This is a genomic window from Streptomyces sp. CAI-85 (assembly GCF_013363615.1).
GTDB classification, from domain to species: Bacteria; Actinomycetota; Actinomycetes; order Streptomycetales; family Streptomycetaceae; genus Streptomyces; species Streptomyces antibioticus_B.
In genome coordinates this window covers 114774-169632 of sequence record NZ_JAANNX010000012.1, presented here as the reverse complement: position 1 = coordinate 169632, position 54859 = coordinate 114774, and the positions used below count along the sequence as shown (strand labels likewise).

Genomic DNA, 54859 nt, shown 5'->3' with positions numbered 1-54859 from the left:
CGGGTCGCCGACCAGGACGCCGTCGTCCGCGCCGCGGACATGGAACCGACCCGGGCCGGCGGCTGGACCTACTGGCAGTCCGGCGCGCCCGGCCGGGGGATGCAGGCCCTGCGGGTGCGTGTGCCGCACGGCTCGCAGGGCGACATCGTGCGCGTCCACCCGGGGGAGGAGTGGCTGCACGTCCTGCGGGGGCGGCTGCGGCTGCGCCTCGGGGACACCGCGCATCTGCTCGGGCCGGGGGACAGCGCGCACTTCGACTCGCTGACCCCGCACCGTCTCGCCGCCGAGGACTCCGACGGCGTCGACCTGCTGTTCGTCCACACCCTGTTGCAGAGCCCCACGGCCACGCTGTGCCTGGGGCCCGCCCCTGGAGACCTTGGAGAGACACCATGAGCGACACGGAGGAACGGCTGCCGCGCGGCATCTGGATCCGGCTGATCATCTACATCGCGGTGGGGCACGTCCTCGCGGCGTTCATCTGGCTGCTGTTCGAGGTCGGGGCCAACCAGTAGGGGGTCCGCCGCCGCCGGTGGTCAGTCGAGCAGGCGCTCGCGCAGCAGCTCCCGGGTCGCGGCGGTGAGCCCGAGGCCCTGTTCCAGATAGGTGTCGACCCCGCCCCAGGTCGCCTCGACGGTGTCGAACGCCGCCGCGAGATACTCCGCGCGGGCGTCGAAGAGCGGGCTGAGCAGCTCCATCACCTCGGGGGTGTAGGCCGAGGACGCGGAGCCGCTGCGGTGCACCTTGTAGCGGCGGTGCTTGGCGTTGGACTCCAGGTAGTCGCCGACGATCGCGTCGCGCTCCACGCCGACGGCGAGCAGCGTCACCGCCACCGACAGACCCGCGCGGTCCTTGCCGGCCGCGCAGTGCATCAGGGCCGGGACGCTGTCCTCCGCGAGCGCGTGCAGCACCCGGGAGTGCTCGGCCGTGCGCTCGACGACGATCGTGCGGTAGGACGCGATCATGCGGTCCGCGGCCTTGCCGTCGCCGAGGATCCCGCGGAGCTGGTCGAGATCGCCGTCGCGGACCATCTTCCAGAACTCCGCGCCGTCCGCCGGATCCGACAGCGGCAGATTCACATTGCGCACACCCGGCAGCTCGACGTCCGGGCCCTCCAGCTTCTGGTCCGCCGCGTTGCGGAAGTCGAAGATCGTGTGCAGGCCCAGGGAGGCGAGGAACGCCGAGTCCTCCTCGGTCGCGTGCGCGAGGTGACCGCTGCGGAACAGCACGCCGTGCCGCACCCGCCGTCCGTCCACCGTCGGCAGACCGCCCACGTCACGGAAATTGCGCACACCGGCCAGCTCGGGCTCGGTCGACGGGATCTGCTGCGTCACGGGGGCTCCCTCCCGGTCGGGCGCCGCCGGCGCGGCTCGTGATGGCCGACGGGACCTTCATGACCATACGACATGGATTCCCCGGGCAACGGGTTGGCCAGGGGCGTTGCCATGACATCGTCACGCATTCGATTATGTTGATCCTTGATCGCACCTGTTCGAATCAGTGGGGGTTTTTGATGCCCGAGACCGCGAAGCCCGAGACCGCGAAGCCCGGGGTCACGAGGTCCGGTGCCGTGCGGCCCGAGACCGCCGCGGACGGCCGCACCTGGCTCCTCTCGGGGCCCACCAGCAGCTACGCCCTCCACCTCACCGGCTCCGACGAACTGATCCATCTGCACTGGGGCCCGCGGATCGCGCTCGCCGACGCCGAGGCCCTCGCCGCCGTACCGCTCCAGGGCCGTGCCTCCTTCGAGTCCCACCTCGACGGCCGTGAGGAGTACCCGGTCGAGGGCGGCCCCCGCTTCGTACGGCCCGCCCTGTCCGTGCGCACGGCCGGACGGCGCGGCACCGAGTGGACCTTCGAGGGCCATGACACCGCGGGCGAGGCGGGCGACGAACTGCGGCTGCGCTTCCGGGACGGCGGCCTGTCGGTCACCCTGCACTACCGGATGCGCGGCGACGTCGTGGAACGCTGGGCGACCCTGCGCAACGACGGCGGCGCACCCCAGGAACTGCTGCGCGCCGACTCCGCCACCTGGACCCTGCCCGAGCGCGACGGCTGGCGGCTGTCCCAGCTCCACGGCCGCTGGGCCGCCGAGTCCCGGCTGGTCCGGGCCCCGCTCACCTACGGCGAGAAGGTCATCGGCAGCCGCCGCGGTCACACCGGCCACCAGCATCTGCCCTGGGTGGCGCTCGACACCGACGCCACCGAGGAGCGCGGCGAGGTCTACGGCTGTGCCCTCGGCTGGTCCGGCTCCTGGCGCATCGCCGTCGCACAACTCCCGGACGCGCGCGTGCAGATCACCGGCGGCGCCGGCCACGACGACTCCGGCCTGCTGTCGCTCGCCGCGGGGGAGTCCTTCACCACGCCCCTCTTCGCGGGGCTGTGGAGCGACGGCGGCTTCGGCGGCGCCAGCCGCACCTGGCACGCCTACCAGCGCGCCCATGTCGTCCCGGACGCGGAGCGGGACCGTCCGGTGCTGTTCAACTCCTGGGAGGCCACCTTCTTCGACATCTCCGAGGAGCAGCAGGCCGCCCTGGCCCGGCGCGCCGCGGAGATCGGCGTGGAGCTGTTCGTCGTCGACGACGGCTGGTTCGGGGCCCGCACCAGCGACCGGGCCGGGCTCGGCGACTGGCGGCCCAACCCCGAGCGCTTCCCGCACGGCCTCAAGCCGCTCGCCGACCGGGTGCATGCCCTCGGCATGCGGTTCGGGATCTGGGTCGAGCCCGAGATGGTCAACCCGGACAGCGATCTGTACCGGGCGCACCCCGACTGGGTGCAGTTCCAACCGGGACGAAAGCGGACGGAGTTCCGCAATCAGCTCATGCTGAACCTCGCCCGCGAGGACGTCCAGGAATACCTGTGGGACCAGCTCGACGGACTGCTCTCCAGCGCGCCCATCGACTATGTGAAGTGGGACTTCAACCGCTGCTTCACCGACGCGGGCTGGCCGGACGACCCCTATCCGCAGCGCCTGTGGGTCGACCACGTCAGGGCGCTGTACGCCCTGCTCGACCGGCTGCGGGCCGCCCACCCCGGGGTCGCCTTCGAGTCCTGCTCGGGCGGCGGCGGGCGGATCGACCTCGGGATCATGAGCCGTACCGACCAGGTGTGGACCTCCGACAACACCGACCCGCTGGACCGGCTCGGCATCCAGCACGGCTTCAGCCAGATCCACCCCGCCCGGGTGATGGCCGCCTGGGTCACCGACAGCCCCAACGCCCAGCTCAACGGCCGGGTCAGCTCTCTGCGGTTCCGGTTCGTGAGCGCCATGGCCGGGGTGCTCGGGATCGGCGGGGACCTCTCCGAGTGGAGCGCGGAGGAGCTGGCCGAGGCCCGGCGCTGGGTGGACCTCTACAAGGAGATCAGGCCCGTCGTGCAGCGGGGCGACCTGTACCGGCTGCGCCCGCCGACGGGCGGACTCAGTGCCGTGCAGTACGTGCGCGGCGACGAGAGCGTCGTCCTCGCCTGGCTCCAGGCGCAGCGCTACGGCGAACCCGTCCCGGCGCTGCGGCTGCGCGGACTCGACCCGGCAGCGACGTACGAATGCCGCGAAACGGGCGAAGTGCACCGAGGTGCGGTGCTGCTGCACCACGGACTGCGGACCGGGCTGAGCGGTGACCTCGATGCGGCGGTTATCCGACTGCGTCGCATCTAGGCGTTCTGTCCGAATTGAAATCCTTCATTCCAACTCGCTCTGGAATAAAGGAACCTGGAGCACTGTCACGTGAGCAGCGTCATACCGTGACCGTGCGTCGCCCGTCATGTTCACGTAATTCACATGCTTTTCCAGGGTGTTAAGGGAAAAAGGGGCCATTCGAAACACGGAGTGTCACCGGGAAATATCCCTGCGGATCAAGAGAAATGCGTCAACGGCACAACCTCTGCTTGTCCCTGTGCGTCGCGGTCGCCTACGTTCCAGACCAATCCGGACGGACGCCTCATCCTGCCGCCGTCCGGGGACCGCACACTCACCCGTGCACGGCAGGAGCGGGGGACCCACAGGCACAACCGCCTGTTCCGGTCCCGGAACAGGCTTGGGGTAAAGCCGTGCCTCGGCACGGCCGGACATCTCCAGTCCGCACCCGACAGCTCACCTCGCAGGCGCCGGAGAGGAATGCGCCATGCCCGCGAAGGGTAAGCACCGCCGTCCGAAGTCCCAGCGATTCACCCGCTCCATCGCCGCCGCCGGAACCGGCGGAGCCGCTCTCGCCCTCCCGCTCCTGGGGGCCACGGGTGCCCACGCGGCCCCCACCCAGTCCGCCTCGGCGTCCGTTCCGGAACAGGCCGTGGCGAAGACCGTGGAACGGGTCGCGGAGAAGACCGCGCAGGCGGCTCCGGTGGCACACAAGTCGGGCAAGTCGGGCGCGAAGCACAGCACGTACACCGTCCGCTCCGGCGACTACCTCTCGCGGATCGCCGACGAGCAGGGTGTCGACGGCGGCTGGCAGCGGCTGTACCAGGACAACCGGCGGGCCGTCGGCGACAACCCCTCGCTGATCCACCCGGGCCTGAAGCTGTCGATCGGCAAGAAGGCCGCGTCCTCCGCCCCCACCACCGCGCCCAAGTCGTCCGAGGCGCGTGGGTCGGCGCAGTCGGCCGAGCCCGTGCAGCCCTCGAAGCCGGCGCAGAAGTCGCAGCCCGCGCAGTCCTCGTCGTCCGCCGGCTCCTCGGACTCCCAGGCGTCGGCCTCGCAGCCGAGCACCCCGGCCGCCGAGAACTCCACCACCGCCTCCTCCGGGTTCAGCCTGCCGGTGGCCGGCGCCACGGTCGGTACGCCGTACCGGATGTCGGGCAGCATGTGGTCCAGCGGCTACCACACCGGTGTCGACTTCGTCGTCCCGACGGGCACCTCCCTCAAGGCCGTCGCGGCGGGCACCGTCGTCTCCGCCGGCTGGGGCGGCGCGTACGGCAACCAGGTCGTCATCAAGCTGAACGACGGCCACTACGCCCAGTACGCCCACCTGTCCTCGCTCTCCGTCTCGGCCGGCCAGACCGTGACCGCGGGCCAGCAGGTCGGCCTCTCGGGTGCCACCGGCAACGTGACCGGACCGCACCTGCACTTCGAGATCCGCACCACGCCGAACTACGGCTCGGACGTGGACCCGGTCGCCTACCTCCGCTCGCACGGAGTCTCGGTCGGCTGACCGGTCGACCGCCCCCGCACCAGCGCTTCCCGAGGCGCCCTGACAGGCCCTGACGCGCCGTCGAAGGCCGGACCCCGCTCCCGGGGTCCGGCCTTCGACGTACCGCGGGACGTTATTCCCCGGTTGGCCAACTCTTTAGGAGTGGCTTATCTCACCGTCCGTCAACCCCTGCCTACGGTCGCGTAAGTCACATTAGAAGGTGAATCATGATCTGCCGTGGCAGACGATTCGAAGAATGACAACAGATCAGTGATCGGGTCGTACGTGGCGGTGGGGGACAGCTTCACCGAGGGCGTCGGCGACCCTGGCCCCGACGGGGCGTTCGTCGGCTGGGCCGACCGGTTCGCGGTACTCCTCGCGGACCGCCGACCCGAGGGCGACTTCCGATACGCGAACCTGGCCGTGCGCGGCAAGCTGCTCGACCAGATCATGGAGGACCAGCTTCCGCAGGCCGTGGACCTCGCGCCCGACCTCGTGTCCTTCTGCGCCGGCGGCAACGACATCCTGCGGCCCGGCACCGACCCCGACGAGGTCGCCGAGCGCTTCGAGCGGGCGGTCGCGGCACTCACCGCCGTGTCCGGCACGGTCCTGGTGACCACCGGCTTCGACACCCGTGGCGTCCCCGTGCTCAAGCATCTGCGCGGCAAGATCGCCACCTACAACGGGCACGTCCGCGCCGTCGCCGACCGCTACGGCTGCCCGGTGCTCGACCTGTGGTCCCTGCGGTCCGTGCAGGACCGCCGGGCCTGGGACGGCGACCGACTCCATCTCTCCCCGGAGGGCCACACGCGTGTGGCGCTGCGCGCCGGGCAGGTCCTCGGCCTGGAGGTGCCGGCCGACCCGGAGCAGCCCTGGCCGCAGCTCCCGCCGCGCGGCACCCTCGAGATCCGCCGGGACGACGTCCACTGGGCGCGCGAGTACCTGGTGCCGTGGATCGGACGGCGGCTGCGCGGGGAGTCCTCGGGCGACCATGTGACCGCCAAGGGCACGCTCTCCCCCGACGACATCCGGACCCGGATCTCGGCGGTGGCGTGACCGAGCGGGACGGGGCGGCCGGCCGGCGCCGTAGGTACGACGAGTACGACCGGCCGCTCCACCAGTGAGGTGATCGGACGGGAGTGGTGCGCGGGCGCGCGCGGGTCCGGGTGCTGGGATGACCGCACATCACCCGCCCCGTCCGCCCCTCCGAAGGACCGGTTCCGTATGCGCCCCACCCGTACGCCCGTCGCCGCGGCCCTCGTCACCCTCCTCGCCCTAGGGCTGCCGGCCGTCACCGCGCCCGTCGCCGCCGCCTCGCCCGCCCGGCCCGCCGCCGCGCGCGTCGACCCCGCCCCCGCCACCATCACCGTGACCGGCGAGGGCAGCGCCACCGCCCCGCCCGACGTCGCGGTCGTCGCCGTGGCCGTGGAGGCGACCGGCGCCACCTCGCAGGCCGCGCTCGACGCGCAGAACACCGCGGCCGGCGCCCTGCTGACCGCCGTCCGCGCCCAGGGCGTCGCCGAACGGGACGTCCGCACGGACACCATCTCCCTCCAGCCCGTCTACGACACGGAGGGCGGCAGCACCCGGCTCAAGGGCTACCAGGCCGCCCAGTCCTTCTCCGTGAAGGTCCGTGAGGTGGAGCGGACCGGGGCCGTCCTCCAGTCGATCACCGACGCCACCGGCGACGCGGGCCGGATCAACGCCGTCGCCTTCGAGGTCTCCGACCCGGTCCCGCTCCAGGCCCGCGCCCGCGAGGCCGCCCACGACGACGCCCGCGCCAAGGCCGAGCAGCTCGCCCGCCTCAGCGGCCATGAACTGGGCCGCCTGGTCTCCCTCAGCGAGGACTCCGCCGGCTACCCGCGCCCCACCGCGCAGTTCGCGGACGCGGCGGGCGCGGCCGTACCGACCGCCCCCGGCGAGATCCGCGCGACGGCGACGGTCACGGCCGTCTACGAGGTGTCCTGACCCCTGGTCCGCAGCCGGGCCCCCGGCCCGACGCCGCCCTCGGTGGGCGGCTCGGCCGGGGGCTCTCTGCGTGTCCGACCGCTCAACGTCTCGGGGGACAGGGAGAGTTCCCGGGCCAGGGCCTCGTCCACCCACGCCTGGGCCCGGGTGCGGGACAGGGTGCCGCCGTAGGACGTGAGCTGGACGGCGAGGCCGTCGAGCAGGGCGGTCAGCCGCAGGGCCGTGCCCGACGGGTCGGGGCAGTGGAACTCCCGCGCGGCCACGCCCTCCGCTATCACCTCGGTGAGCGCGGCCTTCCACGCGAGGTCGAGATCACGGGCGACCTCCCGCAGCGCGGGCTCGCGCAGGGCCACCGCCCAGCCCTCGATCCACAGCCGCCAGCCCTTGGCCTGGCCGGTCGGGGCGTACCAGCGAACCGCCGAGCGCAGCCGGCGCAGCGCGGTCGTACGGCGGCCGAGCAGCTTGCGCAGCCGGGCCAGATCGTCCTCGGCGGCGCGCGCGAAGGCGGCGGCGACGAGCTGTTCCTTGGTCGAGAAGTGGTAGAGCACCAGCGCGTTGCTCACACCGAGGGCCGCGGCCACGTCGGCGATCCTGACGGCCGCCACGCCCCGCGCCTCGATCTGCCCGATGGCGGCCCGCAGCAGCTCCTCGCGCCGCTCGGCCACGCTCAACCGCACCCTCGCCACGCGGTCACCCTACACAGCGGCCATGACCTGCCCGGATGCCCTGTCCTCAGGCGCCGAACCGCTCCGTCACGGCCGTCAGCCGCTGCCCGGCGATCGCGTGCGCCGCCGCCCGCAGGGTCGTACCGTCCGCCTCCGCGCGCGTGAGCACCAGGTCCACCAGGGTCCGCATCGCGCCGCGCGTGTACGCGAACGCCTCGTCCGCGTCCGCGCCGATGTCGCCGAACAGCGTCCACCACCACCAGGCGTTGGTCCCGGAGTTCACCACGACGTCCGGCAGCACCCGCACCCCGCGCGCGTGCAGCAGCGCCTCCGCCTCCGGCAGGACCGGCATGTTCGCCGCCTCGGCGATCCACCGGACCCCGGCCCCGATCCGCGCCTGCTCCTCGACCCCGACGGCGTACGACACGGCGGCCGGCACCAGCACCTCCGCCGCCACCGACAGCCAGGCGTCCCCCGGCAGCTCACGGTCGGCGGGGCGCAGCGCCGCGCGGTCCACGGTGCCGTGCCCGTCCCGCGCGGCGAGCAGCGCCTCCACGTCGAGCCCCGACGGGTTGACGATCGTCCCCTTGACGTCGGCGACCGCCACGACCGGCAGACCCGCGCGCGTGAGGAAGCGCGCGGTGGCCCCGCCCATGGTGCCCAGCCCCTGGAGCGCCACACGCGTCCCCGTGTACGGCACCCCGGCCCGGTCCAGGGCGGTCAGCACCGACTCGGCGACCCCGCAGCCGCCGACCAGCTCGTCCAGGCCGATGCCGTCCACCTCGACCGCGAAGGCGTCCGCGAGCCGCGCGCGGGCCGCGGTCTCGTCGTCCAGCAGCGGGTACACGGCCTGCACGGAGGAGACGAGGCCCGCCTCGGCGGCCGCCCGGTCCACCAGGTCCTGGCTCAGCCCCAGGTCCTCCCCGGTGGTCCAGCAGCTCTCCACGTACGGCCGCACCGCGCGCAGATAGCGCACCAGCACCCCGTACGCCTCCGGGTCCCGGGGATCGCAGTCGATCCCGCCCTTGGCCCCGCCCAGGGGGACGTAACGGGCCCGCGGGTCGTAGTGCAGGGCCTCCTTGAGGCTCATGCCGCGGGCGAGGCCGGTGACCTCGTCCAGGGTGCAGCCGTCCCGCATCCGCAGCCCGCCGCTGCACACCCCGCGCACCAGCCGGTCGACGACCAGGAAACCGCGGCGGCCGGTGACGCCGTCGGTCCAGGTCAGGGAGAGGCAGGGGGCGGCGGCCGCGGGGAGCGGGGTGGTCATCGGGACTCCTCGACCGGAGGTGACGCTGAACGGTGGGTCAGTATCGGAAGCCGGGCGGGAACCTGTCAACGCGGGGCGGAGGGGTGCCGGCGGGTCGTCGGCGGGTCGTCGGTAGGCCGTCGGCGGGCCGCCGTGACCGGGACGCGGGGGCGTTGTCGGAGGGGGCGACCATAATGGAATGCCTCAGCGACTCCACCTGGAGGTACCGTGTCCGGTTTCCGTTCCCTGAGCTCCGGGCTCCGCGCCGTGCAGCCCGCGGCCTTCGGCGCGGACCCGAGCGGTGAGCGCATGGCGCGCATCCGCAGATCGCCCCACTTCAAGGACGGCGTCTTCCAGAACCCCGGCGGTCCCGCGCGGACCCGCCCCTCGGGCTCGGCGCTCGACTTCGCCAAGGTCTTCTTCGACAAGGAGCAGCGGCCCCGCCGCGCCCCCGCGGGCACGGTCCCGGTGCACGCCACCACCCTCGCCGACCTGGCCCGCCCGGCCGCCACGGGTCTGCGGCTGACCTGGATGGGGCACTCCAGCGTGCTCGCCGAGATCGACGGGCGGCGGGTGCTCTTCGACCCGGTCTGGGGCGAGCGCTGCTCCCCCTTCGCCTTCGTCGGCCCCAAGCGGCTGCATCCGGTCCCGCTGCCGATCGCCGCGCTCGGCCCGGTCGACGTCGTCGTCATCTCGCACGACCACTACGACCATCTGGACCTGCCCACGATCAAGGCGCTGGCCGGCACCGACACCCTGTTCGCCGTGCCGCTGGGCGTCGGCGCCCATCTGGAGCACTGGGGCGTCTCCGCCGACCGGCTGCGCGAGCTGGACTGGCACGAGGCGACCGAGATCGGCGGGCTCACGCTCACCGCGACACCGGCCCGCCACTTCTGCGGGCGCGGCCTGCGCAACACCCAGCACACGCTGTGGGCGTCCTGGGTCGTGGAGGGCGAGCGGCACCGGATCTACCACAGCGGCGACACCGGCTACTTCGACGGCTTCAAGGAGATCGGCGCCGACCACGGCCCCTTCGACGCCACGATGATCCAGATCGGCGCGTACTCGGACTTCTGGCCCGACATCCACATGACGCCCGAGGAGGGCGTGCGGGCCCATCTCGATCTCCAGGGCGGCGAGCCGGCGGGCGTGCTGCTGCCGATCCACTGGGCCACCTTCAACCTCGCCACGCACGCGTGGACGGATCCGGGCGAGGGCACCCTCGCCTCCGCGCGCGCGGTGGGCGCGCCCGTCGCGCTGCCGCGGCCGGGCGAGCCGTTCGAGCCGGGCGGGGAGAGCGTCCCGGACCGGCCGTGGTGGCGGGACGCCGCGCACGCCCCGGCGGGCGGCTGGCCGTCGGACGCGGTGGCGGAGGACTCGCCAGCGAAGGCCAAAGCCAATACCGAGAGTGACATCGAGAAGGGCGCACCGGGCGACGGCGAGGCACCGGAGGTCGTCCCGGCGGGCTGAACGGGATCGAGTGGCGTACGGCGGTGAGGGCCGGGGAGTCGAGGACTCCCCGGCCCTCCTGTTCGTTCGGGAGCGGCTCCGACCAGGTCTGATCGGTTTCTGTCCGAGGCTGGCGCGTGATGCCGTTCCGGTATCGGTCTGCCGTGCGAAGCCTCATACCAGAGCGGGACCCTCCGCGGGGGACTTTGTCAACTGCCCACCGCACCTGATGCGTTGACGACTACTGTGAGTGTCCGTCGGGCGACGTCGGGCCGAATTCTTCGGCTCGCGCGACCGACACCGCGATGGCGCACGCCCGGGCCGCGCACCCTGCGCGAGCCACCAGGCCCGACGGACCCAGTACGAGGACACCGATGTCTCACCTCCGCGCACCGGCCGCACGCGCAGACCGCCGTGAGGGCGGACGGCACGGGCGGCCCGCCGCCCGCACCGCACCCGCGACGGCCGAGACACACATACGGCCTCAGCTCCTGCGGCTCGCCGTGCTGCCGCCGACCGCAGTCGCCCTGAGCGCCTCCGCGGCCGTGCTGTTCACCGTGCGCTCCACCGGCGCCCGCCCCAGCGTCACCCTGTGGGCGGTCCTGGCCGGTGCGGTCGCGGTGACCGGCGTCGGCATCGTGGTCGCCGCCGTGGCCGCCGACCGGGCCGCCCGCGCCGTCAGCGACCGCGTCGCCGCGCTGCGCCGGCACAGCGCCCGCGGCGAGGCCGATCTGCGCGCGCTCACCGAGGCCCTGCGCCGCGGCGAGGCACCGCCCCAGCGCAAGACGCGCGGCGGGCCGCCCGACGACGCCGACGAGTTCGAACTCCTCGCCGCCGACCTCGCCCGCGCGCACGACGGGGCCGTCGGGGCGGTCGTCCAGGCGTCCCAGCTCTCCAGCCAGACCGGCAGCGAACAGAAGCTGGAGGTCTTCGTCAACCTCGCGCGACGGCTCCAGTCGCTCGTCCACCGCGAGATCTCCCTCCTCGACGAGCTGGAGAACGAGATCGAGGACCCGGCCCTGCTCAAGGGGCTGTTCCACGTCGACCACCTCGCCACCCGGATCCGCCGCCACGCCGAGAACCTCGCCGTGCTCGGCGGGGCCGTCTCCCGGCGGCAGTGGAGCAACCCCGTCTCCATGACCGAGGTGCTGCGCTCCGCCATCGCCGAGGTCGAGCAGTACTCCCGGGTACGGCTGGTGCCGCCGATCGACGGCGAACTGCGCGGGCACGCCGTCGCCGACGTCATCCATCTGCTCGCCGAACTCGTCGAGAACGCCACGGTGTTCTCCGCCCCGCACACCCAGGTGCTGCTGCGCGCCAACCTCGTCACCTCCGGGCTCGCCGTCGAGGTCGAGGACCGCGGGCTCGGCATGCCCGTCGACGAACAGAGCCGGATGAACGCCCTGCTCGCCGACCCCGACCAGGTCAACGTCGGCCGGCTCCTCGCCGACGGGCGCATCGGCCTGTTCGTCGTCTCCCAGCTCGCCCGCCGCCACGGCATCCGGGTCCGGCTCCAGGGCAACATCTACGGCGGGGTCCAGGCGGTCCTCGTCGTACCGCAGGCCCTGCTGGGCGGCTCGGCGCCGGGGCAGTTGCCGGGCCCGTCGGCCGAGACGCCGGCGCACGGGGTGCGGTCGGCGTCGCCCGGTACCGGGCTCGACGTCGTCCCCCGGCGCGGGGCGGGCGTGAACGGAACCGGCCCGGCAGCCTCCCCCGCGGTGCAGGAGCGGCCCACGCTCCCGGCCCCGCACGAGCCCCGGCTGCCCCGCCGGGACCGGTCGGCGACGGCCTCACCCGCCACACCGGCCGCGCAGGACGTCCCCGACGCACGTGTCCCTGACGGAGGCGGGCCCGTCTCCGGACGGCCCGCCGAAGACGGCCGCCCGGGGCCGTCCGACGCGTCACCGGAGCCGACGCGGCACGACCCGGCGGCCACGCACCAGCGCGGGGCGGCCCCGCTGCCGGTCCGGGGCGCGCACGAGGAACGGGCCAACCCGGCCGAGGCCGTCCCCGGCATCCGGCCCGGCGACCGGGCCGTCGTGGAGGGCAACGCGGGCACCGTGCCCGTCCCGCGCAGCGGTGCCGTCCGGGGCACCATGGGCAAGCCCTCGCTGCCCCGCCGTCGCGCCCAGGAGCACATCGTGCCCCAGTTGCGCGGCGGCCCGGCCCCGCGCAGCGACAACGAGGAACCCGCCGGCCACGACCCCGGCCTGATGGCCGCCTTCCAACGAGGCATCGGCCTCGCGGAGGCCCAGCAGAGCCTGGAGGCGGAGGACCTCGAACCGGGCGCCGAGGAATCGGAACCCCTGCCGTCCTGGGAGCCCCTGGAACGCAGCCCGTACCCGGTGTCCGGCGCCCTGGAAGCGGCGTTGCGCACAGCCTCGAACCCGGCCCCCGAGACGGAGTTCGCCCCGACCGACCCCGACAGCTCACCGGAAACCCGGCCTGCCATCTCGTCCTGGTCCGGCGGTCTGGCGGAGACCTCCCTCACGGGTCGACCCGCCGGCCTGACCGAGACCGGGGGTTCGACCGAGCCGGGGCCAGCCGACTCGCCGTGGTCCGGCACCCTGGGGGAGACCTCGACCAGTGGGCGGTCCGTGGCGGGAGACCCGACCGAGGCCAGGCGCGCCGACTCGCCCTCGGCCGAGACCCGGTCTGCCGGCTCGTCCTGGGCGACCGGCCCCTCCGGGACTGCGTCCGCGGGGCAGTCCGACAGTCAGTCCCAGGCCGGGAACTCGGCCGAGGCTCCGTCTGCCCACCGGTCGGCCGGCTCCTCCTGGGCCACCGGCTCCGCCGAGACGCCGTCCGCAGGGCGGCCCGTCGGATCGTCTTCCGCCGATGGCTCGACCGATGCCCGGCTCACCGGCTCGTCCTGGGCCGACAGTCCGGGTTCGGCCGCGCCCATGGGTGGGTCCACCGACGCGCCCCCCGGCACCCCCGCCGGGACTCCGCCCGCGGAGCGCGCCGTCTCCTTGTCGTCCTGGGCGGTCACCCCGGCTGGGGCTTCGCCCGCCTCGCCCACCGAGGTTCCGTCCGCCGACGGGTCGTCCGGCAGCTCCCCCTGGGCCGGGGACTCGGCCCGGACGCCCTCCTCGGGTACGGGGTGGCCCACCGGCCAGTTGTCCGGTGACGGGGGCTCGCCCCTGCCCCGAAGGGCCACCCCCGACCGCCCCGCGAGCCCGGCCCGGCGGCCCCTCGCCTTCGGGACCCCCGCCCCGTTCACGCCCCGGCTCCAGGGGGCCGGTGGTGAGGGGGCGGGGGCCATATCCGAGGCGACGAGTCCGCCCCTGGCCGCACCGGGTCACGGTGCCGGCAGTGACCACCACACCCCCCGGCACGACGGGAGCGCGTCCTCCGGATGATCAGCGCGATCACGCCCACCACCGCTTCCGCCGGCCTTCGTACCCCAAGGAGTCGATCCACCATGGCGAGCGACGCGCCGACCGGCCAGGTTTCCGATCTCGACTGGCTGATGAGCGGCCTCGTGCAGCGCGTACCGCACACCACGAGCGCCGTGCTGCTGTCCAGCGACGGACTCGTGAAGTCGGTCCACGGCCTCGACCCCGACAGCGCCGACCACATGGCCGCCCTGGCCTCCGGTCTGTACTCCCTCGGCCGCAGCGCCGGAGTCAGGTTCGGGGACGGCGGGGACGTCCGGCAGGTCGTCGTCGAACTCGACGCGACCCTGCTGTTCGTCACCACCGCCGGCTCCGGCACCTGTCTCGCCGTGCTGGCCGGCCGCGAGGCCGACGCCGCCGTACTCGGCTATGAGATGTCGATGCTGGTCAAGAGCGTGCGGCCGTACCTGATGACCGCGCCCCGGCAGCACGCCGTCGAACAGTCGGTGACGGGACCTTGAGGGTGGCGGCGGCCGGCGACGGGCCCTGGCTCGACGACGCGGCCGGACGGCTCGTGCGCCCGTTCACGGTCAGCAACGGCCGTACCGAGCCGAGCGTCGTCCTCGACCTGATGTCCCAGGTGATGGCCACCGGCGTGACCCCCTTCGGCTATCTGGGCCCCGAGCACGCGCAGGCCCTCGACCTGTGCCGGGCCCCGGTCCCGGTCGCCGAGGTGTCCGCCCACCTGAAGCTGCCGGCGGTGGTCACCAAGGTGCTGCTGTCGGATCTGGTGGACTGCGGGGCGCTGACCACCAAGCCCCCCGAGTTCCACCACAACCCCACCGACCGGGCCCTACTGGAGGCAGTGCTCGATGGATTACGACGACAGCTCTGAGAGCGGCGGGTACGACGCCTACGACCACGACGACGGCCCCGACCCCTTCCCGACCGCACTGAAGATCCTGGTCGCGGGCGGGTTCGGGGTCGGCAAGACGACGTTCGTCGGAGCCGTGAGCGAGATCGCGCCGCTCAGTACCGAGGAGCTGCTCACCACGGTCAGCGCCGCGACCGACAACCTCGACGGCATCGAGAACAAGGTCGAGACGACCGTCGCCATGGACTTCGGCCGGATCACCCTGGACGCGCAGCACGTGCTGTACCTGTTCGGGACCCCGGGACAGGAGCGCTTCTGGTTCATGTGGGACGAACTCTCCGAGGGCGCCCTCGGCGCGGTCATCCTCGCCGACACCCGCCGCCTGGAGGAGTGCTTCGCGGCCGTCGACTTCTTCGAGGAACGCGGCCTCGGATTCATCGTGGCCGTCAACGAGTTCGACGGCGCCCACCGCTACGACCCCGAGGAGGTACGGGCCGCCATCGACCTGGACCCGGCGATCCCCGTCGTCCGCTGCGACGCCCGGATCTCCGCGTCCAGCGTGCAGACCCTGCTCACCCTCGTCCGGCACCTCATCGCCCACGCCCCCGCGGCCCCCCAGCCGAGCCGCGGCGCCCACATGTGACACCCCGCCCGAGCCGCCGCCCCCCGCCGTACACCCGCCCCCGACCCACCGGAGCCGCACATGCCACACGTCCACAGCGACGGAGGCCGGCCATGAGCTACGACCCGCCACGCCCGGCCGGTCGTCTGCTGCTCACCCCGCAGGACGGCGAGGCTCCCGCCCGCACCCTGAGGCTGCGCCGACTCGGCCTCGGGCAGCAGCCGGAACCCGCGCTCGACGCCTTCGCGGACCGGCTCGCCGAGCTGACCGGCACGCCGTACGCGATGGTCAACTTCCTCGACGGGGAACGGCAGTTCTTCGCCGGACTGCACACCCCCGAAGGGGGCCGCGCCGCCCGCGGCGGCAAACCCGCGGTGGGCCGCCGGCTGCCCCGCGAGTACGGCTACTGCCCGCACGTCGTCGTCCGGCGCAGGGCGCTCGCCCTGGAGGACGTCGGCGACTACCCGCGGTTCGCCTGCAATCCGCTCGTCGACGAGTACGGCATCCGCTCCTACCTCGGCGCCCCGCTCACCGACTCCACCGGCATGGTCCTCGGCACGGTGTGCGTCGCCGACCTCGCGCCCCGGCCCTGGGGGAAGGCCGGCCTGGAGACCATCAAGTCGACGGCCGCCGACCTCGCCGTACGGCTGGAGGCGCGCACGCTGCTGTAGTGGACCGGGCCCGGAGAGGGCCGGACGGGTGATTAAGGAAAGCTGACGCGGCGCTTAAGAAAAGCTCGATGGACCGGGTGCGCGGAATACGGCAGATTGCTGTCCGAATCCTCACCCCTCCCCGGACGCGGGGCGCCTCGGCCTGCCCGCGCCCGGGACCTCACCCCACGGGAGCCACAGCTTGAAGGCGCTGGTCAAGGAGAAGGCGGAGCCCGGGCTGTGGCTCACGGACGTCCCGGAGCCCGTCATCGGCCCCGGCGACGTACTGATCAAGGTCCTGCGGACCGGCATCTGCGGCACCGACCTGCACATCCGGGCCTGGGACGGCTGGGCGCGGCAGACGATCCGCACCCCCCTCGTCCTCGGGCACGAGTTCGTCGGCGAGGTCGTGGAGACCGGCCGGGACGTCGCCGACATCGCCGTCGGCGACCGGGTGAGCGGCGAGGGGCACCTCGTCTGCGGCAAGTGCCGCAACTGTCTCGCCGGGCGCCGCCATCTGTGCCGGGCCACGGTCGGGCTCGGGGTCGGGCGCGACGGGGCGTTCGCCGAGTACGTCGCGCTGCCCGCCTCCAACGTGTGGGTGCACCGGGTCCCCGTCGACCTCGACATCGCGGCGATCTTCGACCCGTTCGGCAACGCCGTGCACACCGCGCTGTCCTTCCCGCTGGTCGGCGAGGACGTGCTGATCACCGGCGCCGGGCCGATCGGCCTGATGGCCGCCGCCGTCGCCCGGCACGCCGGCGCCCGGCACGTCATGATCACCGACGTGAGCGAGGAGCGGCTGGAGCTGGCCCGCAAGATCGGTGTCAGCCTCGCCCTGAACGTGGCCCGGACGCCCATCGCCGACGGCCAGCGCGAACTGGGCCTGCGCGAGGGCTTCGACATCGGCCTGGAGATGTCCGGCCGCCCCGAGGCCATGCGCGACATGATCGCCAACATGACGCACGGCGGCCGGATCGCCATGCTCGGCCTGCCCGCCGAGGAGTTCCCGGTCGACTGGGCCCGGATCGTCACCTCGATGATCACCGTCAAGGGCATCTACGGCCGCGAGATGTTCGAGACCTGGTACGCCATGTCGGTGCTGCTCGAAGGCGGCCTCGACCTCGCCCCCGTGATCACCGGCCGCTACGGCCACCGCGACTTCGAGGCGGCCTTCGAGGACGCCGCGAGCGGCAGGGGCGGCAAGGTCATCCTGGACTGGACGGCGTAACTCCCCTTCCCGCGCAGCACCTTAGGAGCTTCCCATGTTCGAATCCGTACGCGACGACCTGCGGACCACCCTCGACGAGATCCGCGCCGCCGGACTGCACAAGCCCGAACGCGTCATCGGCACCCCGCAGTCCGCGACCGTCGCCGTCACCGCGGGCGGCCGCCCCGGCGAGGTCCTCAACTTCTGCGCCAACAACTACCTGGGCCTCGCCGACCACCCCGAGGTGATCGCGGCCGCCCACGAGGCCCTGGACCGCTGGGGCTACGGCATGGCGTCCGTGCGCTTCATCTGCGGCACGCAGGAGGTGCACAAGGAGCTGGAGGCGCGGCTGTCCGCGTTCCTCGGCCAGGAGGACACCATCCTGTACTCCTCCTGCTTCGACGCCAACGGCGGTGTCTTCGAGACCCTGCTCGGCCCCGAGGACGCGGTGATCTCCGACGCCCTCAACCACGCCTCGATCATCGACGGCATCCGGCTGTCCAAGGCCCGCCGCATGCGGTACGCCAACCGTGATCTGGAGGACCTGGAGCGGCAGTTGAAGGAGGCGTCGGACGCCCGCCGCCGCCTCATCGTCACCGACGGCGTCTTCTCCATGGACGGCTATGTGGCGCCGCTGCGCGAGATCTGCGACCTCGCCGACCGCTACGACGCGATGGTCATGGTCGACGACTCGCACGCCGTCGGCTTCGTCGGCCCCGGCGGCCGCGGCACCCCCGAACTGCACGGTGTGATGGACCGGGTGGACATCATCACCGGCACCCTCGGCAAGGCGCTCGGCGGCGCCTCCGGCGGCTATGTCGCCGCCCGCGCCGAGATCGTCGCCCTGCTGCGCCAGCGGTCGCGTCCGTACCTGTTCTCCAACACGCTCGCCCCGGTGATCGCGGCCGCCTCCCTGAAGGTCATCGACCTGCTGGAGTCGGCGGACGACCTGCGGGTGCGGCTCGCCGAGAACACCGCGCTCTTCCGCCGCCGGATGACCGAGGAGGGCTTCGAGATCCTCCCCGGCGACCACGCCATCGCGCCCGTGATGATCGGCGACGCGGCGAAGGCGGGCCGGCTGGCGGAGCTGCTGCTGGAGCGCGGGGTGTACGTGATCGGCTTCTCCTACCCGGTCGTCCCGCAGGGCCAGGCCCGGATCCGGGTCCAGCTCTCCGCCGCGCACTCCACCGAGGACGTCCACCGCGCGGTGGACGCCTTCGTCGCGGCCCGCGCGGAACTGGAGGGCTGAGCGGAACTCGAGGGCTGAGCGGAGCCGGAGGGCTGCGCAGGGCCTACGGCCCACTGTGGTCCGTACGGCCCCGATAAATTGCGATAATCGATCCCATGATCGAAGCGCGGCGGCTCCACATCCTCCGTGCGGTGGCCGACCACCGCACCGTGACGGCGGCGGCCGCCGCGCTGTATCTCACCCCCTCCGCCGTCTCCCAGCAGCTCTCCGCCCTGGAGCAGGAGACCGGCCACCGCCTGGTCGAGCGCGGCGCCAAGGGCGTACGGCTCACCCCGGCCGGCGAGATCCTCCTCGCCCACACCCATGCCGTCCTCGCCCAGCTCGAACGGGCCGAGGCGGAACTGGCCGCCTACGGCTCCGGGGAGGCCGGCACGGTCACCGTCGCCGCCTTCGCCACCGGTATCGCCCTGGTCGTCGCGCCCGCGGTGGCCCGGCTCGCCCGCACCGCGCCCGGCATCAGGATCCGCGTCCAGGACGCCGAGGGCGACGCCAGCCTGCCGATGGTCCTCGACCGGCAGGTGGACGTCGCCGTCGCCGTCGAGTACCGGGGCGCCCCGGCCGCCGACGACCCCCGGCTCGCGCACATCCCGCTGTACGCCGAGCCGTTCGACGCCGTGGTCCCGGTCAGCCACCGTCTCGCCGACGCCCCCGAGGTGCCGCTCGCGGAGCTGGCCAAGGACCCGTGGATCGGCCCCTACCCCGGCAACCCCTGCCATGACGTGGTGGTCCTGGCCTGCGAGAACGCCGGATTCCTGCCCCGGCTCGAACACTCCTCGGACGACTTCCGCGCGGTCGTCGCCCTCGCCCGTGCCGACGCGGGTGTGGCGCTCGTGCCGCGCTCGGCGCTGCGCGGCATGGACCTCACCGGTGTCGTCGTACGCCCGATAGACGAGGCGGCCCCCACCCGCCGGGTCTTCGCCGCCGTACGGCGGGGCGCGGAGGAGCACCCCCTGATCCGGCCCGTCCTGGACGCTCTCGGCGAGGCCGCCGTGCTGTAAGACGCACGTAACACCCCCGTCGCACATCAGGGATAGCGTCCCGGATATGAGACACCCCGAGGGAGCGGTGGCTCCCGACGCCGTCGACGCCCGGCTCGCCGCCCGACTGGCCATCCTGCGCGCCGAACACGGCTGGTCCCTGGGCGAGGTGGCGGAGCGCAGCGGCATCAGCCGCTCCACCCTGTCCCGGGCCGAGCGCGCCGAGATCAGCCCCACCGCCGCCCTGCTCAACCGGCTCTGCCAGGTCTACGGACTGACCATGTCCCGGCTGCTCAGCGAGGTCGAGGGGGAGCCCGCGCCGCTGCTGCGCGCCACCGACCAGTCCGTCTGGCTGGACCGGACCTCCGGCTTCGAACGGCGCTCGGTGTCCCCGCCGCACCCCGCGCTGCGCGGCGAACTGGTCGAGGCGCGGCTCGCTCCGGGCGCCGACCTCGCCTACGACCGGCCGCCCGTGCCCGGCCTGGAACAGCACATCTGGGTCCTGGAGGGCGCCCTGGAGGTGACCGAGCGGGACGCCGCCCACCGGCTCGGCCCGGGCGACTGTCTGCGGCTGCGGGTGTGGGGGGCGACCCGGTTCCGGTGCCCGGGCGACACGGAGGCGCGGTACCTGCTGGCGGTGGTGCTGCCGTGACGACCGTCCGCCTCGACGCCGCCGGGCTCCTCGACCGGGCCGCCGATCTGGCCGGGCTGCTGGTCGACACCGTGCGCGGCGGCGCCTCGATCGGCTTCCTCGCGCCCCTCGACCACGCCGACGCCGTCCTGTGGTGGCGGGACCGGGCCCGTGCGGTGGCCGCCGGTGACCTCGCGGTCTGGACGGCCGAGGAGGGCGGCCGGGTCGTCGGCACGGTCGGCCTGTCCTTCCCGGACAAGCCCAACAGCCGCCACCGCGCCGAACTGGTCAAGCTGATGGTCCACGGCGACCTGCGCGGCAAGGGCCTCGGCCGCGGCCTCCTCGACACCGCCGAGCGGGCCGCCGTCGCCGCCGGGGTCACCCTGCTCCACCTGGACACCGAGACCGACAGCCCCGCCGAACGGCTCTACCGCGGCGCCGGCTGGACCCTGGCCGGGGTGATCCCCGACTACGCGGCGAGCCCGGACGGCGTCCTCCGGCCGACCAGCCTGTACTACAAGAGCGTCGCCCCGGGGTGACTGTCAGTGGCAGCCGCTACCGTGCGGAGCATGCCCGACGCAGAAGACGTACGCCGTGTCGCCCTCTCCCTGCCGGACACGACCGAGAAGACCGCCTGGAGCATGCCCACGTTCCGGGTCGCGGGGAAGATGTTCGCCACCCTGCCCGAGGACGAGACGTCCCTCGCGGTGCGCTGCCCCAAGGAGGAGCGCGACGAACTGGTGCTCGCCGAGCCCGAGAAGTTCTGGATCGCGGACCACGAGGCCCAGTTCGCCTGGGTCCGCGCCCGGCTCGCCGCCGTCGAGGACGAACGGGAACTGCGCGACATCCTCGCCGACTCCTGGCGCCAGGCGGCCCCGCCCCGCCTCCTGGAGTCCCACCCCGACCTGGGCCTGCCCGCCCCGGAGTGACCGCCCCTAAAACGGATGCGCGACCACCGACCCGAGTGCGGTATTGTTTCCCTGCACGTCCGGCCAGGGGAAACCCCAGGTCAGACGGGCAACGGGACGTGGCGCAGCTTGGTAGCGCACTTGACTGGGGGTCAAGGGGTCGCAGGTTCAAATCCTGTCGTCCCGACTTACGGAGACGTGAGTCGGAGGGCCGCACCGGAGGAATCCGGTGTGGCCCTCCGACGTTGCCGGGCGGCGGTCAAGACGGCCACGGCGCCCCGAAGTCAGCGGCGGCTGCGGACCCTGGCTGCTCTCGGGGGGCCCACGAACTGGAATTCCAGGGTCGGTGGGGGTGGGGCGACGCCCGGGCCGCCTGTTGTGGCCCAGGTGAGGAGTTCGGTGGTGGAGGCGTCGTTCGTGGCGAAGCCGACCCAGGTGGGGCGGCCGCCCGCGCGGCGGCCCGCGGTGGAGGGCTGGACGACGATGACGTTCGCCTGGTCGCAGGGGCCGAGGCAGTCCGTCGTACGGACCTGGAAGGCGCCGTCGGAGGCGGCGGCCGCCGTGCGGAGCCGGGCGAGCTGCCCGGCGTGGTCGTAGCCGGGGTGTTTGCGGGCGTCGCCGCAGCAGCAGCCCCGGCACACCACGAGCGTGCAGGGGCGGCCGCCGGCGGCGCCGATCAGCGTGCGTTGGCCTGGAACCATCCCGGTCAGGAGGCCGAGAGGCCGACGTGGGACAGGGCCTGGCGGAGCAGGAAGCCGTGTCCGCCCGGCATCTCGCTCTGCACCGCGGGCGAGACCGCCTCCTGGGGGCTGAACCACACCAGGTCCAGCGCGTCCTGCCGGGGCCGGCAGTCGCCCGACACCGGCACGATGTAGGCCAGCGACACGGCGTGCTGCCGCGGGTCGTGGTACGGCGTGACGCCCTGGGTCGGGAAGTACTCGGCCACCGTGAACGGCTGGAGCGAGGTCGGCACCCGCGGCAGCGCCACCGGGCCGAGGTCCTTCTCCAGATGGCGCAGCAGGGCGTCCCGGACCCGCTCGTGGTGCAGGACCCGGCCGGAGACCAGGGTGCGGCTGACATTGCCGTCCGGGCCGATGCGCAGCAGCAGTCCGATGCTGGTGACTTCGCCGCTCTCGTCGACGCGCACGGGCACGGCCTCGACGTACAGGATCGGCATCCGGGCGCGGGTCAGTTCGAGTTCGTCCTGACTCAGCCAACCGGGCGTGGTCTCGGTCATGTCTGACATTGCTTGATCATACTTTCAGTGTCCGTCGGGAAGCCGGTAGACCTGGCGGGCGTTGTCCGCCGCGGCCCAGCGTGCCAGGCGCAACGCGTCGGCCGGGGCCAGTTCGTCGGCGTCCACCCGGTCCTGGAGCAGCTCCCCGAGACCCCGGCGGAACGCCAGCGCGCCCAGCCCGTAGAACTCCGCCACACCGTAGGCGTCGGAGCTGTACAGCAGTTTGCGGAACGGTGTGATCTCCAGTGCCTCCTCCAGGACCGCCCGGGCCCGCGCGGGGCCGACGTGGTGCAGGGTCAGCCCCACGTCCAGGTACACCTGCTCGAACACCGCGGCCAGATAGCCGGCCTGCCGATGGTACGGCCAGCAGTGCAGGAGCAGCACCGGGATCGTGCCCGCGATCAGGCGCAGCCAGTCCGTGAGATGGGCCGGATCCACGGAGTGCAGCCGGATGTCGGGGTCGCCGAAGCCGGTGTGGAGCTGGAGCGGCAGCCCGAGGTCCACCGCCGTCCACAGCAGATGCCGTACCAGGACCGGGTCGTCGAGCCGGCCGCCGCGGGCCAGCCAGCGCCGGGCCGCCCGGGTCACGTCCGCGTCCGAGGGCCGGGCCGGGTCCAGCACGAAGCCGGTGCGATACGCCGCGACCGACTTCACGCCGACCACCCCGGGCCGGCGCACCGCGTCCAGCGCGGCCGACCGGAACGCGTCCGCGTAGCCGCCCGCGTCGACGCCCCGCCCGGCCACGGCCTCCGCGACGGACTCCAGCCGGACCACCTCGTACGCCGCCACCTCGTGCGCCACCGCCCCGGCCGCCGACGCCAGTTCGGCGGGCGTGGTGAGCGGCTGCGGCGTGTACCCGGTGTCGACGCAGAACACTCCGGTGCGGGCCGCGGCGAGGAACCGCCGGTTCACCTCGGCCGGGCCCAGCTCGGCCCGCCGGGCCAGATAGACGTCGGCGGGCGCGTGCCGCTCCAGACCGAGCACCGGCGCGCAGTACCGGCGGACGGCCACCCCGGCGGGGGTGTCGAAGGTCGTGGTGCCGGGCCATCGTCCGCCCTCGGTGAGCAGTGCCTCGAAGTCCGGCCGGTCCAGCGGCGCGGTGACCACGCCGTGGCAGTGGTGATCCACCAGTTCGAGGTCCGCGAGCGCCTCGTGGACGAGGCCCTCGGCCATCTCAGTACACCCAGCGGTAGGCGGCGGCCACCCGCTCGTCGTCCAGCCCGTCGGCCGCGGCGATCTCGCCCTGCCGTACGGCGGTCACCGCGTCGGCGAGGACCGGGCCGAGCGCGCCCCGCAGCACCTCGTCCGCGCGGAACGCGGTCACGGCGTCGGCGAGGGACGTCGGCAGCCGCCGTACGCCCCGCGCCGCCGCCTCGGCTGCGGGGAGCGCGGCCGGGTCGCCGGTGGTCTCCTCAGGCAGGACGGCGGACCGCGCGATCCCGTCCAGACCGGCCGCGATCAGCGCGCCGAGCAGCAGATAGGGGTTGGCGGCCAGGTCCACGGGCTTCACCTCGACGTTGGCCTGCCGCTCGCGGGCGCCGGCCGTGCCCCGCACCAGACGCAGGGCCGCCTCCCGGGTCTCCAGGCCCCAGGCGGTGAACACCCCCGCCCACTGGGAGGGTTTGAGCCGCAGATAGCTGGCCGGGCTGGGCGCGGTCACCGCCGTCAGGGCGGGCAGCCGGTCCAGGATCCCGGCGGCGAACGCCTCCGCGTCGGCGGTCGTTCCGTACCGGCGCGCGCCCCCGGCGTGCAGATTGACGCCGTCGCGCCAGGCGGAGAGGTGGACGTGCCCGCCGTTGCCGACGCCCTCGGCGGTGACGGCGGGGGAGAAGGAGACCCGCAGCCCGTGCCGCAGCGCCACCGCCCGGATCGTCTGGCGGACCAGGACACTGCGGTCGGCCGCCGCCACCGGGTCCAGGGCACCCACCGAGATCTCGAACTGGCCCGGCGCGTACTCGGGATGGATCTGCTCGACGTCCACGCCCTGCGCCGCGCACGCGGCCAGCAGATCGGCGGTGTACGCGCTCAGCTCGACCTGCCGGGTGGCCCCGTACGCCGGACCGGTCGTCGCCGGGACGAACTCCCCGGCGGGCGCCGAGTCCAGGCCCACCGACCACTCGATCTCGATACCGGCCCGGAACGCGAGACCGTGCTCCCGCGCCGCGTCGGCGACGATCCGGCGCAGCACGGTGCGCGAGCAGCCCGGGTGCCGGTCGCCGTCCTGGGTGATCCGGTCGACGGGCGCCCACGCCCACCCCGGCTGCCCGGCCAGCGCCACCAGCCGGTCGAGGTCGGGATGGAGCCGCAGATCGCCGTCCGGGGAGCCGAGCACCTCGGTGGTGACGATGCGGTCGTTCGCGAGGAACGTGTCGAACACCGGGGACATGCCCACGCCCCAGGCCACCGCCTGCTCCAGCCGGACCGTCGGGACCGTCTTCACCCGGCCCACCCCGGCCGTGTCGACGTACGACAGGACGACGCCGTGGACGCCCCGCGCGGACAGTTCCCCGGCGAGCGCGCCGGCCCGTTCCACCTCGCCGGGGCGGCCCCCGGGGACGGGGTCGGCCAGGGTCGTCATACGTCCTCCACGATCGGTCGTCCGTACGGTGTCCGTCAGGCTTTCACGGCTGCCGGGCCCGCCGGAACAGCACATCAGGCCGGGCCGGTCACCGCCGTCCCGACCGCTTCGGGGTCCCCCGGTAGGGTGACGGTCCGGCCGGTGCGCAGCGGCAGGACGGCGCCGGACGCAGCACAGGAAGCAGGACATGCCCTACTCGCACGCCCCCCGCCCGACCGCCCCCGGCCCCGGGCCGGACGCCGCGGACATCCGGCTGGTCGTCACCGACATGGACGGCACGCTGCTGGACGACGACAAACGGCCGCCCGCCGGACTGTGGGACACGCTGGCCCTGCTGCGCGAGCGCGGTGTGCTCTTCAGCCCGGCCAGCGGACGCCAGTACGCCACCCTGGCCGCCCAGTTCGCGGAGGTCGCCGACGGGATGGTGTTCATCGCCGAGAACGGCACCTATGTGGTGCGCGACGGCGTGGAACTCAGCTCCGACCCGCTGGACCCGGACGTCGTGGCCCGCCTCGTCGGCACCGTACGGCGGCTCGCGGCCGCCGGGACCGACCTGGGCGCCGTGGTCTGCGGCAAGCGCTCCGCGTACGTCGAGCGCTCCGACCCGGCCTTCCTGGCCGAGGTGGAGCAGTACTACCTGCGCTGCGAGGTCGTCGAGGACGTCACCGCGGTCGACGACGACGTGATCAAGGTCGCGCTGTTCGACTTCGGGGCCGCCGAGGAGACCACCGCCCCGGCGCTCGCCGCGTTCGCCGCCACCCACCAGGTCGTGGTCTCCGGCGAGCACTGGGTCGACGTCATGAACCGCACCGCCAACAAGGGCGCCGCGCTGCGCCGGCTCCAGCGGGAGCTGGGCATCACCCCCGCCCAGACCATGGTGTTCGGCGACTACCTCAACGACCTGGAGATGCTGGACGCCGCCGACTGGTCGTTCGCCATGGCCAACGCCCACCCCGAGGTCGTGCGCCGGGCCCGCCATCTGGCCCCCTCCAACAACGACGACGGGGTGCTGCGCACCATCACGCGCGTGCTGGGCCTCCCGCCCGGGTAGGACGGCGGCGGGAGGCGACATGAGCGCAGACGGCACCGGCGCGGCGGCGGCCGTGGCGCGGCTGGCCGGTGACATCACCTCGGACCTGGCGCAGGGGGATCTGGAGGACTTCTACCGGGACCTGCACCGCCACCCCGAACTCTCCTTCCGGGAACACCGCACCGCCGCCCGGCTCGCCCACCGGCTGCGCGCGGCCGGGTACACGGTGACCGAGGGCGTCGCCCGCACCGGCGTGGTCGCGGTCCTCACCCGTGGCGACGGCCCGGTGGTGTGGCTGCGCGGCGACATGGACGCCCTGCCGGTGCCCGAGGCGACCGGGCTGCCGTACGCCTCCGCCGTCGACGGGGTGATGCACGCCTGCGGTCACGATCTGCACGTCACCTGGCTCGCGGCCGCCGCCGGGGCGCTCGCCGCGGCCCGCGAGACCTGGTCCGGCACGCTGGTGGTCGTCGGACAGCCCGCAGAGGAGGCGGGCGGCGGGGCGGAGGCGATGGTCGCGGACGGGATCCACGAGCGGTTCCCGCGCCCCGACGCGCTGTTCGGCCAGCATGTCGCGCCCGGCCTCGCCGGCTTCTTCCCGCACACCCCCGGTCTGACCCTGTCGGCCTCCGACGACATCGAGGTCGTCGTGCACGGGGTGGGCGGGCACGGATCGCGGCCCGAGTCGACCGTGGACCCGGTGGTGACGGCCGCCTACGTCGTCACCCGGCTCCAGACCGTCGTCGCCCGGGAGGTCGCGGCGGGCGAGTCGGTGGTGCTCACCGTGGGCCGCTTCCACGCCGGGACGAAGGCCAACGTCATCCCCGCCGAGGCCCGGCTCTCCCTGAACGTGCGCACCCAGGACACCCGGGTGCGCGACCGCGTCCTGGCCGCCGTCCGGCGGATCGTGGAGGGCGAGTGCGCCGCCGCGGGCTGCCCGGTGCCGCCCGGCATCACGGTGGTCCCCGGCTGTCCCAGCACGGTCAACGACCCCGTCCTGGACGGGGAGATCGCCGCCGTGCACCGCGAACTGTTCGGCGCGCACACGGTGTTCGACTTCGGCCCGGTCATGGGCAGCGAGGACTTCTCCCTCCTCGCGCCGCCGGGAGTGCCGTACGACTACTGGTACGTGACCTCGACCCCGGCGGCCGTGTGGGACGCGGCCCCCGGGCGGGACCTGGCGGAGAAACTCGCCGGTGTGCCCGGGAACCACAGTCCGTCCTTCGCCCCGGACACCTCCGTGCTCGTGCCCGGGGCGCGCACCCTGGTGTCGGCCGCGCTCGCGCGGCTCAGCTCGTGACGTTCTCCGCCTCGAACATCCAGCGCTGCTTCTCCAGTTCGGCGGTGATGCCGATCAGCAGGTCCTGGGTGACCGGGTCCGCCTCCTCGGTGGCGGTGATGCGCTCGCGCAGCCGCCCGATGGCGGCGCCCAGCGTCTCCGCGATCACCTGGACGACCTCCTCGTCCCGCAGCCAGCCGTCCTTCGGGCTGGGCAGTGTGAAGGCCGAGGCGATGGTCTCGGGCCGGCCGTCGGGCGGCAGCCCGAGGGCGGAGGCCCGCTCGGCGACCGTGTCGGCGAACCCGCGGGCCGCCGCGACCACCTCGTCGAGCTGGAGATGGACCGAGCGGAACCGCGGTCCGACGATGTTCCAGTGCGCCTGCTTCCCGATCAGCGACAGCCCGAGAAGATCCACCAGCGTGCTCTGGAGGGCGTCGTAGGTGACCTGCCGGGCCGGCTCGGGAAGGGGGCTCTTGACGACAGCCATGCGTATTACTCCTCCTGCTCGCGTCCACGCGGTCGGCGACCGAGTGCCCCCGCCCCACCGGCGCAAACGGGCCCCCGCCGGGCCGTCTCAGCGAGTGAGCACGCCGTCCAGGAAACGGATCAGGTCCGCGAAGACCTCCGCCCGGTTCGTCTCGTGGAAGACCTCGTGGCGGGCCCCGGGGTAGATCCGCTCGGTGCGCGGGCCGGGGGCCAGCCGCTCGACTCCGGTCCTGCTCCCCGGCGGCGGCACGAGCCGGTCGTCCTCGCCGTGCAGCCACAGCAGCGGCAGCTCGCCCACGTCACCCGCCCCGGCCGCGGTCTCCAGGGTCCGGACGAACGCCTCCAGCGTCGGCCGTTTCATCGGCCCGTGCCAGACCAGCGGATCCGCCGCGTACGCCGCGCCCACGGCCGGGTCGCGGGAGAGCGCGGCGGGGCTGACGGGGACGTCCGGGATCTCGTCCAGGGCGAGCAGCCGGCCCGGCAGCTCCCAGACGCCGAGCACCGGGCCGGAGAGGACGAGCGCCGCCAGGGACGAGCCGTGGCGCTGGGCGTGGCGGGCGGCGATCAGCCCGCCCATGGAGTGGCCGATGACGACGACCGGCAGCCCGGGACGGGCGCTCCGGGCGAGGCGGGCCACGGTGTGCAGATCGGTGACCACGTCCTCGAAGTCCTCGATCACCACCCGCTCGCCGTCCGACCTGCCGTGCCCGAGGTGGTCGGGCGCGAACACGGCGGCGCCGTGCCGGTTCAGCACGCCGGCGATCTCGGCGTAGCGGCCAGCGTGCTCGCCGTACCCGTGCACCAGCAGGGCGATGTAACGGGGATCGGGGTGCGGCCACTCGTGGGCGACGAGTCTGCCGCGGGTGCCCGTGAGGACGTGCTCGGTCATGGCGCCTCCGATGGTGCGGACGGATGGTCGGTGGGGTCCCCCGTACGGTGGACATTAGATGTGCGTACCATCGGCCTCCGCATGAACACGATGACGTTGTGGCACATCACCGGCTGGCAGTTCGTCGCCCTCGCCCTCGCGGCGCTGCTCGTCGGCTTCTCCAAGACCGCCGTCAGCGGCGCCAACACGGTCAGCCTCGCGATCTTCGCCGCGGTCCTGCCGGCCCGCGCCTCCACGGGTGTGCTGCTGCCGCTGCTGATCGCCGGGGACGTCCTGGCCGTCCTCACCTACCGGCGACACGCCCACTGGCCCACCCTGCTGCGGCTGTTCCCGGCCGTCGCCGCCGGGGTGGTGCTCGGCACGCTCTTCCTGAAGTGGGCGGGCGACGGCGCGGTACGGACCTCGATCGGCGCGATCCTGCTGCTGATGGCCGCGGTCACGCTGTGGCGCCGCCGCACCGCCGAGTCGGCCCCGGGCCCCGACGCGGTGGTCACCCGCTCGGGCCGGATCAAGGCCCGCTCCTACGGCGTCCTGGGCGGCTTCACCACGATGGTCGCCAACGCGGGCGGCCCGGTGATGTCGATGTACCTGCTGTCCGCGGGCTTCCGCAAGCTCGGCTTCCTCGGCACCTCGGCGTTCTTCTTCCTCATCGTGAACGTGTCGAAGGTGCCGTTCAGCGTCGGCCTCGGTCTCATCGACGGCCGCTCGCTGCTGCTGGACGCCGCGCTCGTCGCCTTCGTGGTCCCCGGCGCGCTGCTCGGCAAGTGGGCCGTCCACCGCATCGACCAGCGGCTGTTCGAGCAGCTCGTCATCGCGGCGACGGTGCTGGGCGGCGTCCACCTGCTTCTGCGGTGAGGCGAGGGCGGGCTCAGGCGCGGGCCGCCACCCAGTCCGCCGTGGCCGCGAGCCCGCCGAACGTGTAGAAGTGCAGCCCGAGATCGCCGTGCCGGACGGGGTCGTACCCCTCGGCGAGGTCCTGGACGAACCGGTCGGGCCCCGCCGTCCCCATCAGGTTCGTCAGGGAGAACCCGTACTTGCGCGCGATGCCCGCGCCGGTGCCCACCCCGAACCGGGTCGCGTACGACAGCAGCCGCCGCACCCCGGCGGGACCCGGCACCCCGACCCGCACCGGCAGGTCCACCCCGCGCGAGCGCAGCTCCTCCACCCAGGTCAGGACCGGTTCGACGTCGAAGCCGAACTGGGTGATCACACTGCCGTCGAGCCCCTGCTCCCGCAGCACGGCGGCCTTCTCCTCGATCGCCGACCAGAGCACCGGCCCGTCGATCGCCGGATGGCCCTCGGGATAGCCGCTGACGCCGACGTGCCGGACGCCGTACTCCTGGAGCAGCCCCGAGCGCAGCACCGACAGCGTGTCCGGGAACGGGCCGCGCGGGACGGCCGGGTCGCCGCCGACGACGAAGACGCGCTCGGTGGCGCCGGCCTCGCGGAGCGCGGCGAGGAACTCCGCCAGCTCGGCCCGGGAACGCAGCCGGCGCGCGGAGAGGTGCGGGACGGGGACGAAGCCCAGCCGGGCCGCCGCCCGCACGGCGGCGAGCCGCAGCTCCTGCGTCTCGGTGCCGAGGAAGGCGACATTGACCCGGGTGCCCGGCGGAACGGCCTCCCGGGCCGCCTCCAGATGCGCCACGTCCTTGCCGGTCATCTCCAGGGAGAAGCCGTCCAGGAGCCGGGGCGCGGGCGGCGCGGTCGTCGTCAGGATCTCGCTCACCCCTGAAGGGTGCGTGATCGCGCGGGCTCCTGACGGCGGATGCGCGGCTTTTGTGGGGAGGTTAACAACGCGCGGGTCAGCGCTGTCCCGGGTTCCGGCGCAGCAGATACGTGTCCATGATCCAGCCCTTGCGCTCCCGCGCCTCGGCGCGCAGCCGCTCGATGCGGGGGCCGGCCTCGGCGATCGGGCCCGAGACGAGGATCTCGTCCGGGGTGCCGATGTAGGCGCCCCAGTAGATGTCGATGTCGTCCTCGGCGTACCGCCGGAAGGTCTGGTGGGCGTCCAGCATCACCACCACGTCGTCCACGCCCGGCGGGAAGCCCTCGGCGAGCCGTCGGCCGGTGGTGATCTGCACGGGCCGCGCCACGCGGTTCAGCGGGATCCGGTGCCGGGCCAGCAGGGCCGACACGCTGCTGACGCCGGGCACGACGTCGTAGGTGAAGGCGACCGTGCCGCCGGCCAGCACCTCCTCCAGGACGGCCAGCGTGCTGTCGTAGAGCGAGGGGTCGCCCCAGACCAGGAGCGCGCCGCTCTCGTCCTCGCCCAGCTCCTCGGCGATCAGCCGCCCGAGGATCGCCGCGCGGGCGCTGCGCCAGTCGTCGACGGCGGGGGAGTAGGCCGCGCCGTCCGCCCGCCGGTCCCGCTCGGGGTCCCTCGCCTCGACCACGCGGTAGCCGCCCTCGGGCCGATGGGCGGCGAGCATGTCCGTGCGCAGCCGCGTGAGATCGCTCTTCACCTCGCCCTTGTCCAGGACGAAGAACACGTCCGTGCTCCGCATGGCCTTGACGGCCTGGAGGGTGAGGTGGTCGGGGTCGCCCGCGCCGATACCGATGACATGAATCTTTCGCACGGCCACGAGTCTGCCGCACGCGCGGGGGTCACACGGCCCCGAGTCTGCCGCGCGCACGGGTCAGGTGTCGCCGCACAGCCGCGGGGCGCGGGCCGCCGCGTCCACCGGCGCGACCGTGCGCTCCACCTCCGCCGCCAGGGCGCGCGCCCAGCCGGTCAGCCCCGCGAGGTCGAGACCGTACGGCCGCGCCCGGTCCGGGCCGTTCCCGGCCCACTCCTCGACGGCCCCGGCGCCCCGCCGCAGCAGCCGCACCCCGCCCGTGACATTGCCCCGCGCCGCGTGCGTGAGGCCCACCGCGAGCTGGGCGAGCCCCCGCCACAGCGCCCGCTCGGACTCGGGCCCCGACTTCCAGGCGTCCTCGAACACCTCGTGCGCGTGGAACGGCTTCCCCGCGTCCAGCAGCGCCTGCGCCTCGCCCACGGTCTCGGCCGGGGTCCGTACGACACCCTCGGGCTGCCGTTCCACACCCGCCGCGCCGTACGGCAGCGGCCGTCCCAGCCCGTCCCGGGGCCGCGCGTTCCGCGCCCGCCCCTCGCCGTCCCGGTCCCGTGTCCCCGTGTCCCCGCTCGCCGCACCGCTCATACGACCAGTGTCCCGCCCGAGGCCGTCTTCGGGGTACCGCCCCGGGTGCGGTAAAGTGCTGTCCGCGCGATCACACGGCCTCGGCCGCGGGGACCGCGCACCGGGACGTGGCGCAGCTTGGTAGCGCACTTGACTGGGGGTCAAGGGGTCGCAGGTTCAAATCCTGTCGTCCCGACTTGCGGACACGCGAGTCGTGAGGCCGCTTCGGAGAGATCCGAGGCGGCCTTTTTCGTTTCTGCGGCTCTGTGGCGGACTTTTGGGCTTGCCTTCGCGTGCGCTTCAACAGAAAGACTCCCGTGCGGGCCGGAGCCGAGGGGCGGATCCGGGCCTCACGGGAGGAATCTTCATGAAGTACCGCACCATAGGCACCGACCCCGCCACCCGCCGCGAGGTCAGCGTGCTCGCGCTCGGCGCGATGCTGTTCGGGTCGCTGACGGACGAGGGGACGTCGTTCGCGATCCTGGACCGGTACGTGGAGGCCGGCGGCACCTTCATCGACACGTCCGACAACTACGCGTTCTGGGTGGACGGCGGTCAGGGCGGCCAGAGCGAGGAACTCCTCGGGCGCTGGCGCCGCAGCCGGGGTGTCGGCGACGAGATCGTCATCGCCACCAAGGTCGGCGCCCGGCCCCTCGCCCCGGGCACGAGTTACACCGACAACCCTGAGGGCCTGTCCGCCAAGGTGATCCGGGAGGCGGCCGAGCGCAGCAGGGAGCGGCTCGGGGTGGAGCGGCTGGACCTGCTGTACGCGCACATCGACGACCACACGGTCCCGCAGGAGGAGACCGTCGAGGCGTTCGCGGGTCTGGTCGCGGAGGGCACGGTCGGGCTGCTCGGGGTGAGCAACCAGGCCATGTGGCGCGTCGAGCGGGCCCGCGCCCTCGCCGCCGCGGCCGGGCTGCCCGGCTACGAGGTGCTCCAGTACCAGCACAGCCATCTGCGCCCGCGTCTCGACGTGCCGAGCGAGCTGTTCCCCGACGGCAGCCTCGGGCACGCGGGTCCCGAACTCCTCGGCTATCTGCGGGCCGAGCCCGCCCTCACCCTGGTCGCCTACTCGCCGCTGCTCGCCGGCGCCTACGTACGGCAGGACAAGCCGCTGCCCGCCGACTACGACCACCCGGGCACCCCGGCCCGGCTCGCCGTGCTGCGGGACGTCGCCCGGGAGACCGGCGCCACCGTCAACCAGGTGGTGCTGGCCTGGCAGTTGGGCGGTGAGGCGCCGATCGTCCCGCTGGCGGGGGCGTCGTCGGTGGCCCAACTGGAGGAGAACCTCGCCGCCGTGGACCTGGAGCTGACGGCGGACCAGCGGGCCCGGCTCGACGGCGTGCACTGAACCGTTGGCGGGGAGGGGGTGCGCCGGGGAGGGCGGTTAGGCTGGGATCATGCCGTCCACCCGCCGCACCGCCCGCCAGGCCGACCTGCTGGAACGACTCGTGGTGCTGCTCACGGCGGAGGGGTTCTCGGACCTCACCCTGGACGACCTCGCCGTACGGCTGCGCTGTTCCAAGACCACGCTGTACCAGCTCGCGCGCAGCAAGCAGGGGCTGGTCGTGGAGGCCGTCAAGCACTACTTCCGCGGGGCCACCGAGGCCGTGGAGAAGCGGGTGGCGCAGACCGTCGAGCCGTCCGACCGGGTCCGGGTGTATCTGACGGCGGTGGCCGAGCAGCTCCGCCCGCTCTCCCGCCGGTTCCTGGACGACGTGGCGGACTTCCCGCCCGCGCGTGAGGTCTACGAGGCCAATACGCGGATGGCCGCCGAGCGGGTCCGCCGGCTGATCGCCGAGGGGGTGTCCGGCGGCGCCTTCCGGGACGTGCACACCGCGTTCGTCGGGGAGGTCGCCGCCGCGACCATGCGCCAGATCCAACAGGGCGAGCTCCAGGCCCGCACCGGGCTGACCGACGCCGAGGCGTACGAGCAGCTCGCCTCCCTGATCGTGCACGCCGTCACCTCCTGACCTCGCGGATCCCCGGTTTCGTCTGGCTGTGGCACGCCCAGGTGCAGTACTGTGAATGATACGTTCGTACGCACTCCAGTATCACTTCCAGTACTACCGTGGAGGTCGCCATGCCGGCCACTCGTGCCCTGCCGACCGAGGAGGCCGTCGAGCTGATCCAGCTCACGCGCACCCTCGCCGCCAAGGAACTCGCACCCCGGGTGGCCGACGCGGAGGCGGACGGGACCTTCCCCCGGGACGTCTTCCGCCTCCTCGGCCGCAGCGGTCTGCTCGGTCTGCCGTTCGCCGAGGAGGACGGCGGGGCGGGTCAGCCGTACGAGGTGTACCTCCAGGTGCTGGAGGAGGTCGCCGCCGTCTGGTCGAGCGTCGCCGTCGGCATCTCGGTGCACGCCCTGTCCTGCTTCCCGCTGGCCCGGTTCGGCACCGAGGAGCAGCGCCGCCGCTGGCTGCCCGAGATGCTCGCCGGCGAGCTGCTCGGCGCGTACTGCCTGTCCGAGCCGCACGCCGGATCCGACCCGGCGGCCATGCTGACCCGCGCGGTCCGCGACGGCGACGAGTACGTCCTCGACGGCGCCAAGGCATGGACGACGCACGGCGGTTACGCCGACTTCTACACGGTCATGGCCCGCACCTCCGACGACCGCACCCACGGCATCTCCTGCTTCCTGGTCCCGGCGGGCACCCCGGGGCTGAGCGCCGATCCGCCGGAGCGGAAGATGGGTCTGACCGGCTCGGCGACGGCCACCATGCGGCTGGACGACGTCCGGGTGCCGGCCGACCGGCTCGTGGGGGAGGAGGGGCAGGGTCTGAAGATCGCGCTCGCCTCCCTCGACCACGGCCGGCTCGGCATCGCCGCCGTGGCCTGCGGTCTCGCCCAGGGCGCCCTCGACCACGCGGTGCGCTACGCCCGCGAGCGGGAGACCTTCGGCAAGCCGATCATCGAGCACCAGGGGCTGGCCTTCGTACTGGCCGACATGGGCGCGGCGATCGAGTCGGCGCGGGCCACCGCGCTGGCCGCCGCGCGGCTGAAGGACCTCGGGCTGCCCTTCACACGGGAGGCGTCGATCGCCAAACTCGTGGCCACGGACAATGCCATGAAGGTGACCACGGACGCGGTGCAGGTCCTCGGCGGGTACGGATACACGCGCGACTTCCCCGTCGAGCGCTATATGCGCGAGGCCAAGGTCATGCAGATCTTCGAAGGAACCAACCAGATCCAGCGCATGATCATCTCCCGTGCGCTGGACCGTAACGAGGGCGGTGTGCTCACCGTCCTCGGCAAGGAGTGATGATGCAGCTCGCCCACACCGCCGCCCTTGTCACCGGCGGTGCGTCCGGCCTCGGCGCGGCCACCGCGAAGGCCCTGGCCGGCGCCGGCGCCCGGGTCTTCGCCCTCGACCTCAAGGACGGTGTCGACAAGGCGCCCGCGGTCGAGGGGATCACCTACGTCCCCGCCGACGTCACCGACCCCGAGCAGGTCCGCGCCGCCGTGGCCACCGCGGCCGGCTCCGGCGTACCGCTGCGCACGGTCGTCAACTGCGCCGGGATCGGCCCGTCCGCCCGGATCCTCGGCAAGAAGGGCGTGCACGACCTGGCCCTGTACGCCAAGGTGATCCAGATCAACCTGGTCGGCACCTTCAACGTGCTCGCGCTCGCCTCCGAGGCCATCGCCGAGACCGAGGCCGACGAGAACGGCCAGCGCGGCGTCATCGTCAACACCGCCTCCATCGCCGCCTACGACGGCCAGATCGGCCAGGCCGCCTACTCCTCCTCCAAGGGCGGTGTCGTCGGGCTGACCCTGCCCGCCGCCCGTGACCTGGCCCAGTACGGCATCCGGGTGTGCACCATCGCGCCGGGCATCGTGGAGACGCCGATGCTGGCGACCGTCTCGGAGGAGTTCCGCGCCGGGCTCGCGGCGGGCGTGCCCTTCCCGCGCCGGCTGGCGCTGCCCGAGGAGTACGCCAAGCTCGCGCTGGCGATCGTCGACCACGACTACCTCAACGGCGAGACCATCCGGATGGACGGCGCGCTGCGCATGGCCCCGAGGTAGCGGCCCTCAGCTCCTGACCAGGAGCTGGAAGTCGAAGGCGTACCGGGACGCGCGGTAGATGTGCGTCCCGTACTCGACCGGGCGCCCGGTGTCGTCGTACGCCGTGCGCCGCATGGTCAGCAGGGCCGCGCCCTCCTTCTCGGCGAGGAGCGCGGCCTCCTCGGCGTCCGCCGCGCGGGCGCCGACGGTCTGCCGGGCGCTGTGCAGGGTGATGCCGGCCAGCCGCATCAGGTGGTAGAGGCCGGTCGCCTCCAGACGGGCCGAGTCGAGGTCCAGCAGTGCCGGGGGCAGGTAGTTGCACAGGAACGCCACCGGCTGGCCGTGCGCCGAGCGCAGCCGCTCCAGGAGCGTGACCTCGGCGCCCTCCGCGGTCCCGAGGGCGGCCGCCACATCGGCGCTCGCCGGGACCCGTTCATTGCGTACCACCCGCGTGGTCGGCCCCTGTCCCGCGGCCTCCAGGTCGTCGTAGAGGCTGCTCAGCTCCAGCGGCCGTTTCACCTGGCTGTGCACGACCTGGGTGCCGACGCCGCGGCGGCGCACCAGGAGCCCCTTGTCGACCAGGGACTGGATGGCCTGGCGGACCGTGGGCCGGGACAGACCGAGCCGGGTCGACAGATCGATCTCGTTGCCGAGCAGGTTGCCCGGGGCGAGCGCCCCGTGTTCGATCGCCGCCTCCAGTTGCCGGGCGAGCTGGTAGTAGAGCGGCACCGGGCTGGACCGGTCGAGCGCGAAGTGCAGGCCGTCCAGCACCGAACCGGCCGCCGCACGGCTCCGTTCGCCGGTCTTCGCCATCGGGCAAACCTCCTGGCCGCTTTGGGTGCGCCCCTGCGCAGCGGGTAGATTTTCGCCCCGGTACGACCCGTGGCGTCTTCCAGGTGTAGGTCCCCGCGGCCCCCTGTGTCAATGGTTTGTTCTTACATTCGGACCTGCTTGTGAAATGATGTCTTAACAAAGTCTTGACAGTGGACCCGCCAAGGGATTGGATCCCGTCCCAACAGCGCACACACCGAGTCCACGTCACCCGAACGGTCGCGGTCCCGGCTCCCTGGCCCCACCCTGAGCAGTAGCGGGCCACCGATCCCTGAGATCGCCTCCCTTTCCCTCGTGATCCCCCGTGTTTTCTCCCGTCGCACAGTGAGGTGCAGGAAAGATGGACAGCTCTTCGCCCCGTTCCCGCAGAATCGTCCCGGTGGTGGCCCTGGCCGCAGCGGTGGCCCTGACCGTCGCCGGCTGCTCCAGCAGCTCGGGCGGGAAGAAGTCCGACGAGAGCGCCGACGGCGCCGCCGCGGGCAAGGCGAGCACCCCGCAGATGACGGTGGCCCTGATCACCCACCAGTCGCCCGGCGACACCTTCTGGGACATCGTCCGCAAGGGCGCCGAGGCCGCCGCGGCCAAGGACAACGTCAAGCTGGTCTACTCGGCCGACCCCAGCGCCGGCGGCCAGGCCAACCTGGTGCAGAACGCCATCGACCAGAAGGTCGACGGCATCGCCATCACCCTCGCCAAGCCGGACGCCCTCAAGGACGTCGTGGCCAAGGCGAACGCCGCGAAGATACCCGTGGTCGGCCTCAACTCCGGCGTCAGCGAATGGCAGAAGCTCGGCCTGCTCCAGTTCTTCGGCCAGGACGAGACCGTCGCCGGTGAGGCGCTCGGCAAGCGGCTCAACAGCGCCGGCGCCAAGAAGGCCGTCTGTGTCATCCAGGAGCAGGGCAACATCGGCCTGACCCAGCGCTGCGACGGTGTGAAGAAGACCTTCTCCGGCACCACCGAGGTCCTCTACGTCAACGGCACCGACATGCCGTCGGTGAAGTCGACCATCACCGCCAAGCTCACCCAGGACAAGGCGATCGACTACGTCGTCACGCTCGGCGCCCCCTTCGCGCTGACCGCCGGTCAGTCGGTGTCGGACGCCGGCAGCAAGGCCAAGGTCGCCACCTTCGACCTCAACAAGGACCTGACCAGCGCCATCAGCAAGGGCACCGTCGACTTCGCGGTCGACCAGCAGCCCTACCTCCAGGGCTACCTCGCCGTGGACTCGCTGTGGCTGTACAAGAACAACGGCAACTACATGGGCGGCGGCGAGGCCCCGGTGCTGACCGGCCCGGCCTTCGTCGACAAGTCCAACGTCGACGCGGTGGCGGCGTTCGCCGCGAAGGGCACCCGGTGATGAGCATGACCCACCACGCCGAGCCGGCGGTGACCACACCGCCGGCCTCCGGCCCGCAGCAGACCGACGGCCGGACCACGAGACGCCCCCTCGCCCTGCGGCTGCTGGCCCGCCCCGAGGTCGGGGTCTTCCTCGGAGCCCTCGCCGTCTGGGTGTTCTTCCTGATCACGGCCCCGCCGGTGCGCGAGGCCGCCTCGATGGCCAACATCCTGTACCAGTCCTCCACCATCGGGATCATGGCCCTGCCGGTGGCCCTGCTGATGATCGGCGGCGAGTTCGACCTCTCCGCCGGTGTCGCGGTGATCACCTCGGCGCTCACCGCGAGCATGCTCAGCTACCAGCTCACGATGAACGTGTGGGTCGGTGTGATCGCCGCCCTGGCGGTCTCGCTGGGCATCGGCATGTTCAACGGCTGGATGCTGGTGAAGACCGGCCTGCCCAGCTTCCTGGTCACCCTCGGCACCTTCCTCATCCTCCAGGGCGTCAACCTGGCGGTCACCAAGCTGATCACCGGCAACGTGGCCACCGACGACATCAGCGACATGGACGGCTTCGACCAGGCCAAGAAGATCTTCGCCTCGTCGTTCGAGGTCGGCGGAGTCCAGGTCAAGATCACCATCGTCTGGTGGCTGGTCTTCGCGGCCCTCGCCACCTGGGTGCTGCTGCGCACCAAGTACGGCAACTGGATCTTCGCGGTCGGCGGCAACAAGGAGTCCGCGCGCGCCGTGGGCGTCCCGGTGACCTTCACCAAGATCTCGCTGTTCATGCTGGTCGGCTTCGGCGCCTGGTTCGTCGGCATGCACCAGCTCTTCTCCTTCAACACCGTCCAGTCCGGCGAGGGCGTCGGCCAGGAGCTGATCTACATCGCCGCGGCCGTGATCGGCGGCTGTCTGCTCACCGGCGGCGCCGGCTCCGCCATCGGCCCGGTCTTCGGCGCCTTCATGTTCGGCATGGTGCAGCAGGGCATCGTCTACGCCGGCTGGAACCCCGACTGGTTCAAGGCGTTCCTCGGCGTGATGCTCCTCGGCGCCGTCCTCATCAATCTGTGGGTCCAGCGCACGGCGACCCGGAGGTGACCGACCCGATGACCACCAGCAACGGAACCGGAACGCACGGAGCGGTCCTCACGGACCCCGCCCCCGGGGCGGGCGAGCACCCCCTCGTCGAACTGCGCGGCGCCGGCAAGTCCTACGGCAACATCCGCGCCCTGCACGGCGTCGACCTGACCGTGCACCCCGGCCGGGTGACCTGTGTGCTCGGCGACAACGGCGCCGGCAAGTCCACCCTCATCAAGATCGTCTCCGGGCTGCACCGGCACACCGAGGGCGAGTTCCTCGTGGACGGCGAACCCGTCCGCTTCTCCAGCCCCCGTGAGGCCCTCGACCGCGGCATCGCCACCGTCTACCAGGACCTCGCCACCGTCCCGCTGATGCCGGTGTGGCGCAACTTCTTCCTCGGCTCCGAGATGACCAAGGGCCCCTGGCCGGTGCGCCGTCTCGACATCGCCGCGATGAAGCGGACCGCGGACACCGAACTGCGCAACATGGGCATCGTCCTCGACGACCTCGAACAGCCCATCGGCACGCTCTCCGGCGGCCAGCGCCAGTGCGTCGCGATCGCCCGCGCCGTCTACTTCGGCGCCCGGGTGCTGATCCTGGACGAGCCGACCGCCGCGCTCGGCGTCAAGCAGTCCGGTGTGGTGCTGAAGTACATCGCCGCCGCCCGCGACCGCGGCCTCGGCGTCATCTTCATCACCCACAACCCCCACCACGCCTACATGGTCGGCGACCACTTCAGCGTGCTGCGGCTCGGCACGCTCGAACTCTCCGCCTCCCGTGCCGAGGTCAGCCTGGAGGAACTCACCAACCACATGGCGGGCGGTGCGGAACTCGCGGCGCTCAAGCATGAGTTGGCGCAGGTTCGGGGTGTGGATGTCGAGGAGCTGCCGGAGGAGACGGATCTCAAGGCGCCGGTGGCTTCCCGGGATTCCTTGAAATCGCCGGACTCCTTGGACTCCTCGGACGAGAAGACCGCCTGACACCCGGGCGTTTCGAAGAGCAGCGCCGACGCGCCACCGCCGAACGGGCGGGGGCGCGTCGGCGCTTTCGCGCTCCCCGGGTGTCGTACGACGACGGTGGGCGCGGCCCCGTCGGAGCCGCGCCCAGGTGTGAACTTCCCCGTCCCGTCAGGCGGTTCGCACTTCCGCGAGCGTCACAGGCCGGTGCTCGCGCAGCGACAGCGTGCACGCCTCCGCGATCCAGCCCGCCTCCAGGGCGTCCTCGATCGTGCAGGGCGAGGTCCTGGCGCCCGCCACCACCTCGGTGAACGCGGTGAGTTCGGCGCGGTAGGCGGCCGCGAAGCGGTCCATGAAGAAGTCGTGCGGGGTGCCGGCCGGGAAAGTGACCCCGGGCTCGACCGAGCGCAGGGGCAGCTTGTCCTCCAGGCCCACGGCGATGGAGTCCGCGAAGCCGTGGATCTCCATGCGGACGTCGTAACCCCGGGCGTTGTGGCGGGAGTTGGAGACCACGGCGATCGTGCCGTCGTCCAGGGTGAGGATCGCCCCGGTGGTGTCGGCGTCACCCGCCTCCTTGATGAAGTCGGCGCCCCGGTTGCCGCCGACCGCGTACACCTCGGTCACCTCGCGGCCCGTCACCCAGCGGATGATGTCGAAGTCGTGCACCGAACAGTCCCGGAAGATGCCACCGGAGGCGGCGATGTACGCGGCCGGCGGCGGCGCCGGGTCCAGGGTGGTCGAGCGGACGGTGTGCAGCGGGCCCAGCTCGCCGGAGCGCACGGCGTCGCGCGCGGCGACGAACCCGGCGTCGAAACGGCGGTTGTAGCCGATCTGGATCGGCACCCCGCTGCCCCGAACGGCCTTGAGGACCTCGACGCCCTCGCTCATGGTCCGGGCGACCGGCTTCTCGCAGAACACCGGGACGCCGGCCTCGACGGCGGCCAGGATCAGCCCCGGGTGGGCGTCGGTCGCGGCGGCCACCACGACCGCGTCCACGCCCGCCGCGAGCACGGCCTCCGGGGAGTCCGCCACCTCGGCGCCGAACCGTTCGGCGGCGGCCTTGGCGGCCGCGGCGTAGGGGTCGGCGACGACGAGCGTCCCGACGGCGTCCAGTCCGGAGAGGGTCTCGGCGTGGAAGGCGCCGATACGGCCGAGGCCGAGGATTCCGATGCGCATGGGGTGCAGCTCCTTGAGGTGGTGCGAAGAGAGAGGGGAGAGGAGGGACGGAGGGAGGTCAGTCGAGGCCGCCGAGCACGTTCTGGTCCCAGTCGATCACCGAACCGGTGACCACTCCGGACCGCTCGGAGAGCAGGAACACGACGAAGTCGGCGATCTCGTCCGGCCGGCCGAGCTTGCCCATCGGCAGCCGGGCCGCCGCCTGCTCGCGCCAGTCGTCTCCGGCGCCGTGGAACGCCCGCTGGGTGGCGTCCTCGCCCTCGGTCTCGGTCCAGCCGATGTTCAGGCCGTTGATCCGGACCCGGTCGAAGCGGTGGGCGTGCGCCGCGTTGCGGGTGAGGCCGATCAGCCCGGCCTTGGCGGCCACGTACGGGGCGAGGAACGGCTGCCCACCGTGCGCGGAGGAGGTGATGATGTTGACGACCGTGCCCGGTTCCTTGCGGGCGACCATGTCCGCGACGGCGGCCTGCATCGCGAAGAACGGTGCCCTGAGGTTGATCGCGATGTGCTGGTCGAACAGCTCGGGCGTGGTGTCCAGCAAGGTGCCCCGGGAGGTGAGGCCCGCCGAGTTGACCAGGCAGTCGACCCGGCCGTACGCCGTCACCGTCTCGGCCACCGACGTCCGCGCCTGTCCGGCGTCGGCCAGGTCGGCCCGGACGAACAGGGCGGTGCCGCCCGCGGCGGTCAGCTCCGCCACCAGCGCCTCGCCGGGTTCGGCGCGCCGGCCGGTGACGGCGACGGCCGCCCCCTCACGGACCGCGGCCCGTGCGACGGCGGCGCCGACGCCCTGGCTCCCGCCGTTGACGAGGACGACCTTGTCGTCGAGAAGTCCCATGGAAACAAGGCCCTTTCAGCTCGTGCGGCGCTCGGCGCCGGCCCGCAGTTCGTCCCGGAGTTCCTGCGGGGTCCACTCCTCGCGCAGTGCGCGCAGCACCACGTCCGCCTGCGCGGGCGGGGCCAGTCCGTCGACCGGGGGATCGCTGTCGAGGTTGGTGGGGAAGGGGTAGCCCTCGGCGCTCGCGGCGACGACCCGCTCCAGCCACGCCTGGTCCACGCCCTCGGCCCGGCGCTTGAGCAGGACCGGGAAGACGGCGTTCGCCACGGCCTCGCGGTCCACGGTCTCCATGGCGCGCCCGAAGGCCGACGACACCTGGAGCAGATTCGCCATGCGCCGTACGCCGGTGGTGCGGTTGGTGCCGGCGGCGTGGAAGACCGCCGGATTGAAGAACGCGGCATCGCCCTTGGCCAGCGGCAGTTGGACGTGGTGCCCGGCGAAGTACGCCTGGAACTCGGGCAGTCGCCACGCCAGATAGCCCGGCTCGAAGGTCTGCGAGTACGGCAGATAGAGCGTGGGCCCTGACTCCACCGGCATGTCGCAGTGGGCCACCGCGCCCTGGAGGGTGAGCACGGGGGACAGGCGGTGGACGTGCGCCGGGTAGGCGGCGGCCGTCTCGTTGGACAGGAAGCCCAGGTGGTAGTCGCGGTGCACGCTCTGCGCCGCGCCGCCCGGGTTGACCACGTTGACCTGGGAGGTGATCTGGTAGCCGGGGCCCAGCCAGGCCCGGGACACCAGGGCGACGACCTCGTTGGCGTAGTAGTCGGTGAACGCCTCCGGGTCGTGCAGGGCGGCCTTCTCCAGGGCGTTCCAGACCCGGTCGTTGGCGCCCGGCCGGGCGAAGTGGTCGCCGGCGGTGGCGCCCGCGGCGTGCTGCTCGGCGATCAGCGCGTCGAAGACGTCGGTCGCCCGGTCCACCACCGCCGGGTCGGGGAAGGCGCCCTTGAGGACGACGACCCCGGGGCCGTCGGCGAAGGCCCGCACCAGTTCGGCGCGCACCTCACGGCTCCCGGCGGCGGCGCGCAGCCGCTCGCTGTCGTAGACGAGGACGTTGTCCTCCACCGAGGCGGCGTGCGGGTAGTCGGCGAGGTCGGTGGTGCGCTCGACGAGCGTGCGCAGGACGTCGAGGTCGCAGTCCTGCTCGGTGAACCAGGCGGGCTCATGAAGCGCCCGGGCGTCGGGGGTGGTGGTGACGGGGGTTGCGGGGGTGAAGGACATCGGCGTCCCTTCGTGACAGCGGCGTATCCGTGCTGTCATTCTTGTCAGTACAAACCCGTCGAACAACCAGCAGGCGGCCATCAAAAACCCCTCAGGATGAGGCGAGGAGCGTTCCGTGGGCCATCCCTTCCCGATCCGTGAGATCGCACGTCAGGCGGGTCTCAGCGAGGCGACGGTGGACCGGGTCCTCAACGGCAGGGGAGGGGTGCGCGAGTCGACCGCGCGTGAGGTGGAGCGGGCCATCGCCGACCTCGACCGGCAGCGCACCCAGGTCCGGCTGGTCGGCCGTACCTTCATGGTCGACATCGTGATGCAGACGCCCGAGCGGTTCAGCACCGCCGTACGCGCCGCGCTGGAGGCGGAACTGCCGTCGCTGCACCCGGCCGTGGTGCGGTCCCGCTTCCACTTCCGGGAGACCGGGCCGGTGGACGACCTGGTGGCGATCCTCGACCGGACGGCCCGGCGCGGCTCGCAGGGTGTGATCCTCAAGGCGCCCGACACCCCCGAGGTCACCGCGGCCGTCGGCCGGCTGGTGGCCGCCGGGATCCCGGTCGTCACCCTGGTCACCGATCTGCCCGCCAGCGCCCGGCTGGCCTACGTCGGCATCGACAACCGCGCCGCGGGCGCCACCGCCGCCTATCTGATGGGCCAGTGGCTGGGGGACCGGCCCGGCAACGTCCTGACCAGCCTGTCCAGCGGCTTCTTCCGCAACGAGGAGGAGCGCGAGATGGGGTTCCGCGGTGCGATGCGGGCCCGGCAGCCCGGGCGGGCCCTGGTCGAGATCGCCGAGGGGCAGGGCCTGGACGCCACCCAGTACGACCTGGTGCGCGCCGCGCTGGACCGCGATCCGGAGATCCGGGCGGTCTACTCGATCGGCGGCGGCAACATCGCCACGCTGCGCGCCTTCGCCGACGCGGGCCGGGAGTGCGCGGTGTTCGTCGCGCACGACCTCGACCACGACAACACCCGGCTGCTGCGCGAGCACCGGCTGTCCGTGGTCCTCCACCACGATCTGCGGCACGACATGCGCGAGGCGTGCCACATCGTGATGCGGGCCCACGGCGCGCTGCCGCCCGCCGGGCCCACCCTGCCGTCGGCGATCCAGGTGGTGACGCCGTACAACCTGCCGCCGGACTTCCGGACGGGCGGGTGAGGCTCGGGCCGGAGGGGCGGGTGAGGCTCGGGCCGGACGGGCGGCCGACGGCCGGAGAGACCGGGTCAGAGGTTGATCGCGTACGCCTTGCGCAGGGTCTCGTGGACCGTCCATGTCGTACGGTCGCCCGCGCGCAGCACGGCCAGGTCGCCGGGGCCGACGGTGAAGGTGGCGCCGCCCTCGACCTCGATGGTCGCGGACCCGCTGATCACGACGAACAGTTCGTCCGCCTCGGTGTCGGTGACCACGCCCGGGGTGATCTGCCAGATCCCGCGGATCTGGCGGCCGTCCTCGGACTCCCAGACCACCTTCCCGCTCACCTCGGGGGTGCCGGAGACGATCTGCGCCGGGTCGAGCGGGTCGGGTTCGAGATCGGCGTCGGGGATGTGCAGAGCGAAGCTGTGGGTCATGCGGCGACCCTAACGAGCGGGGACGCGGTTCCGGCGCCGACATTGTGTCCCGGGAAGGACCGGACGGCAGGACAGGTCGTCGGGCCGTGACCGATGGGGCCGATATGGCGAACAAAATTGTTGACAATCCTGTCTGGCTAGATTTACGTTCGACAGGCACTCGCTCAGGGAGGGCAACCATGCCGAAAGAAGCCGGTCCGAGCACCGGGGAGCAGGCCAGGCAGCACGCGCTCGCGCGGCTGCGGCAGGCGATCCTGCACGGCGAGATGGCACCGGCGCAGCGGCTGGTGGAGAACGAACTCGCCGAGCAGTTCGGTGTGACCCGGGCCAGCATCCGCGCGGCGCTCATCGATCTGGAGTCCCAGGGACTCGTCGAACGGATCCGCAACCGTGGCTCACGGGTGCGGGTGGTGACCGTGGAGGAAGCGGTCGCCATCACCGAGTGCCGCATGGTCCTGGAAGGGCTGTGCGCCGCCAAGGCGGCCGTCGCGGCCAGCGACGAGCAGCTCGGCGAACTGGCCGGCATCGGCAGCGCGATGAGCAAGGCGGTGGCGGCCGGCGAACCGGTCGTCTACTCCGACCTCAACCATGAACTGCACACCCGCATCCGGGAGTTCTCCGGACAGCGGACCGCGCAGGAGCTGCTGGAGCGGCTCAACGCCCAACTGGTACGCCACCGATTCCAGTTGGCGCTGCGGCCGGGCCGGCCGCAGCAGTCCCTGAACGAACACCTGGCCATGATCGAGGCGATCACGGCCAGGGACCCGCAGGCGGCCGAATCGGCCGTCCGCGCCCACCTCCACAGCGTGATCGAGGCGCTGCGCGACTGATCACCGGTCACTGATCACTGATCACCGGTCACTGATCGCCGGTCACTGATCGCCGTCGTGTGAGGCGGGCGCTCGTCTGTCATCGAGGAGACATGAGAATGCCCCAGGCCGCCCCCGCGCCCGCCCCCGCCGACCCACCCCACACGCCCCGCACACCCTCCGCCCCGCCCCGCTCGACCCTCGTCGTCACCGCCCACGCCGGGGACTTCGTCTGGCGGGCGGGCGGGGCCATCGCCCTGGCCGCCGCGCGCGGGGAGAAGGTCACCATCGCCTGCCTCACCTTCGGCGAGCGCGGCGAGTCCGCCCGCGCCTGGCGCGAGGGCAGGACACTCGACGAGATCAAGGCGCTCCGCCGCGACGAGGCCGAACGCGCCGCCGCCGCCCTGGGCGCCGAGGTCCGCTTCTTCGACGCCGGCGACTACCCGCTGGCCGTCACCGCCGAACTGACCGACCGGCTCGTCACCCTGTACCGCGAGACCCAGCCCGACGTCGTCCTCACCCACCCCGCCGAGGACCCCTACAACGGCGACCACCCGGCCGCCCACCGTATGGCGCTGGAGGCCCGGGTGCTCGCCCAGGCCATCGGCTATCCGGGCGAGGGCGAGATCATCGGCGCGCCCCCGGTCTTCTACTTCGAGCCGCACCAGCCGGAGATGAGCGGCTTCCGGCCCGAGGTCCTGCTCGACATCAGCGAGGTCTGGGACGTCAAGCGCAAGGCGATGGAATGCCTGGGCGCCCAGCAGCACCTGTGGGAGTACTACACCGACCTCGCCGTCCGCCGGGGCGTCCAGCTCAAGCGCAACGCGGGCCCCAACCTGGGCCTGGCGCACCGGACTCTGGCCGAGGCGTTCATGCGCCCCTACCCGCAGATCGCGAAGGAGCTGGCATGAGCGGCGTGATCGTCACCGGCCCGCCCAGGGCGGAACGGGCGGACGTCGACGCGCTGTCCGGCTTCGGCGTGGCCACCGTCGGCGAGGCGATGGGCCGAACGGGCCTGCTGGGCACGGCAATCCGCCCGATCCAGCAGGGGGTGCGGATGGCGGGCACCGCCGTCACCGTGCTGAGCTGGCCCGGCGACAACCTCATGATCCACGCGGCCGTCGAGCAGTGCGGCGAGGGCGACGTCCTGGTGGTCACCACCACCTCCCCGTCCACCGACGGCATGTTCGGCGAGCTGTTCGCGACCGCGCTGCGCCGGCGCGGGGTGCGCGGCCTGATCATCGACGCCGGTGTCCGCGACACCCAGGAACTGCGCGACATGGGCTTCCCGGTCTGGTCCCGGGCGGTCAGCGCACAAGGCACGGTGAAGGCCACCGGCGGATCGGTCAACGTGCCCGTCGCCATCGACGGCCGGGTGATCCGCCCCGGCGATGTGATCCTCGCCGACGACGACGGCGTGGCCGTCGTCCCGCGCGAGCGCGCCCGCGCCGTCGCGGCGGCGTCCGAGGCCCGCGAGGCCAAGGAGGCCCGCGCCCGGGAAGCCTTCCTGGACGGCGAACTCGGCCTGGACCGCTACGGGTTGCGCGACACCCTGAAGAGGGCCGGCGTCGAGTACCGGACGTACGACGAGCACATCGAGCGGACGGGGGAGTCCCGGTGACCTCCCGGCCCGACGGGGTGCCCTGCCTCCTCATGCGGGGCGGCACCTCCAAGGGCGCCTACTTCCTCGCCGACGACCTCCCCGCCGAGCCCGGCCCGCGCGACGCCCTGCTGCTGCGGATCATGGGCAGCCCGGACGAGCGCCAGATCGACGGCCTCGGCGGCGCCCACCCGCTCACCAGCAAGGTCGCGGTGGTCTCCCGCTCCGCCGACCCGGGCGCCGACGTCGACTACCTCTTCCTCCAAGTCGCCGTCGACCGAGCCGAGGTGAGTGGCCGTCAGAACTGCGGGAACATCCTCGCCGGTGTCGGTCCGTTCGCCGTGGAGCGCGGGCTCGTGACGGCGGGGGAGGAGGAGACCTCCGTCCGGATCCGCATGGTCAACAGCGGCGACCGGGCGACGGCGACCTTCCCCACGCCCGGCGGCCGGGTGCGCTACACCGGCGACGCGGAGATCTCCGGCGTCCCGGGGACGGCCGCCCCCGTACGGATCGAGTTCCCGCCCGGCAACGGCCCGCTGCTGCCCAGCGGACGGGCCCGGGACGTGCTGGACGGGGTCCCGGTGACCTGCGTGGACAACGGCATGCCGACGGTCCTGATGGCGGCCGCCGCGCTCGGCGTCACCGGCTACGAGTCCCCGCGCGACCTGGAGGAGGACACGGCACTCGCCGCCCGGCTGCACACCGTCCGGCTCGCGGCGGGACGGCTGATGGGCCTGGGCGACGTCTCGGACACCACCGTCCCCAAACTCACCCTGCTCGCCCCGCCCCGCCACGGCGGCACGGTCACCACCCGCACCTTCATCCCCGTCCGCGCGCACCCCTCGATCGGGGTGCTCGGCGCGGCGAGCGTCGCCGCCGGGCTGCGCGTCGACGGCGGCGCGGGCGCCGGGATCGCCGTACCGCCGTCCGGAGACGACCGTATCCGCATCGAACACCCCACCGGATTCCTGGACATCGAGAGCAGCCTCGGGGTCACCCCCGACGGCCTGCCCGCGGCGCGGCGCACGGCCGTGGTCCGCACGGCCCGCAAGATCTTCGACGGCACCGTGTTCCCCCGGGCCGCCGTCGCGGCGCCGATTCCCGCACAACCCCTTGGAGGCCGACGATGACTCCGCCGCTCGGCGACATCGCCCACATCGGACACGCCCAGCTCTTCACCCCCGACCTGGACGCCAGTGTCGCCTTCTTCACCGACTATCTGGGGCTCACCGTCAACGGGCAGGACGGCGACACCGTCCACCTGCGGACCTTCGACGACTACGAGCACCACAGCCTGGTGCTCACCGCCCGCGAACGCCCCGGCCTCGGCCGGCTCGCGCTGCGCACCTCCAGCGAGGAGGCACTGCGCCGCCGGGTCGAGGCGGTCGAGGCCGCGGGCGGCACCGGTGTCTGGGTGGAGGACGAACCCGGGCTCGGCAGGCTCTACGTCACCACCGACCCGGACGGCCACGAGCACGCCCTGTACTGGGAGAGCGAGTACTACCGGGCCCCCGAGGAGCTGCGGCCCGCGCTGAAGAACCAGCCGCAGGCCAAACCCAACCGCGGTGTGGGCGTCCGGCGTCTGGACCACGTCAACTTCCTGGCCGCCGACGTCCTCGCCAACGCCGAGTTCCAGCAGCACGTCCTCGGCGCCCGCCCCACCGAGCAGATCAGACTGGACACCGGGACGATCGCGGCGCGCTGGCTGACGTACACGGACAAGTCCTACGACGTCGTCTACACCTCGGACCGGACGGGTTCGGCCGGACGGCTGCACCACATCGCCTTCGCCACCGACACCCGCGAGGACATCCTGCGCGCCGCCGATCTCGCCATCGACAGCGGCGTGTTCATCGAGACGGGACCCCACAAGCACGCCATCCAGCAGACGTTCTTCCTCTACGTCTACGAACCAGGCGGCAACCGGATCGAGTTGTGCAACCCGCTGACCCGGCTCGTGCTGGCCCCCGACTGGCCCCTCGTCACCTGGACCGAGGAGGAGCGGCGGAAGGGGCAGGCGTGGGGGCTGAAGACCATCGAGTCCTTCCATACGCACGGGACGCCGCCAGTCGCCTGAGCGGTCCCCGAACCGTTCCCGGACCCCTTCCACGGGCCCTTCCCCGGGTGCGCAGGACTGTCGATGAGATTGTTGACAAAAACGTTGACACCTTGGATTCCGGTCCTTAGCGTCTTGCGCACCACCGGGTCGGCCGCCCCCCCCCACGAGCCGCAGCGACCCGCCTCACCGTCCCCTCCAGGCGACTCCTCCTGGACGAGAGGAAACAACGATGTCCTCCTCCCCCGTGCTCTCCGCCCGCACCGGCAGACTGGCCCTGCTCGTCGTCGGCCTGTGCTGGCTGGCCGTGCTCTTCGACGGGCTCGACATGTTCATCTACGGCTCGGTGCTGCCGCACCTGCTGGAGACGCAGACCTTCGGCCTCACCCCGGACACCGCGGGCGACCTCGGCAGCTACGCCACCTTCGGCATGCTGATCGGCGCGCTCACCGCCGGCACCGTCGCCGACCGGATCGGCCGCAAGAAGCTCATGGTCGGCTGTGTGGTGCTGTTCTCGCTGGCCTCCGGCGTGTGCGCGCTCGCCGACGGCGTCGCCGTCTTCGGCCTCGGCCGCACCCTGGCCGGCGTCGGCCTCGGCGGACTGCTCCCCACCGCGATCAGCATGGTCTCCGACTACGCCCCGCGCGGCCGCGCCGCCCTCACCATCGGCCTGCTGATGACCGCCCACCACGCGGGCGGCATTCTCTCCGCCTACGTCGCCAAGTGGCTGATCGACCCCGTCGGCTGGCGCGCGGCCTTCTGGGTCTGCGTGGCACCCCTGCTCTTCGCGCCGGTGCTGGCCAAGTTCCTGCCCGAGTCGCTGAGCTTCCTCGTCGCCAAGGGCCGCACCGAGGAGGCCGCCGCGCTCGCCGCCCGCTACGAGGTCGACCTGCCCGCCGCGACGTCCGGCCGCAAGACCGCCGCCGACCGCTGGGACGCCCTGGCCGGGCTCTTCCGCGGCGGCGAGTGGATCCAGACCCTGCTGTACTGGCTGGCCTCCTTCGGCGGACTCCTCCTCGTCTACGGCGTCGCCACCTGGCTGCCGACCCTGATGCGGGCCGAGGGCTACGCGCTCGCCAGCGCGCTGACCTTCGTCGTCGTCTTCAACCTGGGCGGCATCGTGGGCATGCTGGTCGCCGGACGCGCCGCCGACCGCTTCGGCGCCCCGCGCATCTCCGCGATCTGGTTCGCGCTCACCGCGGCCGGGGTCGCCCTGCTCAGCGTCCACATGTCGACCGGCGTCACCATGGTCGTCGTCTTCCTCACCGGCGTCTTCCTCAACAGCGCCCAGACGATGATCTACGCGACCGTGTCGATCCGTTCGGCCGCCGACAACCGGGCCACCGCGGTCGGCTGGACCTCCGGCATGGGCCGCTTCGGCGCCGTCTTCGGCCCGTGGCTCGGCGGCCAGCTCCTCGCGGCGGGCAACGGCGACTGGGGCTTCACCGCGTTCGCGCTCGCCGGTGTCTCCTCGATGGTCTTCATCGGCATCGCCGCCCTGCGCGGCACGCGGAGCACGTCGCGCACCTCCGGTCAGGAGCTGGCCGGCGCCCACTGACCGGCCACGGGGGACACGACCGACCCGACCGACCCGACCGATACGACCGACCCGACCGGGCGCCGGTCACCGCACGGGACGCGGTGACCGGCGCCGTCGGCTCGGGGTGCAGGCGCCGTCGGTTCGGGGTGCGGGGGCCGTCCGGACGGGTCACGCTCGTCGTATGGGTGAAGGCTGGGACGTTCGGCGGGCGGGGCCGGAGGACGCCTCGCGGCGGGTGCTGCTGATCCCGGGCGGGCTGTGCACGACCGAGTTCTTCGCGGACGTCATGGCCGAGCCGGCGGTGGCGGACCTGGGGCTGGTCGCGGCGGCCCTGCCGGGCTTCGGCGGCACCGAGGCCCCCGAGGACGTGACCATGGAGGGGTACGCCCGGCTGATGGCCGCCTTCGCGGACGAGACCGGCTGCGAGGTCGTCGTCGGGCACAGTCTCGGTGCCAACGTGACGATCGAGATGGCGGCGTCCGGACTGTTCACAGGCCCGCTGGTGCTGCTGTCGCCCGCCTTCTCGCGCGGCGACGAGATGAGGTCCCTGGCCGCGCTGGACGCCGTCGGCCGCGTGCCAGGGCTGGGCATCGGGGTGTGGGCCGGCATGCTGGGCCTGCTGCCCCGGGCGGTCACGCGCCGACTGCCGCCCGAGCGCGCCCAAGCCCTCGCGGCGGCGATGAGCGGCAACGACCCGGCGACCTGCCGCCGGATCGTGCGCGCGTACTACGACTATCTCGACCGGTACCCGTCCCTGGTCCCCCGGCTGTGCGAGGCCGGGGTCCCGGTCCGGGTGGTGCGCGGCGACCACGACGAGATCGGCCTGACGGACGGCGAACGGCGCGGACTGGAGGGCCGCCCGCACGTCCGCCTGATCACGGTCCCCGACGCCGGTCACGCCGTCCAGATCGACCAGCCGGAGGCCGTGGCCCGGGTGATCGCCGAGGCGGCGTCGGCCGGCGTGCCCTGAGCGGCGGCCGGGGCTCAGTCGCGCCGCGCCACCACACGGTAGGCGTTGGAGAGGCGGAGGCGGCCCGCCAGGGGGCGGAGGGCGAGGCGGTCGATGAGGGTGGCTGCCAGGAGTGCGGGGATGCCGGTCAGCAGGAGGGCCGTTCGTAGGGCGCGGCGGGGGGCGCTCGGGCGTTCGGGGAGCCAGGGCGCGTCCTCGCGCGGGGCCGTGTGGTCCAGGGCGAGCCAGGTGGCGGCCAGCAGGTCCACCGGGTCGTGGGCCTCGGCGCGTTGCTCCGCGACCACCGTGAAGCCCAGTTCGGTCAGGCGCTGTTGCAGGTTGGCCACGGGGACGAAGTGCAGATGCTGCGGCTGGAGCCAGGGCAGCCACCAGCGGCCGAGGAGGCGGGCGAACCGGCTTTCGGGGTCCGGCACTTCGACGACCAGATGCCCGCCAGGGCGCACCGCCTCCCGCGCGGCCCGCAGTTCGCGGTCGGGCTCGGTGCTGTGTTCCAGGTAGTGGAACATGCTCACGACGTCGTAGCGGCCGGCCAGGTCCGGCGCCAGTTCGGGGAAGGCGCCCCGGTAGCCGTGCTCCACCCGGCCCGCGTTCTCAGCCAGTTCGACACCGTCGGTGAAGTCGAGACCGTCGAACACCGTGTCCGGCAGCACCTCCCGGGCGACGGCGCAGAAGTGCCCGTGGCCGGTCCCGACGTCCAGCCAAGACTTGGGCGCAGGGATGTACGGCAACACCGCCTCGGCCCGCCGCCGGTACATCCCGGTGCGCGCGCCGAAGGTGTCGCCGAGCTTCTTCTCGCCCAGCCCGTCGTAGAAGTCCCGGTAGTAGAACTCCAGCCCCGCCGGGCTGAGCCGGGGGTTCTGAAAGGTGTGCCCGCAGCCGCCGCAGCGGTCCAGGGTGAAACGGCCCGGCTTGTGCTGGAGCAGATCGGTGGTGCGCAGCCGGGTGCTCAGCTCCGTCCCGCCGCACCAGGGGCAGTCGGTGCGCGGCGGTTCGAAGAACCGGTCGGGGCCCGCCTCCAGGTCGGCCCGGTAGGCGGGGCGCAGGGCCGCGATCCGCTCGGTGGTCCCGCTCTCGTCGCTCATCCCGACTCCTCGGCCAGTTGGGTCAGATGGGTCGCCGCGGCGGACGCCCCGCCCGCGGCCCGGAACGCCGTACGGACCCGCGCCGCCGCCGTCCGGTAAGCCGGGTCGTCCAGCACGGAGTCGACGGCCGCGCCCAGCGCCCGCGCCGTGACCCGGCCGAACCGCACCCGCACCCCGGCCCCGGCGTCCACGACCTGCCCGGCCACCACCGGCTGGTCGTCCCGGATCGGTGCCACCACCAGCGGTACGCCGTGCCACAGCGCCTCGCACACCGTGTTGTGCCCGGCGTGACAGAGGACCGCGTCGACCCCCCTTTCCAGCAGGGCGAGTTGGGGAACGGACGGCACGATCAGCACGTCCTTGTCGTGCTCTCGCCCCGCCGTGCCGAGGACGCCGCCCGGGTCGACCAGCACCGACTGCACCCGGTCCGCCCGCTCGCGCAGCACACTCCGGCAGGTGTCCAGGAAACGGCCGCCGACATCGGCGTTGGCGGTGCCGAGGCTCACCAGCACGGTGGCCCGCCCCGGGTCGAGCCACTCCCATGGGAAGCCGGAGGCGGCGTCCGGCCGTGCTGTGATCGAAGGGCCGACCCAGCGGACGGTGTCCGGGACTGCCGTGCCCGCCAGCTCCGGGGTGCTGAAGGCGAGGACCAGACGCGGCGAGAACCGGGGGTCAGGGCCGGCCGCCGGGGCCCCGAGGGCCGACCGCAGCCCGGTCAGCCGCTCCGCCAGCCACTCCCGCACCTTGGGCAGTCCGGACAGCGGGTCGGTGAACTCCGCCGAGGTGGTGGCCGAGGTCGCCCACGGCAGCCCCAGCCGCTCGGCGGTCAACGCCCCCGCGAACGCCTGCTGGTCGGCGACGACCACGTCCGGCCGGAACGCCCCGACGGCCGCCCGCACCCCGGGCGCCATCGCCTCCGCCAGCGGCAGCAGATACCACTCCCACAGGAACCGCAGCGCCTCCGGGCCGCGCAGCTCGGCGGGCCGTTCACCCGGCGCGGCACCCGCGCACCCGAACACCTCGGCATCCGCCCCCGCAAGCCGCGCCACCAGCGCCGGATCGGGGCAGGCCCACGCCACCCGGTGTCCGCGCGCGACGAGTTCGGCGGCCACGCCCACGGTCGGGTTGATGTGCCCGACCAACGGCGGTACGACGAACAGGAACCGGCTCACCGGACGCCCACCCGGAGCGTCTCCTCGACCAGGGTCAGAATGTGCCCGCCCACCGTCCCGGACGCCTCCACCAGGACCGAGTGCTCATGCCCGGGCACGATCACGGTCCGGCAGTCCGGCAGCAACTCCTTGAGCCGGGGCGCCTGTTCGGCGAGGTCGGAGTCCCCGCCGTAGACGGCGAGCACCGGACAGGACGCCGTACGTATCTGATGTCGCGTCAGCACCCGGCTGGCCGGGATCTCCTGGCTCAGGGTCGTCTCACGGACCAGCCGTGCCGCGCCCTTGGCGAGCCGGGCGGTGTGCCGGCCCCGATGGGCGGTGACCCAGGCGAGGGCCTCGGGCTCGTTCTCCGCGAGCTGGGCCGACACCCGGTGCAGGATCCGCTCCAGCTTCACCGCCCAGGCGGGGGTGGCCGGTTCGGACTCGATCAGGGTGACGCTCGCGGCGCGCTCCGGACGGCGCACCGCGTATCCGAACGCGATCGTGCCGCCGTAGGAGTTGCCCACCAGATGCACCGGGCCGGTCACCGCCAGCCGGTCGAGGAGGGCTTCCAGGTCGTCGATGTTGTGGTCCAGGGTGTAGCCCCCGGCGGGCCGTTCGCTGCGGCCGTGTCCGCGCAGGTCGTACATCACCACGTCGAGTCCGGCGGCCGCGAACGCCGGGGCGACGGTGAAGTAGTAGCTGGCCAGGCTGTCGGTGAGCAGCCCGTGGACCAGGACGACGGTGGCCACGGCGGGGCGGCCCTGGCGGGGGCCGATCCGCTGGACGTGCAACCGGACGGCGCCGGTGTCGACCATCGCCATGCTCAGCCCGCCTCCGTCGCTCTGAGCTGCGCGACCACGTACTCCACGAGGTCGCCGACGGTGAGTTCGATGATCTCGTCGAACTCCAGACCGGCCAGGAACTCGGCGAGGTTGACCCGTTCGCCGTACCGCTCCTGGAGCATCCCGGCCAGGGTCACCAGGTCGATGCTCTCCAGCTCCAGATCGCGGTTGAAGGAGGTCCCCATGTCGATCTCGACGTCGTCGAGGCCGTACTCGTCCTCCAGCAGCCGCGCGAGCATGCCGGTGAGATCGGCGAGGACGGTC

The 54859-nt window shown here is 73.0% G+C and carries 56 protein-coding genes, 2 tRNA genes, 1 pseudogene and 1 riboswitch (2 of these 60 only partly in view); of the genes and pseudogenes, 38 read left to right on the top strand and 21 right to left on the bottom strand.

Going from position 1 to position 54859, the window contains the following annotated elements; translation table 11 throughout:
• Positions 1 to 393, top strand: the 3' portion of a protein-coding gene (locus tag G6W55_RS17155) for a helix-turn-helix domain-containing protein (RefSeq protein ID WP_175521708.1). It extends 243 nt beyond the left edge of the window; only the last 393 of its 636 coding nucleotides appear in the window; its start codon lies off the left edge, out of view; it ends in the stop codon at positions 391 to 393.
• On the top strand, positions 390 to 512 hold the full coding sequence (locus G6W55_RS17150; protein ID WP_037875862.1) for a DUF6126 family protein: 123 nt from the start codon (positions 390 to 392) through the stop codon (positions 510 to 512). Before G6W55_RS17155 ends, G6W55_RS17150 begins: the two co-directional genes overlap by 4 nt.
• A 21-nt stretch (positions 513 to 533) precedes the next feature.
• On the opposite strand, the gene G6W55_RS17145 is transcribed toward G6W55_RS17150, so the two are convergent.
• Positions 534 to 1331 carry a tyrosine-protein phosphatase gene (locus tag G6W55_RS17145; protein WP_175521707.1) on the bottom strand — a complete coding sequence of 266 codons (798 nt, stop codon included), beginning with the start codon at positions 1329 to 1331 and terminating at the stop codon, positions 534 to 536.
• Positions 1332 to 1510: 179 nt separating this feature from the next.
• Between G6W55_RS17145 and G6W55_RS17140 the strand changes: the two genes are divergently transcribed.
• The 4 genes from G6W55_RS17140 to G6W55_RS17125 all read left to right on the top strand — a co-directional run bounded on the left by G6W55_RS17140 (position 1511) and on the right by G6W55_RS17125 (position 7088).
• Positions 1511 to 3652: an alpha-galactosidase gene (locus G6W55_RS17140; protein ID WP_175521706.1), complete on the top strand. Its 2142-nt coding sequence runs from the start codon at positions 1511 to 1513 to the stop codon at positions 3650 to 3652.
• 304 nt (positions 3653 to 3956) lie between these two features.
• Positions 3957 to 4114: riboswitch (cyclic di-AMP (ydaO/yuaA leader) on the top strand.
• Positions 4115 to 4118: 4 nt separating this feature from the next.
• Positions 4119 to 5141: a M23 family metallopeptidase gene (locus G6W55_RS17135; RefSeq protein WP_175521705.1), complete on the top strand. Its 1023-nt coding sequence runs from the start codon at positions 4119 to 4121 to the stop codon at positions 5139 to 5141.
• A gap of 249 nt (positions 5142 to 5390) precedes the next feature.
• Positions 5391 to 6176, top strand: coding sequence for an SGNH/GDSL hydrolase family protein (locus G6W55_RS17130; protein WP_175521723.1), 786 nt, complete (start codon positions 5391 to 5393; stop codon positions 6174 to 6176).
• Positions 6177 to 6344: 168 nt separating this feature from the next.
• Positions 6345 to 7088, top strand: coding sequence for an SIMPL domain-containing protein (locus G6W55_RS17125; RefSeq protein WP_175521704.1), 744 nt, complete (start codon positions 6345 to 6347; stop codon positions 7086 to 7088).
• Here the strand turns inward: G6W55_RS17125 and G6W55_RS17120 are convergent.
• Together G6W55_RS17120 and G6W55_RS17115 are read right to left on the bottom strand one after the other, a co-directional pair.
• Entirely contained in the window at positions 7073 to 7774 is a 702-nt protein-coding gene (locus G6W55_RS17120; protein ID WP_309243741.1) for a TetR family transcriptional regulator C-terminal domain-containing protein, read from the bottom strand. The genes G6W55_RS17125 and G6W55_RS17120 overlap by 16 nt on opposite strands.
• A 46-nt stretch (positions 7775 to 7820) precedes the next feature.
• Positions 7821 to 9020 carry a Glu/Leu/Phe/Val dehydrogenase dimerization domain-containing protein gene (locus G6W55_RS17115; protein WP_175521703.1) on the bottom strand — a complete coding sequence of 400 codons (1200 nt, stop codon included), beginning with the start codon at positions 9018 to 9020 and terminating at the stop codon, positions 7821 to 7823.
• A 207-nt stretch (positions 9021 to 9227) separates the two neighbouring features.
• On the opposite strand from G6W55_RS17115, the gene G6W55_RS17110 reads away from it, so the two are divergent.
• From G6W55_RS17110 to G6W55_RS17050, 13 genes and pseudogenes are all read left to right on the top strand, one after another.
• Entirely contained in the window at positions 9228 to 10469 is a 1242-nt protein-coding gene (locus G6W55_RS17110) for an MBL fold metallo-hydrolase (protein WP_175521702.1), read from the top strand.
• A gap of 353 nt (positions 10470 to 10822) precedes the next feature.
• Positions 10823 to 12733 (top strand): annotated as a pseudogene (locus G6W55_RS17105) (ATP-binding protein); the annotation flags it as partial.
• 1139 nt (positions 12734 to 13872) lie between these two features.
• Positions 13873 to 14307 (top strand): roadblock/LC7 domain-containing protein, encoded by a 435-nt coding sequence (locus G6W55_RS17100; protein WP_030790766.1) that lies wholly within the window; start codon positions 13873 to 13875, stop codon positions 14305 to 14307.
• Between the two features lie 2 nt (positions 14308 to 14309).
• A complete protein-coding gene (locus G6W55_RS17095; protein ID WP_030790763.1) occupies positions 14310 to 14681 on the top strand; it encodes a DUF742 domain-containing protein in 372 nt (123 codons plus the stop codon).
• Positions 14659 to 15303 carry an ATP/GTP-binding protein gene (locus G6W55_RS17090; RefSeq protein ID WP_175521701.1) on the top strand — a complete coding sequence of 215 codons (645 nt, stop codon included), beginning with the start codon at positions 14659 to 14661 and terminating at the stop codon, positions 15301 to 15303. The genes G6W55_RS17095 and G6W55_RS17090 overlap by 23 nt, the downstream gene beginning before the upstream one ends.
• Positions 15304 to 15395: 92 nt before the next feature.
• Positions 15396 to 15953, top strand: a complete 558-nt coding sequence (locus tag G6W55_RS17085; protein WP_175521700.1) for a GAF domain-containing protein — start codon at positions 15396 to 15398, stop codon at positions 15951 to 15953.
• Positions 15954 to 16134: 181 nt separating this feature from the next.
• A complete protein-coding gene (gene tdh / locus G6W55_RS17080; RefSeq protein ID WP_175521699.1) occupies positions 16135 to 17163 on the top strand; it encodes an L-threonine 3-dehydrogenase in 1029 nt (342 codons plus the stop codon).
• A gap of 34 nt (positions 17164 to 17197) precedes the next feature.
• A complete protein-coding gene (locus tag G6W55_RS17075; protein ID WP_078636082.1) occupies positions 17198 to 18391 on the top strand; it encodes a glycine C-acetyltransferase in 1194 nt (397 codons plus the stop codon).
• A gap of 95 nt (positions 18392 to 18486) precedes the next feature.
• Complete coding sequence (locus G6W55_RS17070; protein ID WP_078636083.1) at positions 18487 to 19389, top strand: LysR family transcriptional regulator; 903 nt, start codon at positions 18487 to 18489, stop codon at positions 19387 to 19389.
• Positions 19390 to 19435: 46 nt separating this feature from the next.
• A complete protein-coding gene (locus tag G6W55_RS17065) occupies positions 19436 to 20020 on the top strand; it encodes a helix-turn-helix domain-containing protein (RefSeq protein WP_085206952.1) in 585 nt (194 codons plus the stop codon).
• Complete coding sequence (locus G6W55_RS17060; RefSeq protein ID WP_175521698.1) at positions 20017 to 20538, top strand: GNAT family N-acetyltransferase; 522 nt, start codon at positions 20017 to 20019, stop codon at positions 20536 to 20538. Before G6W55_RS17065 ends, G6W55_RS17060 begins: the two co-directional genes overlap by 4 nt.
• Positions 20539 to 20568: 30 nt before the next feature.
• On the top strand, positions 20569 to 20928 hold the full coding sequence (locus G6W55_RS17055) for an MmcQ/YjbR family DNA-binding protein (RefSeq protein WP_175521697.1): 360 nt from the start codon (positions 20569 to 20571) through the stop codon (positions 20926 to 20928).
• A 92-nt stretch (positions 20929 to 21020) separates the two neighbouring features.
• Positions 21021 to 21094 (top strand) — tRNA-Pro (locus G6W55_RS17050).
• Positions 21095 to 21191: 97 nt separating this feature from the next.
• Here G6W55_RS17050 and G6W55_RS17045 read toward each other — a convergent pair.
• Genes G6W55_RS17045 through G6W55_RS17030 form a run of 4 tightly spaced genes read right to left on the bottom strand, consistent with a single transcriptional unit; the run spans position 21192 to position 24722 of the window.
• Positions 21192 to 21608, bottom strand: coding sequence for a (2Fe-2S) ferredoxin domain-containing protein (locus G6W55_RS17045; protein ID WP_175521696.1), 417 nt, complete (start codon positions 21606 to 21608; stop codon positions 21192 to 21194).
• A gap of 5 nt (positions 21609 to 21613) precedes the next feature.
• Positions 21614 to 22144 (bottom strand): NUDIX hydrolase family protein, encoded by a 531-nt coding sequence (locus G6W55_RS17040; protein WP_030790736.1) that lies wholly within the window; start codon positions 22142 to 22144, stop codon positions 21614 to 21616.
• A 24-nt stretch (positions 22145 to 22168) separates the two neighbouring features.
• On the bottom strand, positions 22169 to 23317 hold the full coding sequence (locus G6W55_RS17035) for an amidohydrolase family protein (protein ID WP_175521695.1): 1149 nt from the start codon (positions 23315 to 23317) through the stop codon (positions 22169 to 22171).
• A gap of 1 nt (position 23318) precedes the next feature.
• Positions 23319 to 24722 carry a glutamine synthetase family protein gene (locus G6W55_RS17030; protein WP_175521694.1) on the bottom strand — a complete coding sequence of 468 codons (1404 nt, stop codon included), beginning with the start codon at positions 24720 to 24722 and terminating at the stop codon, positions 23319 to 23321.
• A 187-nt stretch (positions 24723 to 24909) separates the two neighbouring features.
• Here G6W55_RS17030 and G6W55_RS17025 point away from each other — a divergent pair, with 187 nt between their 5' ends.
• Both G6W55_RS17025 and G6W55_RS17020 read left to right on the top strand, forming a co-directional pair.
• Entirely contained in the window at positions 24910 to 25773 is an 864-nt protein-coding gene (locus G6W55_RS17025) for a Cof-type HAD-IIB family hydrolase (RefSeq protein WP_175521693.1), read from the top strand.
• A 19-nt stretch (positions 25774 to 25792) separates the two neighbouring features.
• Complete coding sequence (locus G6W55_RS17020; RefSeq protein WP_175521692.1) at positions 25793 to 27052, top strand: amidohydrolase; 1260 nt, start codon at positions 25793 to 25795, stop codon at positions 27050 to 27052.
• On the opposite strand, the gene G6W55_RS17015 is transcribed toward G6W55_RS17020, so the two are convergent.
• On the bottom strand, positions 27042 to 27518 hold the full coding sequence (locus G6W55_RS17015) for a Dps family protein (RefSeq protein WP_078636093.1): 477 nt from the start codon (positions 27516 to 27518) through the stop codon (positions 27042 to 27044). The two genes, G6W55_RS17020 and G6W55_RS17015, sit on opposite strands and share 11 nt — an antisense overlap.
• Positions 27519 to 27605: 87 nt before the next feature.
• Positions 27606 to 28406 (bottom strand): alpha/beta hydrolase, encoded by an 801-nt coding sequence (locus G6W55_RS17010; protein ID WP_175521691.1) that lies wholly within the window; start codon positions 28404 to 28406, stop codon positions 27606 to 27608.
• 81 nt (positions 28407 to 28487) lie between these two features.
• On the opposite strand from G6W55_RS17010, the gene G6W55_RS17005 reads away from it, so the two are divergent.
• On the top strand, positions 28488 to 29261 hold the full coding sequence (locus G6W55_RS17005) for a sulfite exporter TauE/SafE family protein (protein ID WP_175521690.1): 774 nt from the start codon (positions 28488 to 28490) through the stop codon (positions 29259 to 29261).
• A gap of 13 nt (positions 29262 to 29274) precedes the next feature.
• Here G6W55_RS17005 and G6W55_RS17000 read toward each other — a convergent pair whose 3' ends face one another.
• The 3 genes from G6W55_RS17000 to G6W55_RS16990 form a co-directional block, all read right to left on the bottom strand.
• Positions 29275 to 30066, bottom strand: a complete 792-nt coding sequence (locus G6W55_RS17000) for a methylenetetrahydrofolate reductase (protein WP_175521722.1) — start codon at positions 30064 to 30066, stop codon at positions 29275 to 29277.
• Between the two features lie 142 nt (positions 30067 to 30208).
• Positions 30209 to 30982, bottom strand: coding sequence for a precorrin-6A synthase (deacetylating) (gene cobF, locus G6W55_RS16995; protein ID WP_175521689.1), 774 nt, complete (start codon positions 30980 to 30982; stop codon positions 30209 to 30211).
• A 60-nt stretch (positions 30983 to 31042) separates the two neighbouring features.
• A complete protein-coding gene (locus tag G6W55_RS16990; RefSeq protein WP_175521688.1) occupies positions 31043 to 31564 on the bottom strand; it encodes a DUF309 domain-containing protein in 522 nt (173 codons plus the stop codon).
• 101 nt (positions 31565 to 31665) lie between these two features.
• Between G6W55_RS16990 and G6W55_RS16985 the strand changes: the two genes are divergently transcribed.
• From G6W55_RS16985 to G6W55_RS16965, 5 genes are all read left to right on the top strand, one after another.
• Positions 31666 to 31739 (top strand) — tRNA-Pro (locus tag G6W55_RS16985).
• A gap of 171 nt (positions 31740 to 31910) precedes the next feature.
• Positions 31911 to 32897 carry an aldo/keto reductase gene (locus tag G6W55_RS16980; RefSeq protein ID WP_175521687.1) on the top strand — a complete coding sequence of 329 codons (987 nt, stop codon included), beginning with the start codon at positions 31911 to 31913 and terminating at the stop codon, positions 32895 to 32897.
• A 49-nt stretch (positions 32898 to 32946) separates the two neighbouring features.
• Positions 32947 to 33519 carry a TetR/AcrR family transcriptional regulator gene (locus G6W55_RS16975; RefSeq protein ID WP_175521686.1) on the top strand — a complete coding sequence of 191 codons (573 nt, stop codon included), beginning with the start codon at positions 32947 to 32949 and terminating at the stop codon, positions 33517 to 33519.
• Between the two features lie 110 nt (positions 33520 to 33629).
• Positions 33630 to 34808 carry an acyl-CoA dehydrogenase family protein gene (locus G6W55_RS16970; protein ID WP_175521685.1) on the top strand — a complete coding sequence of 393 codons (1179 nt, stop codon included), beginning with the start codon at positions 33630 to 33632 and terminating at the stop codon, positions 34806 to 34808.
• A 2-nt stretch (positions 34809 to 34810) separates the two neighbouring features.
• Complete coding sequence (locus G6W55_RS16965; RefSeq protein ID WP_175521684.1) at positions 34811 to 35569, top strand: SDR family NAD(P)-dependent oxidoreductase; 759 nt, start codon at positions 34811 to 34813, stop codon at positions 35567 to 35569.
• A 6-nt stretch (positions 35570 to 35575) separates the two neighbouring features.
• On the opposite strand, the gene G6W55_RS16960 is transcribed toward G6W55_RS16965, so the two are convergent.
• Positions 35576 to 36361, bottom strand: a complete 786-nt coding sequence (locus tag G6W55_RS16960; protein ID WP_244369661.1) for a GntR family transcriptional regulator — start codon at positions 36359 to 36361, stop codon at positions 35576 to 35578.
• 358 nt (positions 36362 to 36719) lie between these two features.
• Here G6W55_RS16960 and G6W55_RS16955 point away from each other — a divergent pair, with 358 nt between their 5' ends.
• Genes G6W55_RS16955 through G6W55_RS16945 form a run of 3 tightly spaced genes read left to right on the top strand, consistent with a single transcriptional unit; the run spans position 36720 to position 39774 of the window.
• Entirely contained in the window at positions 36720 to 37736 is a 1017-nt protein-coding gene (locus tag G6W55_RS16955) for a sugar ABC transporter substrate-binding protein (RefSeq protein ID WP_030790666.1), read from the top strand.
• Positions 37736 to 38812: an ABC transporter permease gene (locus tag G6W55_RS16950; protein WP_175521683.1), complete on the top strand. Its 1077-nt coding sequence runs from the start codon at positions 37736 to 37738 to the stop codon at positions 38810 to 38812. Before G6W55_RS16955 ends, G6W55_RS16950 begins: the two co-directional genes overlap by 1 nt.
• A gap of 8 nt (positions 38813 to 38820) precedes the next feature.
• Positions 38821 to 39774, top strand: coding sequence for an ATP-binding cassette domain-containing protein (locus G6W55_RS16945; RefSeq protein WP_175521682.1), 954 nt, complete (start codon positions 38821 to 38823; stop codon positions 39772 to 39774).
• A gap of 147 nt (positions 39775 to 39921) precedes the next feature.
• On the opposite strand, the gene G6W55_RS16940 is transcribed toward G6W55_RS16945, so the two are convergent.
• Genes G6W55_RS16940 through G6W55_RS16930 form a run of 3 tightly spaced genes read right to left on the bottom strand, consistent with a single transcriptional unit; the run spans position 39922 to position 42979 of the window.
• On the bottom strand, positions 39922 to 40926 hold the full coding sequence (locus G6W55_RS16940; RefSeq protein ID WP_175521681.1) for a Gfo/Idh/MocA family oxidoreductase: 1005 nt from the start codon (positions 40924 to 40926) through the stop codon (positions 39922 to 39924).
• Positions 40927 to 40984: 58 nt separating this feature from the next.
• Positions 40985 to 41761: an SDR family oxidoreductase gene (locus tag G6W55_RS16935; RefSeq protein WP_175521680.1), complete on the bottom strand. Its 777-nt coding sequence runs from the start codon at positions 41759 to 41761 to the stop codon at positions 40985 to 40987.
• A gap of 15 nt (positions 41762 to 41776) precedes the next feature.
• A complete protein-coding gene (locus G6W55_RS16930) occupies positions 41777 to 42979 on the bottom strand; it encodes a phytanoyl-CoA dioxygenase family protein (RefSeq protein ID WP_175521679.1) in 1203 nt (400 codons plus the stop codon).
• Between the two features lie 115 nt (positions 42980 to 43094).
• On the opposite strand from G6W55_RS16930, the gene G6W55_RS16925 reads away from it, so the two are divergent.
• Complete coding sequence (locus G6W55_RS16925) at positions 43095 to 44132, top strand: LacI family DNA-binding transcriptional regulator (RefSeq protein ID WP_175521678.1); 1038 nt, start codon at positions 43095 to 43097, stop codon at positions 44130 to 44132.
• 65 nt (positions 44133 to 44197) lie between these two features.
• Here G6W55_RS16925 and G6W55_RS16920 read toward each other — a convergent pair whose 3' ends face one another.
• Complete coding sequence (locus tag G6W55_RS16920; RefSeq protein WP_175521677.1) at positions 44198 to 44542, bottom strand: cupin domain-containing protein; 345 nt, start codon at positions 44540 to 44542, stop codon at positions 44198 to 44200.
• A gap of 179 nt (positions 44543 to 44721) precedes the next feature.
• Between G6W55_RS16920 and G6W55_RS16915 the strand changes: the two genes are divergently transcribed.
• From G6W55_RS16915 to G6W55_RS16885, 7 genes are all read left to right on the top strand, one after another.
• Positions 44722 to 45372: a GntR family transcriptional regulator gene (locus tag G6W55_RS16915; RefSeq protein ID WP_175521676.1), complete on the top strand. Its 651-nt coding sequence runs from the start codon at positions 44722 to 44724 to the stop codon at positions 45370 to 45372.
• A gap of 98 nt (positions 45373 to 45470) precedes the next feature.
• The gene (locus G6W55_RS16910; RefSeq protein ID WP_175521720.1) at positions 45471 to 46262 is read left to right on the top strand and encodes a PIG-L deacetylase family protein; all 792 of its coding nucleotides are present in this window, start codon (positions 45471 to 45473) and stop codon (positions 46260 to 46262) included.
• Entirely contained in the window at positions 46259 to 46972 is a 714-nt protein-coding gene (locus G6W55_RS16905) for a 4-carboxy-4-hydroxy-2-oxoadipate aldolase/oxaloacetate decarboxylase (RefSeq protein WP_175521675.1), read from the top strand. Before G6W55_RS16910 ends, G6W55_RS16905 begins: the two co-directional genes overlap by 4 nt.
• 32 nt (positions 46973 to 47004) lie before the next feature.
• Positions 47005 to 48081, top strand: coding sequence for a 4-oxalomesaconate tautomerase (locus G6W55_RS16900; RefSeq protein ID WP_175521719.1), 1077 nt, complete (start codon positions 47005 to 47007; stop codon positions 48079 to 48081).
• Positions 48078 to 49028, top strand: coding sequence for a VOC family protein (locus tag G6W55_RS16895; protein WP_175521674.1), 951 nt, complete (start codon positions 48078 to 48080; stop codon positions 49026 to 49028). The genes G6W55_RS16900 and G6W55_RS16895 overlap by 4 nt, the downstream gene beginning before the upstream one ends.
• A gap of 211 nt (positions 49029 to 49239) precedes the next feature.
• Positions 49240 to 50565 carry an aromatic acid/H+ symport family MFS transporter gene (locus tag G6W55_RS16890; protein WP_175521673.1) on the top strand — a complete coding sequence of 442 codons (1326 nt, stop codon included), beginning with the start codon at positions 49240 to 49242 and terminating at the stop codon, positions 50563 to 50565.
• Between the two features lie 163 nt (positions 50566 to 50728).
• Positions 50729 to 51517, top strand: a complete 789-nt coding sequence (locus G6W55_RS16885) for an alpha/beta fold hydrolase (RefSeq protein WP_175521672.1) — start codon at positions 50729 to 50731, stop codon at positions 51515 to 51517.
• A gap of 14 nt (positions 51518 to 51531) precedes the next feature.
• Here G6W55_RS16885 and G6W55_RS16880 read toward each other — a convergent pair whose 3' ends face one another.
• The 4 genes in view from G6W55_RS16880 to G6W55_RS16865 are tightly spaced (at most 2 nt apart) and all read right to left on the bottom strand, a layout consistent with a single transcriptional unit that may run on beyond the window.
• Entirely contained in the window at positions 51532 to 52599 is a 1068-nt protein-coding gene (locus tag G6W55_RS16880) for a class I SAM-dependent methyltransferase (RefSeq protein ID WP_175521671.1), read from the bottom strand.
• Positions 52596 to 53771 (bottom strand): glycosyltransferase, encoded by a 1176-nt coding sequence (locus G6W55_RS16875; RefSeq protein WP_175521670.1) that lies wholly within the window; start codon positions 53769 to 53771, stop codon positions 52596 to 52598. The genes G6W55_RS16880 and G6W55_RS16875 overlap by 4 nt, the downstream gene beginning before the upstream one ends.
• On the bottom strand, positions 53768 to 54574 hold the full coding sequence (locus G6W55_RS16870) for an alpha/beta fold hydrolase (RefSeq protein WP_175521669.1): 807 nt from the start codon (positions 54572 to 54574) through the stop codon (positions 53768 to 53770). Before G6W55_RS16870 ends, G6W55_RS16875 begins: the two co-directional genes overlap by 4 nt.
• 2 nt (positions 54575 to 54576) lie before the next feature.
• A protein-coding gene (locus G6W55_RS16865) for an acyl carrier protein (protein ID WP_030790626.1) crosses the window boundary here: on the bottom strand, positions 54577 to 54859 show its 3' portion. 26 nt of this gene lie beyond the right edge of the window; the window shows 283 of its 309 coding nt (coding positions 27–309); its start codon lies off the right edge, out of view; its stop codon occupies positions 54577 to 54579.

Bases quoted from the DNA above. Each gene is read 5' to 3' on its own strand.
- G6W55_RS17030 (WP_175521694.1), bottom strand. From the start codon at position 24,722: ATGACGACCCTGGCCGACCCCGTCCCCGGGGGCCGCCCCGGCGAGGTG.
- G6W55_RS17115 (WP_175521703.1), bottom strand. From the start codon at position 9,020: ATGACCACCCCGCTCCCCGCGGCCGCCGCCCCCTGCCTCTCCCTGACC.
- G6W55_RS17090 (WP_175521701.1), top strand. From the start codon at position 14,659: ATGGATTACGACGACAGCTCTGAGAGCGGCGGGTACGACGCCTACGAC.
- G6W55_RS16980 (WP_175521687.1), top strand. From the start codon at position 31,911: ATGAAGTACCGCACCATAGGCACCGACCCCGCCACCCGCCGCGAGGTC.
- G6W55_RS16975 (WP_175521686.1), top strand. From the start codon at position 32,947: ATGCCGTCCACCCGCCGCACCGCCCGCCAGGCCGACCTGCTGGAACGA.
- G6W55_RS16955 (WP_030790666.1), top strand. From the start codon at position 36,720: ATGGACAGCTCTTCGCCCCGTTCCCGCAGAATCGTCCCGGTGGTGGCC.
- G6W55_RS17040 (WP_030790736.1), bottom strand. From the start codon at position 22,144: ATGACCGAGACCACGCCCGGTTGGCTGAGTCAGGACGAACTCGAACTG.
- G6W55_RS16895 (WP_175521674.1), top strand. From the start codon at position 48,078: ATGACTCCGCCGCTCGGCGACATCGCCCACATCGGACACGCCCAGCTC.
- G6W55_RS17035 (WP_175521695.1), bottom strand. From the start codon at position 23,317: ATGGCCGAGGGCCTCGTCCACGAGGCGCTCGCGGACCTCGAACTGGTG.
- G6W55_RS16970 (WP_175521685.1), top strand. From the start codon at position 33,630: ATGCCGGCCACTCGTGCCCTGCCGACCGAGGAGGCCGTCGAGCTGATC.
- G6W55_RS16870 (WP_175521669.1), bottom strand. From the start codon at position 54,574: ATGGCGATGGTCGACACCGGCGCCGTCCGGTTGCACGTCCAGCGGATC.
- G6W55_RS16950 (WP_175521683.1), top strand. From the start codon at position 37,736: ATGAGCATGACCCACCACGCCGAGCCGGCGGTGACCACACCGCCGGCC.
- G6W55_RS17000 (WP_175521722.1), bottom strand. From the start codon at position 30,066: ATGACCGGCAAGGACGTGGCGCATCTGGAGGCGGCCCGGGAGGCCGTT.
- G6W55_RS17150 (WP_037875862.1), top strand. From the start codon at position 390: ATGAGCGACACGGAGGAACGGCTGCCGCGCGGCATCTGGATCCGGCTG.
- G6W55_RS17075 (WP_078636082.1), top strand. From the start codon at position 17,198: ATGTTCGAATCCGTACGCGACGACCTGCGGACCACCCTCGACGAGATC.
- G6W55_RS16890 (WP_175521673.1), top strand. From the start codon at position 49,240: ATGTCCTCCTCCCCCGTGCTCTCCGCCCGCACCGGCAGACTGGCCCTG.
- G6W55_RS17070 (WP_078636083.1), top strand. From the start codon at position 18,487: ATGATCGAAGCGCGGCGGCTCCACATCCTCCGTGCGGTGGCCGACCAC.
- G6W55_RS16900 (WP_175521719.1), top strand. From the start codon at position 47,005: ATGCGGGGCGGCACCTCCAAGGGCGCCTACTTCCTCGCCGACGACCTC.
- G6W55_RS16965 (WP_175521684.1), top strand. From the start codon at position 34,811: ATGCAGCTCGCCCACACCGCCGCCCTTGTCACCGGCGGTGCGTCCGGC.
- G6W55_RS17020 (WP_175521692.1), top strand. From the start codon at position 25,793: ATGAGCGCAGACGGCACCGGCGCGGCGGCGGCCGTGGCGCGGCTGGCC.
- G6W55_RS17010 (WP_175521691.1), bottom strand. From the start codon at position 28,406: ATGACCGAGCACGTCCTCACGGGCACCCGCGGCAGACTCGTCGCCCAC.
- G6W55_RS16945 (WP_175521682.1), top strand. From the start codon at position 38,821: ATGACCACCAGCAACGGAACCGGAACGCACGGAGCGGTCCTCACGGAC.
- G6W55_RS17045 (WP_175521696.1), bottom strand. From the start codon at position 21,608: ATGGTTCCAGGCCAACGCACGCTGATCGGCGCCGCCGGCGGCCGCCCC.
- G6W55_RS16910 (WP_175521720.1), top strand. From the start codon at position 45,471: ATGCCCCAGGCCGCCCCCGCGCCCGCCCCCGCCGACCCACCCCACACG.
- G6W55_RS17140 (WP_175521706.1), top strand. From the start codon at position 1,511: ATGCCCGAGACCGCGAAGCCCGAGACCGCGAAGCCCGGGGTCACGAGG.
- G6W55_RS16905 (WP_175521675.1), top strand. From the start codon at position 46,259: ATGAGCGGCGTGATCGTCACCGGCCCGCCCAGGGCGGAACGGGCGGAC.
- G6W55_RS17065 (WP_085206952.1), top strand. From the start codon at position 19,436: ATGAGACACCCCGAGGGAGCGGTGGCTCCCGACGCCGTCGACGCCCGG.
- G6W55_RS16960 (WP_244369661.1), bottom strand. From the start codon at position 36,361: ATGGCGAAGACCGGCGAACGGAGCCGTGCGGCGGCCGGTTCGGTGCTG.
- G6W55_RS17125 (WP_175521704.1), top strand. From the start codon at position 6,345: ATGCGCCCCACCCGTACGCCCGTCGCCGCGGCCCTCGTCACCCTCCTC.
- G6W55_RS17135 (WP_175521705.1), top strand. From the start codon at position 4,119: ATGCCCGCGAAGGGTAAGCACCGCCGTCCGAAGTCCCAGCGATTCACC.
- G6W55_RS16885 (WP_175521672.1), top strand. From the start codon at position 50,729: ATGGGTGAAGGCTGGGACGTTCGGCGGGCGGGGCCGGAGGACGCCTCG.
- G6W55_RS16930 (WP_175521679.1), bottom strand. From the start codon at position 42,979: ATGTCCTTCACCCCCGCAACCCCCGTCACCACCACCCCCGACGCCCGG.
- G6W55_RS17085 (WP_175521700.1), top strand. From the start codon at position 15,396: ATGAGCTACGACCCGCCACGCCCGGCCGGTCGTCTGCTGCTCACCCCG.
- G6W55_RS16880 (WP_175521671.1), bottom strand. From the start codon at position 52,599: ATGAGCGACGAGAGCGGGACCACCGAGCGGATCGCGGCCCTGCGCCCC.
- G6W55_RS16920 (WP_175521677.1), bottom strand. From the start codon at position 44,542: ATGACCCACAGCTTCGCTCTGCACATCCCCGACGCCGATCTCGAACCC.
- G6W55_RS17015 (WP_078636093.1), bottom strand. From the start codon at position 27,518: ATGGCTGTCGTCAAGAGCCCCCTTCCCGAGCCGGCCCGGCAGGTCACC.
- G6W55_RS17005 (WP_175521690.1), top strand. From the start codon at position 28,488: ATGAACACGATGACGTTGTGGCACATCACCGGCTGGCAGTTCGTCGCC.
- G6W55_RS17055 (WP_175521697.1), top strand. From the start codon at position 20,569: ATGCCCGACGCAGAAGACGTACGCCGTGTCGCCCTCTCCCTGCCGGAC.
- G6W55_RS17100 (WP_030790766.1), top strand. From the start codon at position 13,873: ATGGCGAGCGACGCGCCGACCGGCCAGGTTTCCGATCTCGACTGGCTG.
- G6W55_RS17025 (WP_175521693.1), top strand. From the start codon at position 24,910: ATGCCCTACTCGCACGCCCCCCGCCCGACCGCCCCCGGCCCCGGGCCG.
- G6W55_RS16935 (WP_175521680.1), bottom strand. From the start codon at position 41,761: ATGGGACTTCTCGACGACAAGGTCGTCCTCGTCAACGGCGGGAGCCAG.
- G6W55_RS16915 (WP_175521676.1), top strand. From the start codon at position 44,722: ATGCCGAAAGAAGCCGGTCCGAGCACCGGGGAGCAGGCCAGGCAGCAC.
- G6W55_RS16990 (WP_175521688.1), bottom strand. From the start codon at position 31,564: ATGAGCGGTGCGGCGAGCGGGGACACGGGGACACGGGACCGGGACGGC.
- G6W55_RS16940 (WP_175521681.1), bottom strand. From the start codon at position 40,926: ATGCGCATCGGAATCCTCGGCCTCGGCCGTATCGGCGCCTTCCACGCC.